41 protein-coding genes and 1 pseudogene (2 of these 42 cut by a window edge) are annotated in these 57,671 nt (G+C 71.6%); 19 read left to right on the top strand and 23 right to left on the bottom strand.

Annotated elements, in window-relative coordinates; genetic code table 11:
* The 3 genes and pseudogenes from CUT44_RS35035 to CUT44_RS35030 form a co-directional block, all read right to left on the bottom strand.
* A protein-coding gene (locus tag CUT44_RS35035; RefSeq protein WP_456300517.1) for an IS630 family transposase occupies positions 1-529 on the bottom strand; the annotation gives its coding sequence in 2 pieces (ribosomal slippage) (positions 1-82 and positions 82-529; 1,071 coding nt in all); it reaches 541 nt to the left of the window's first position.
* 85 nt (positions 530-614) lie between these two features.
* Positions 615-1,832 carry a DNA cytosine methyltransferase gene (locus CUT44_RS11195; RefSeq protein WP_158239593.1) on the bottom strand — a complete coding sequence of 406 codons (1,218 nt, stop codon included), beginning with the start codon at positions 1,830-1,832 and terminating at the stop codon, positions 615-617.
* Positions 1,833-2,224: 392 nt separating this feature from the next.
* A pseudogene (locus tag CUT44_RS35030) lies at positions 2,225-2,584 on the bottom strand (winged helix-turn-helix domain-containing protein); the annotation flags it as partial.
* 90 nt (positions 2,585-2,674) lie between these two features.
* Between CUT44_RS35030 and CUT44_RS32710 the strand changes: the two are divergent.
* The 4 genes from CUT44_RS32710 to CUT44_RS11165 all read left to right on the top strand — a co-directional run bounded on the left by CUT44_RS32710 (position 2,675) and on the right by CUT44_RS11165 (position 11,987).
* Entirely contained in the window at positions 2,675-4,507 is a 1,833-nt protein-coding gene (locus CUT44_RS32710; protein ID WP_146252199.1) for a hypothetical protein, read from the top strand.
* Positions 4,507-5,940, top strand: coding sequence for a hypothetical protein (locus CUT44_RS11175; RefSeq protein ID WP_146252198.1), 1,434 nt, complete (start codon positions 4,507-4,509; stop codon positions 5,938-5,940). Before CUT44_RS32710 ends, CUT44_RS11175 begins: the two co-directional genes overlap by 1 nt.
* A complete protein-coding gene (locus CUT44_RS11170) occupies positions 5,937-11,000 on the top strand; it encodes an FtsK/SpoIIIE domain-containing protein (RefSeq protein WP_100201777.1) in 5,064 nt (1,687 codons plus the stop codon). Before CUT44_RS11175 ends, CUT44_RS11170 begins: the two co-directional genes overlap by 4 nt.
* A gap of 237 nt (positions 11,001-11,237) precedes the next feature.
* Positions 11,238-11,987 (top strand): transposase family protein, encoded by a 750-nt coding sequence (locus tag CUT44_RS11165; protein WP_100201776.1) that lies wholly within the window; start codon positions 11,238-11,240, stop codon positions 11,985-11,987.
* A 59-nt stretch (positions 11,988-12,046) separates the two neighbouring features.
* Here CUT44_RS11165 and CUT44_RS11160 read toward each other — a convergent pair whose 3' ends face one another.
* The 4 genes from CUT44_RS11160 to CUT44_RS11145 all read right to left on the bottom strand — a co-directional run bounded on the left by CUT44_RS11160 (position 12,047) and on the right by CUT44_RS11145 (position 17,148).
* Positions 12,047-13,231 carry an XdhC family protein gene (locus CUT44_RS11160; protein WP_100201775.1) on the bottom strand — a complete coding sequence of 395 codons (1,185 nt, stop codon included), beginning with the start codon at positions 13,229-13,231 and terminating at the stop codon, positions 12,047-12,049.
* A gap of 78 nt (positions 13,232-13,309) precedes the next feature.
* Positions 13,310-15,529, bottom strand: a complete 2,220-nt coding sequence (locus CUT44_RS11155; RefSeq protein WP_100201774.1) for a xanthine dehydrogenase family protein molybdopterin-binding subunit — start codon at positions 15,527-15,529, stop codon at positions 13,310-13,312.
* Positions 15,526-16,509, bottom strand: a complete 984-nt coding sequence (locus CUT44_RS11150; RefSeq protein ID WP_100201773.1) for an FAD binding domain-containing protein — start codon at positions 16,507-16,509, stop codon at positions 15,526-15,528. The genes CUT44_RS11155 and CUT44_RS11150 overlap by 4 nt, the downstream gene beginning before the upstream one ends.
* Before the next feature lie 12 nt (positions 16,510-16,521).
* Positions 16,522-17,148 (bottom strand): (2Fe-2S)-binding protein, encoded by a 627-nt coding sequence (locus CUT44_RS11145; protein ID WP_100201772.1) that lies wholly within the window; start codon positions 17,146-17,148, stop codon positions 16,522-16,524.
* Positions 17,149-17,745: 597 nt separating this feature from the next.
* Here CUT44_RS11145 and CUT44_RS11140 point away from each other — a divergent pair.
* The 3 genes from CUT44_RS11140 (at position 17,746) to CUT44_RS11130 (ending at position 20,875) form a co-directional block, all read left to right on the top strand.
* Entirely contained in the window at positions 17,746-19,335 is a 1,590-nt protein-coding gene (locus CUT44_RS11140) for a pentapeptide repeat-containing protein (protein ID WP_332888260.1), read from the top strand.
* Between the two features lie 205 nt (positions 19,336-19,540).
* Positions 19,541-20,209, top strand: a complete 669-nt coding sequence (locus CUT44_RS11135; protein ID WP_100201770.1) for a class I SAM-dependent methyltransferase — start codon at positions 19,541-19,543, stop codon at positions 20,207-20,209.
* A gap of 255 nt (positions 20,210-20,464) precedes the next feature.
* Complete coding sequence (locus CUT44_RS11130) at positions 20,465-20,875, top strand: hypothetical protein (protein ID WP_100201769.1); 411 nt, start codon at positions 20,465-20,467, stop codon at positions 20,873-20,875.
* Positions 20,876-20,918: 43 nt separating this feature from the next.
* On the opposite strand, the gene CUT44_RS11125 is transcribed toward CUT44_RS11130, so the two are convergent.
* Together CUT44_RS11125 and CUT44_RS11120 are read right to left on the bottom strand one after the other, a co-directional pair.
* Positions 20,919-23,507: a hypothetical protein gene (locus CUT44_RS11125; RefSeq protein ID WP_100201768.1), complete on the bottom strand. Its 2,589-nt coding sequence runs from the start codon at positions 23,505-23,507 to the stop codon at positions 20,919-20,921.
* Positions 23,508-23,575: 68 nt separating this feature from the next.
* Positions 23,576-24,268: an ABC transporter ATP-binding protein gene (locus CUT44_RS11120; protein ID WP_233221341.1), complete on the bottom strand. Its 693-nt coding sequence runs from the start codon at positions 24,266-24,268 to the stop codon at positions 23,576-23,578.
* Positions 24,269-24,481: 213 nt separating this feature from the next.
* Between CUT44_RS11120 and CUT44_RS11115 the strand changes: the two genes are divergently transcribed.
* Complete coding sequence (locus tag CUT44_RS11115; protein WP_100201767.1) at positions 24,482-24,907, top strand: excalibur calcium-binding domain-containing protein; 426 nt, start codon at positions 24,482-24,484, stop codon at positions 24,905-24,907.
* Between the two features lie 99 nt (positions 24,908-25,006).
* Here CUT44_RS11115 and CUT44_RS11110 read toward each other — a convergent pair whose 3' ends face one another.
* The gene (locus tag CUT44_RS11110) at positions 25,007-25,645 is read right to left on the bottom strand and encodes an HAD family hydrolase (protein ID WP_199185673.1); all 639 of its coding nucleotides are present in this window, start codon (positions 25,643-25,645) and stop codon (positions 25,007-25,009) included.
* A 159-nt stretch (positions 25,646-25,804) separates the two neighbouring features.
* Between CUT44_RS11110 and CUT44_RS33515 the strand changes: the two genes are divergently transcribed.
* Positions 25,805-26,155, top strand: coding sequence for a hypothetical protein (locus tag CUT44_RS33515; RefSeq protein ID WP_100201901.1), 351 nt, complete (start codon positions 25,805-25,807; stop codon positions 26,153-26,155).
* A 23-nt stretch (positions 26,156-26,178) separates the two neighbouring features.
* Here the strand turns inward: CUT44_RS33515 and CUT44_RS11100 are convergent, their stop codons facing one another.
* Both CUT44_RS11100 and CUT44_RS34500 read right to left on the bottom strand, forming a co-directional pair.
* Positions 26,179-27,627: an NAD(P)/FAD-dependent oxidoreductase gene (locus CUT44_RS11100; protein WP_199185672.1), complete on the bottom strand. Its 1,449-nt coding sequence runs from the start codon at positions 27,625-27,627 to the stop codon at positions 26,179-26,181.
* A gap of 352 nt (positions 27,628-27,979) precedes the next feature.
* Positions 27,980-29,926, bottom strand: coding sequence for a DNRLRE domain-containing protein (locus CUT44_RS34500; RefSeq protein ID WP_146252197.1), 1,947 nt, complete (start codon positions 29,924-29,926; stop codon positions 27,980-27,982).
* A gap of 450 nt (positions 29,927-30,376) precedes the next feature.
* Here CUT44_RS34500 and CUT44_RS11090 point away from each other — a divergent pair, with 450 nt between their 5' ends.
* Positions 30,377-30,799, top strand: a complete 423-nt coding sequence (locus tag CUT44_RS11090; RefSeq protein WP_233221340.1) for a phage holin family protein — start codon at positions 30,377-30,379, stop codon at positions 30,797-30,799.
* Positions 30,796-31,170, top strand: a complete 375-nt coding sequence (locus tag CUT44_RS33510) for a DUF3618 domain-containing protein (RefSeq protein WP_100201765.1) — start codon at positions 30,796-30,798, stop codon at positions 31,168-31,170. The genes CUT44_RS11090 and CUT44_RS33510 overlap by 4 nt, the downstream gene beginning before the upstream one ends.
* Here CUT44_RS33510 and CUT44_RS11080 read toward each other — a convergent pair.
* From CUT44_RS11080 to CUT44_RS11070, 3 genes are all read right to left on the bottom strand, one after another.
* Positions 31,132-32,184: a YihY/virulence factor BrkB family protein gene (locus CUT44_RS11080; RefSeq protein ID WP_100201764.1), complete on the bottom strand. Its 1,053-nt coding sequence runs from the start codon at positions 32,182-32,184 to the stop codon at positions 31,132-31,134. The genes CUT44_RS33510 and CUT44_RS11080 overlap by 39 nt on opposite strands.
* A 106-nt stretch (positions 32,185-32,290) precedes the next feature.
* Entirely contained in the window at positions 32,291-34,129 is a 1,839-nt protein-coding gene (locus CUT44_RS11075) for an MFS transporter (protein ID WP_408646735.1), read from the bottom strand.
* 156 nt (positions 34,130-34,285) lie between these two features.
* Positions 34,286-36,562, bottom strand: a complete 2,277-nt coding sequence (locus CUT44_RS11070; RefSeq protein WP_332888259.1) for a D-alanyl-D-alanine carboxypeptidase — start codon at positions 36,560-36,562, stop codon at positions 34,286-34,288.
* 196 nt (positions 36,563-36,758) lie between these two features.
* Here CUT44_RS11070 and CUT44_RS11065 point away from each other — a divergent pair, with 196 nt between their 5' ends.
* The 3 genes from CUT44_RS11065 to CUT44_RS11055 all read left to right on the top strand — a co-directional run bounded on the left by CUT44_RS11065 (position 36,759) and on the right by CUT44_RS11055 (position 39,102).
* A complete protein-coding gene (locus CUT44_RS11065; RefSeq protein ID WP_100201763.1) occupies positions 36,759-37,547 on the top strand; it encodes a GOLPH3/VPS74 family protein in 789 nt (262 codons plus the stop codon).
* 247 nt (positions 37,548-37,794) lie between these two features.
* A complete protein-coding gene (locus tag CUT44_RS11060) occupies positions 37,795-38,655 on the top strand; it encodes a helix-turn-helix domain-containing protein (RefSeq protein WP_100201762.1) in 861 nt (286 codons plus the stop codon).
* 237 nt (positions 38,656-38,892) lie between these two features.
* Positions 38,893-39,102: a DUF397 domain-containing protein gene (locus tag CUT44_RS11055; protein ID WP_100201761.1), complete on the top strand. Its 210-nt coding sequence runs from the start codon at positions 38,893-38,895 to the stop codon at positions 39,100-39,102.
* Between the two features lie 156 nt (positions 39,103-39,258).
* Here CUT44_RS11055 and CUT44_RS11050 read toward each other — a convergent pair whose 3' ends face one another.
* Together CUT44_RS11050 and CUT44_RS11045 are read right to left on the bottom strand one after the other, a co-directional pair.
* Positions 39,259-40,380 carry an ADP-ribosylglycohydrolase family protein gene (locus tag CUT44_RS11050; RefSeq protein ID WP_100201760.1) on the bottom strand — a complete coding sequence of 374 codons (1,122 nt, stop codon included), beginning with the start codon at positions 40,378-40,380 and terminating at the stop codon, positions 39,259-39,261.
* 258 nt (positions 40,381-40,638) lie between these two features.
* On the bottom strand, positions 40,639-43,242 hold the full coding sequence (locus CUT44_RS11045; RefSeq protein ID WP_100201759.1) for a bifunctional FO biosynthesis protein CofGH: 2,604 nt from the start codon (positions 43,240-43,242) through the stop codon (positions 40,639-40,641).
* Positions 43,243-44,098: 856 nt separating this feature from the next.
* Between CUT44_RS11045 and CUT44_RS11040 the strand changes: the two genes are divergently transcribed.
* The 3 genes from CUT44_RS11040 (at position 44,099) to CUT44_RS34495 (ending at position 47,799) form a co-directional block, all read left to right on the top strand.
* Positions 44,099-47,044 carry an AfsR/SARP family transcriptional regulator gene (locus CUT44_RS11040; RefSeq protein ID WP_100201758.1) on the top strand — a complete coding sequence of 982 codons (2,946 nt, stop codon included), beginning with the start codon at positions 44,099-44,101 and terminating at the stop codon, positions 47,042-47,044.
* 254 nt (positions 47,045-47,298) lie between these two features.
* The gene (locus tag CUT44_RS33050; RefSeq protein ID WP_158239591.1) at positions 47,299-47,457 is read left to right on the top strand and encodes a hypothetical protein; all 159 of its coding nucleotides are present in this window, start codon (positions 47,299-47,301) and stop codon (positions 47,455-47,457) included.
* Positions 47,458-47,673: 216 nt separating this feature from the next.
* On the top strand, positions 47,674-47,799 hold the full coding sequence (locus CUT44_RS34495; protein WP_269846175.1) for a hypothetical protein: 126 nt from the start codon (positions 47,674-47,676) through the stop codon (positions 47,797-47,799).
* 96 nt (positions 47,800-47,895) lie between these two features.
* Here CUT44_RS34495 and CUT44_RS11035 read toward each other — a convergent pair whose 3' ends face one another.
* From CUT44_RS11035 to CUT44_RS11020, 4 genes are all read right to left on the bottom strand, one after another.
* The gene (locus CUT44_RS11035) at positions 47,896-48,351 is read right to left on the bottom strand and encodes a hypothetical protein (RefSeq protein WP_100201757.1); all 456 of its coding nucleotides are present in this window, start codon (positions 48,349-48,351) and stop codon (positions 47,896-47,898) included.
* A 153-nt stretch (positions 48,352-48,504) separates the two neighbouring features.
* Positions 48,505-49,008, bottom strand: coding sequence for a hypothetical protein (locus CUT44_RS11030; protein ID WP_100201756.1), 504 nt, complete (start codon positions 49,006-49,008; stop codon positions 48,505-48,507).
* Between the two features lie 134 nt (positions 49,009-49,142).
* Positions 49,143-51,692, bottom strand: a complete 2,550-nt coding sequence (locus tag CUT44_RS11025) for an outer membrane protein assembly factor BamB family protein (RefSeq protein WP_100201755.1) — start codon at positions 51,690-51,692, stop codon at positions 49,143-49,145.
* 183 nt (positions 51,693-51,875) lie between these two features.
* Positions 51,876-52,763 (bottom strand): VOC family protein, encoded by an 888-nt coding sequence (locus tag CUT44_RS11020; RefSeq protein WP_100201754.1) that lies wholly within the window; start codon positions 52,761-52,763, stop codon positions 51,876-51,878.
* Positions 52,764-52,893: 130 nt separating this feature from the next.
* Between CUT44_RS11020 and CUT44_RS11015 the strand changes: the two genes are divergently transcribed.
* Positions 52,894-53,541 (top strand): TetR family transcriptional regulator, encoded by a 648-nt coding sequence (locus tag CUT44_RS11015; RefSeq protein WP_100201753.1) that lies wholly within the window; start codon positions 52,894-52,896, stop codon positions 53,539-53,541.
* Between the two features lie 94 nt (positions 53,542-53,635).
* Here the strand turns inward: CUT44_RS11015 and CUT44_RS11010 are convergent, their stop codons facing one another.
* Both CUT44_RS11010 and CUT44_RS11005 read right to left on the bottom strand, forming a co-directional pair.
* Complete coding sequence (locus CUT44_RS11010) at positions 53,636-54,868, bottom strand: S8 family peptidase (protein WP_233221339.1); 1,233 nt, start codon at positions 54,866-54,868, stop codon at positions 53,636-53,638.
* A 200-nt stretch (positions 54,869-55,068) separates the two neighbouring features.
* Complete coding sequence (locus CUT44_RS11005) at positions 55,069-56,103, bottom strand: transcriptional regulator (RefSeq protein WP_100201751.1); 1,035 nt, start codon at positions 56,101-56,103, stop codon at positions 55,069-55,071.
* Between the two features lie 645 nt (positions 56,104-56,748).
* On the opposite strand from CUT44_RS11005, the gene CUT44_RS11000 reads away from it, so the two are divergent.
* Positions 56,749-57,671 carry the 5' portion of a flavin-containing monooxygenase gene (locus CUT44_RS11000; protein ID WP_408646731.1) on the top strand. Its footprint extends 226 nt past the window's final position, so 923 of the gene's 1,149 nt are visible here — the first part of the coding sequence; the start codon lies at positions 56,749-56,751; the stop codon falls past the right edge of the window.

Genomic DNA, 57,671 nt, shown 5'->3' with positions numbered 1-57,671 from the left:
CCGGCCTCGTCCTCGAAGGCGATCCACGCACCCCGGGCCGCCGCCTGTCTTTTACCTGTGGCCAGACCTCCTTCTTCCACAGCTCGACCGCGTCATCGTCCCGCTCGATCGCCCGCCGGGCGGGCTGCTGCCACGACCAGCCGTGCCGCTTCAGCAGCAGCCACGTGCCCTCGATGGTGTACGAGACGTGGAACAGCCGGCCGATCAGCGCCTTGATCCTGGCCAGAGTCCACCGCTGATCCGGCCACCCGTGCGCGAGCGGACCACGCTCCAGCTCCCGCTCCAGGCGCTCCATCTGGGCCGGCCCCAGCCTCGGCCGGCCCGGCGACCCCTTCGAGCGGACCCCGCCCTCGCCTCGCTCGCGCCAGGACTTGCGCCAGCGCTCCACCGACCGCTCCGACACCCGCAGTGCGGTGGCGATCTCCTTGCTCTTCTCCCCACGCTCGAAGCGTTCCACGGCCTGAAGCCGGACACGCTCCCGCGCGGCCCTCCCGGCGTCGGTCAGCCCGCCGCCCTGCGCGTATCTCACCCACCCAGATCTATCGGACCCGACCCCCAGCCGTCAGGCCGATGGTCCGACATCACCCAATCAAGTTCAGTAGCCCTTTGCAGGCTTAGCAGGCGAGGTCGACAGTAGACGCAGCGAAGTCGTCCTCAAGCGATGGGGGGGCGTCGCCCTTTGCCTGTAGAACCTCAGCGTCGAAAAGATTGGAGGTCAGCGCCTCGGTCAGAGGCGGAGGCACGGCGTTTCCGATGATGACCTGAACCTCAGTGCGAGTCAGCTCATAGCGAGGCTTGGCCCTCTCGTCAACGAACTTGAAATAATCCGGAAAACCCTGGATGCGCGCGGCTTCATGGGCGGTCAGGCACCGGGGAACGCCAGGATGGACAAACCGCCCACGACCCATCGTCGCGAAACCACTGGTAATAGTCTGAGCTGGACGGTCCCACCACAAACGGCCGTACATTGAGGTGTAATTATGCTTTCCCTGATGACATTCGGGGCGCTCTTCGTTCGGAAGATTATATTCGTCATTCTCAAAGAGATACTTCATGCGCCGCTGGTTATCCGCACTGGGTACAGCAGCTTCATCAAAGAAGGACTTCGGCCGCACCTCAAGCAGGTCACCAATTGCCCAACGCAGGTCACGGGGTATGACGTTGTGGTCTTCGATCTGCAGCAGATCAGCAGCCGAAAAACCAAAAGGGAGCGCGTCTTCGCGAACGGCCAGCAGTATATGGCGCTTACGTGTTTGGGCGACCCCGAGCTTGAGTAGGTCGATACGACTGGTGGCGACATCGTACCCAAGCTTCTTCAGGTGAACGACAGCGCGGGAGACCACCTGCTGCTTGTCATTTACGACGGACAACACGTTCTCGATGACGACTGCACGGGGGCGCAGAACCTCCACGGCACGAGCCATACGCAGGTACAGTCGGTTCTTGGGGTCGTTACGGCGAGTGTGGTTGTTGAGATTGCTGTGCCCCTGACATGGGGGCCCTCCGACCAAGAGCCCCACCTCACCCACCATGGAGAGAGTCTCGGCCTCTTGAGCGGTCAACGAGGCGCCGAGATCACCGTCGAAGTAGGACTCGACGGCCCCCTTATGAACGTTAGCCTTAGGAAAGTTAGCCTTGAAGACCTTGGTGGGAGCTGCCTCAAAGTCGACTGCGAGACGAACATCGAGCGAGACGTCGCACTTGTGTGCCGCCTGGGCAATACCGAGAGTGAGGCCACCACAGCCAGCGAAGAGGTCCACAACTCGCAGGGAGACGACACCCTCCTCAAACTTCGGCCGCCGCTTGGCCCGCAAGGGGTGCTGCTCACCCACGTGTGACCCCCCATCTGCGCTTGCTTGTAGAACCGGCGGGAACGAGCGGTCATCGTACTCGATCAAGGGTGAGCGCGCGCGGTAGACCGATACCTACTGACTTTCAGAGCATGATGTCATCATGGTGGCTGGGGTCGGAGGCCGGTACCGGTGAGGCAGCCGTTGAGGACATCGCGGCGGTACCGAAGAGTGGTGTAGGCCCCGCCGGACAGTGGTCGATCAGGTTGTGCGGGTCGGCGAAAACGCAGTTGGCCGTGGTGATACGTCGCAGCACCTACCAGGTGCCCTTGGCCGGGGTGAGAGGGCTCTTGATCAACGGGCCGTCACGTGGGTGTTCAAGATGTCCCAGAGCAGCACGATCAGGTCGCCGAGTCACTGGTGCACGGTTTGGGTCAGGTTGCGGTAGTACCCTCCGGGAGAAGCTCTTGCATCCGTCGGGGCAGAACCGGTAGATCAACTGGGAGCGTTTGCCGGTTTTGTAGCGGGTCGAAACGGCGACGGATAACCTGCGGGGGAGCGACCTCGCACGTGCACGACGGGAGTGTGGTCGTGGCGAGACCGGGTGCGGGCGGTTGGCGGCGTCGTCGAAAAATCGGTCTCGTCGTCGAAGACGAGCCAGGTATTGAGCGCCGCCACGGTTCTTCCACGCTGAGCCAAATCTCCTTCACCCAGCCGACCGCCACCTCGTCGCGCTCCACTGCTCGGCGGGCCGGCACCTGGTAGCTCCAGCCGTGCCGCTTGAGTAACGCGGCAACCCCTTGGGTCGAATTTAACCTACCAGCAGGAGCGCTGGCAGCTAGACTTTTGCAGCGCCCCCGGCTCGCTCGACGAAGGACAGCAGCATGCCACTAGAGGTCAACAAACACGTCCAACGGATACGTCGCTACCAGCCGTTCGATGTCGACACCTCGGAGATGATCTACGAACAGGCAGACCGGACGCAGTCACTGTTCCCCGTCTCAACGCTGGACTACCTGCTGAGGGCCATAGAGGAATCGACCACGAAAACCATCGTCCTCACCGGAGACGCTGGGCATGGCAAGACGAGTCTGTGTGCCAGCCTCCTGGCCAAGCTGTGGGTCGACAGCGAGACGGTATCGTCAGATGTTCGAAAAAAGGCTGTTTTCAAAAAATTGACCGAGGCTGGCGACGCCAGCCGCTCCCTCGGCCAGACCCGTAGCAAGCGTCCACTGTACATCCTGAGGGATCTCAGCGAACTCAATGCGCAGGCGGGCGCCCGCAAGCTCGTGGAGCTACTCGACCCTCCAGACAATGGCGTCGCGATTATCTGCGCAAACGAGGGCCAGCTACGTAAATGTGTCGCTGAAGACGACAACCTCGACAACGGCGGCACAGGACGCGCCAAGATTCTGGTGAAGACCCTCACGGAGGGCATTGCTCGCGGGCGGGTCAGCAACCCTGATGACACAGTCATTGTCATCAACCTCAATTACCAGTCCGTAGCGGCTGAAGGTCCCAATGGTGGCTTCGTCCCTTGGGTGCTGAGGCAGTGGACGACTCCGAAATGGTCGCGGTGGAAGCCTTGTGAAACCTGTGATGCACAGGAAATCTGCCCAATTCTGGCCAATCGCAACGAGTTGAACGATGCAACCCACGGGCCTCAGCGCCGGGCCGCAATCCGGGACCTCTTCGCCGCAGCCGAGCGCACCGGAGCCGTAGTTACAACCCGCCAAGCGCTTACAGTGACCAGCTACATGCTTACAGGCGGCCTGTCTTGTGAAAACGTTCATGCCAAGTACCAGTGGTCGCGCTCGAACAGGTTGTGGCAGGCACCTCACCTGTACCATCAGGCGCTTTTCGGTGACCGGTTGACCCAGCAACAACGTCATCGGGTTCCCGCCTTTTTCGCACTGCGCAAGCTAGACCCGGGAAAGGTATCTCGTCGCCAGGTTGACGACCGTCTTGACCCGGACACAGTCAGCCGTTTCCCTCCTGAGGACCCCAAAAGTTACCTGCAGAAGGCCCGTACGATCCGGGACGCACAGAAACAGGCCGAACAGCTGCGGGGCTTGTATACGTTCCTGCGACGTGCTGACTTCTTCAACAGCATTGACAACAAGGACCGGTTCGCCCGCATGGGCCTGCAGGCCGGCGACGACTTCGTCAGTGTCCAGAACAAGAATGGTGACCCAGCAGACACCACAGTGCGAGACCGCTTCCTCAAGGGCCTGGAAGCCGTCCAGGGTATCCACCGAGCTGGGAGCAACCCTGACTTCCTCGTGCTTGACCCGGCCTTCTTCGCCCATCGCGCCCGCGCAGCCGTGATCTCTCGGCGAGTATCCAGCAAGGGCGTTGAGGTAGTCGACCAGGTCACCCAGTGGCAGAAGGAAGGCCGCACGGGCGACATCCCGGAGATGCAGAAAGCTGTCGAGTGGCTCAACCGCTTGATCTACATCCGTATCCCAGCCGTCGCCCCTGATCAGGCCGCAGTCTCGGTTGAGGTGGATCTTCTGCGCTTCGAGTTGTTGACGCGGTGGGCCGCAGGCCTGCGTAGCGAGGTTCAGCATGAGGCCGAGATCCGCGGACTGAGCGGATCCCTGGCAGAGCTGGCTGACTCGTCGAACAAGGACGACGAGATTCAGGTACTGGTGGGCAACGTCATGAGAAAGCTTATGATCGACGTCGGCGACAAGATCAGGTCGGTGCGGGTGTAGTGGCTGATCGTTCCAAGGCAGAGGTCGTCCGTCGTCTCTTCGGGGTGAATCTTGAACAGCAAGGACGCGGATTTTACGTCGCGCTTGAGATGCTCGCGATCGCCCGCGGCGTCTACCTGGCACATCAGGAAAACCCACAGAAGTATGCAGGTCTTCTGGACGACGGAGACAGGGTTGCATACAAGAGAACCTCACACGACCTGGCTCGGCGGATCGCAACCAAATCCTCCATCGCCGAAGGCGACGAAGAACTCGGTAAAGCGGTCGAGCTGGACTCTCCCGAAACATTGGAGACACTCCATGCCCTGTTCTCGTCCCTGTTGGTCGATATCCCAGGGCGCCGCCGTCAGCCCAGCTGGTTCGGGGCGCACATCTATCCGTTCGTCGGCGAGCTCATCCACTACGACGCAGTCGACCGAAAGCTCCATCAACGCGGTACCTCCCCTAAGAAGCGCGAGCAGGCCAGCAAACTAACTGCCAGGATCAAGGCTCCGAGCATCGAGCGCTATCTTTTCCGCGATGGTGGGGGCTGGGCCTACAAAGCCCTGCGCAGCGACACTAATCCTGACCGCAAGGCAGCTACCCAACAGGGCCTTGGCGATCTCGTCCAAGACAGCGGCACCCCGCTGGGCAACCTCGCCAAAGCCCTTAGCGCCCACGACTTCGACTACGACGAAGAGCCATACGAAGACGATTCAGAAAGAGACATTGATCTGTATGAGGACCTCAGTCCGTGGCCTGCCCTCCTGAGGAATGGGGTTTTTAACATCGTTGCCCGGGCTACGACGCCCAGAGCCAAGCGCACCGAGAACCTCATGCATTGGGTCCCCTATTGCCTGGCCCGCCACCAACTTCACCTCGCGCGCAGGAGGCTGGGTTTCATCGATGGTGAGTCGATTCTTTTGGACTTCGGAAATGAGGCGAATCCGCTGCGCAGCGAATCACAGAACAGTCTCGCCAGCTTCCGCAACGACATCGCCAACGCGATCAACATCCAGGCCCAGGAAATGATCAACAAATCCGAAGGTGACGAGGCTAAGAAGCGCCGATACGAGCGATTCATCAAGGCGAACGGTAAGGCGGTCGCATCGCCCCAGGCATTCTTCAGCGAGACCCTCGCCGCTGTAGGAGCCCTGAACGCAACAGCCGGGCGCCGACACTTCACTATGAAGCCCTCGATGCTTGAAGCACTGGTATCCGCCACCATCCCGCAGGGCACGGAAATGGAATTCGACCAGTTCTGTGCGCTGCTGTACAGAGATTACGGCCTAGTAGCGGAAAACAAGGTCGCGGCTGAGGGTCCGTTGGCCCATGAAATCGACTCGTCGATACTTGTCCACAACGGCAAGGCGTTCCGAGAGAAGCTGACCGCTATCAATCTACTCACTCAGTATTCAGACGCAACCAGCATGGTTCGAGGGGAGCCACGGTGACCGACAGCAGCATCCGAGCGCTCGGCCGGTTCGTCGCCAATGAAGCACTGCGGAAGGTCACTGAGACCAGCGGGACCCGTGTCGGCCTGCGCGTCAGCGGGTTCGATCAGCCGACTGTGGCCGAGGCCCTCCGTCGCACAGCTCAGAGGCTTTCGGAGTCACCGGAGCTTCAGGTTGTCGTCAAGGTCGGTACCTCAGAGCAGATCAACGGCGTGCCTGATGAGTTCCTGCTGGACCGGGGGGACCAGCTGACCAAGTGGCGGAATTCTGTGCAGGGCATGGCGGTGTTGCTGTTCGAGTGGGGGCGGACTCCGGACGCACAGGGCCTAGCGGCCATGAACGCCCTTGACGATGCCACAATCCTGGGCGTCCGGCATGACAACTCCGGCGAGCACGGATTCAGCAGGTTCATGGCAGAGGTATGGCGGGAGGTGGGTGGCAGCGGCACCATTCCGGCTCTGATGGCTGGCTCTATGCCAGAGATCTGGCGCGCAGTCACCGATGAAGATCCCCGGTCCTTGCATCGTTGGGCAGCCTTCCTGGTCGAGACGGCACAGAAGGTCGTAGCAGCTCGGGTCCACACGTCTGACACCGTCCGTACCGCGATTTCTGCAGCCTTGCCCGCTCTTGGTCTATTCCCGGACCGAAACCTTTTCGTCAAGCCTGCTGCGCTGCCTGCCCGAATCAAGAAGAACGTCTGCGTCAGTGCCTTCAAACAGCCCGCCGGCAAGGAGATCACCGCGGAAGATCTGATAGACCGCATCGCCACGGCTGAGTTCAGCGAGGAGTCCCTGGCTCACATCGGAGCGGAGCCAGAGACTGTTAAAACCCGCATGCGCAACCTCGTACTCAACCTCAACCGCAGTGGGACGATCCTGCAGGATCGTCGTCAGCTGCGCTGTGAGCAGGATCTGACCCTCTGGCTTGAGGTCTTTGAGCAGAAGTCCAAAAAGATCGGCCTTGGGCAGCAGATCCGGCAAGAGATCGAGAAGAAGGCCTCAGACCGGGTCGACGACTTCGACTCCATGATGATCGAAGAGGCACTTAACCGCGGAGACCAGGAATCCGCACAGCGCTTCCTTGACGAGGCTCCCATTGGTTGCGCTGAATCGCTGGCCGACCTGCTGTCCAAGCGCTCGCGTCGCAAAGTTGAGAAGCTTGCCTTCCCGGACTCTCAGTTCGTCCAAGACCCGCTGCGTGCCCTGCTGCGCGAGCTGACCTACTTCTCCGACGAAGAGGAAGGCTCCGTCGTGGTCGGGCTTGAAGGAAACCAGGAAGCCGGGCAATGGAGTCGCTGGCTGTTTGCTTTCCTGTACGCACGCACCCTGCGTGACATCCAGGAATCAACCGGGCTTCGCCTGACTCTGGAGGTGAAAGACTGCCTGCTGAACGTAACGAAACCAGCCCTGCTGGAGGCCCAAGAAACCCACGAGCCGTTCGACCTGAACACTGAGTGGGCTCCTTTGCGCATCCTGGTCGAGATGGATGGCGTCGCCCAGCGACGTTTTCGCTGGGACCCCCTGGGAATCCCCGGGCAGATATCCTTGGCAGCCCTCATCAACAGCAGCTGGAGGAACCCCCCTGGCCATGCCAGTGATCTGACTTTCGACACCTTCCTTGAGAAGTTCAGCGACCCCCGACAATGGCAGGTCGACGAGCCTGCACCTATCAGCGAAACTAATTTTGCTGGCCAGCTGGAACACCTCAAGAGGAAGCACTTTGAGAGGTTCTCCGAAGGGCTTGATGCCGGGAAAGTTAACGATTACGTACGCGAGTGGGAAGAAATTCTCCGCGAAGCTCGCACCACCCTGATTCCCGACAACTCCCCGGACGCAGACCTTAAGGCCGTCGTCCTGACCGACGTCGTCGGGCTGGCCGATCACCGCATGATGATGCTGGCCACCCATCCACTGAAGCTGCGATGGCTGGCACGGAACTACACAGAGATCGCTCGCAGCATTAAGACCGCCCTGGACAGAGAGGGAGGCCTGAGCCTCAATCAGGAGAACGAGGATCTCTTTTTCGACGCTATCGATCGCATCTCCCCACACGGAACACCGGCAGTCCTCGTCGGACCGGGTGGCACGATCGCCATTCCGATGCGAGAATCGGCCGGACACGAAGAGTATGCCCCGGTCCGCCATGGCGGCAACGAGTCCAAGGAATGGCTCTCCAGTGTCGACGAGACCGCGATCGATGAGATGGTCCGCGTTATCACCGACTATCTGACGACTTACCCTCACAAGCTTGACGGCCTACGTGTACTGCTTCTGAACCGCAACGGCGACCCCGTCCTACCCATGCGCGTGGCCAAGCAAGTACGTGCCAAGAACTCTCGTCTAAAGGTTGACTTGGTCGTGCTGGCTCCCCAGACCACCCACCACGAGATCATCCAGGGTTTCGACCTACAGTTCTCCGGCGCGGAGATGTCCGAGGACAGCTTCCTGCCCGACGTTCAACTCATCCTGCAGACATGGGATCCCGACCAGAAAGCAGACCTGTCAGGGCTGGAAGACACCCTGGAAGACACCATAGATCTCGCTCTAGCTCCAGCGCTGTTCGGTACTCAGACCAGTATCAAGGAGAGCACCAAGAAGGAATCCTTGTCGGGCCTTTTTAACCCCTGGAAGCATCCGGCCTCACACAACTTGGCTCAGACTAGTGAGAACGTCGTGAGAGCGCTGCTACCCGAAACCGCCGATGAGACTCTTGAGTCTTGGTCCACCTTGTGCGTGCGCTACGATCGCCGTTCTCCAGTCTCCCGGGAGAGTGTCGACAGCATCGACTACTTCGAAATGCAGGTGCAGTTCCACCAGCATCAGGAATTGTTCGCCAAGCTGCACCGCGTGGCCCACTGGGTCGTCACCCTCGATAGCTTCATCGGCCGTGAACAGATCGATGCCCTGCACAACCGCCCTGACGTCATTCTCGTCAAACCGAGTGTCGGAAAGAACGAGTCGTACACCCTCATTGTCAGCTCGCAGACCGGCCAACAGTTCGTCGTCCAGCGCCTGCAACGCCGCTTGGAGCAGATCGGTGTCGTCATCCCGCAGGACTCCGAAGGCACCGCCAAGCGGATTTACGAGGTCGGCCGCAACGTGGCTCCTGGCGCCGTTTTGCGCTCCCTCGGTATCGGCACCACGGTCAACGAAGTCGTCGGCCTGGTAGCCACTCGATTTGTCATCGATCAGCAGTTCCCCATCCCTCGGCAGGGCACGAGCCTGGTCACCTGGATTAGCTTTGACGAGCACCACCGTTGGTTCGGTCGCGGGCACAAAACCCGTGCCGATCTAGGGCGGTTCGTACTGACTATCCAAGACGATGGCATAGTTCGCCTGGATGTTCTGGTCGCCGAGTCCAAATTCCGCCAGACCTTCGACGTCGGCTCGGCCGAAGAGCAGCTGAATCGCACCACCGACCTGTGCAAGGATGCCTTCCGCTCAGGTGACGAGGCTCGCCACGACCGTCCTTTCTGGCTGGACGAGCTTGCCGCCGCGATCGCTCAGACCAGTGGGAACACCCTGCAGGCCTCAGAACTTCCAGCTCGCGCCATAGTAGGCAAAAGCGACCACCGTCAGGTCGAAGCGAAGATCCTTGATGCCCTGCGCTCCGCAGACGTTCAGCTTGGTCAAGTCTCCGGCGTTGCCGTGGCCATCTCAGCTGAGGACGACCAGCCAGCCCCCGAGATCAGAAAACTCGGCAAGCACACCCTGGTGAGGCTGAACAAACATGAGCTGCTGAATCTTATCGGCGCTCTGCGTGCCAACCAGGACCCCACCAATGCTGACCCCCTTGTCTCTTCGGGGGACCTCAGTGGGACAGAGAGGTTTCAAAACACTGTCGCAAAGCCTCCCTCAGCAAACGCTTCCACTGAAATTCCTGCTTCGGGCGAGCCGGCCGCATCTATTGAGGTCGTCGGAGGGACCGCTCCGGCGACTGTATCGGATCAGGTAGTTGCCCGTCGCATCGCAGCAAAGGAAGATTCTGTCACTCCAAGTGCTCATCGCGGTGGGATCGGCGAGGAGGAATTGAGGCTTCGATACCGTAAGGTTGTTGATGTCTTCGACCTTCACCGGGTCGTGGTTACCGCCCCCGAGATCGGCGCGTGGCAGGAAGGGCCAGGATTCTACATCTTCCGGTTCGTCCCTCATCCCGGCGTCACGGTGGAAAAACTGACCAATCGTCGCGACGAGATTTTTTTGGCCTTGGAATTGCCCTCCGGTTTCAGCATTCGTACTCGCAGCGACCGCGGCTCCGTGCTCTTCGAAATCCCTAAAATCGATGACGAGAAGTATGGTGTCGACGCTAAGGCATTGTGGCAGCAGTGCCCAGCTAACCCTGAGAGCCTCATTGCCCCCTTGGGCGCCGACATCGAAGGAAAACCGGTCGCCATCGACCTGTCCTCCGCGGACTCACCACACTTGCTGGTGGCGGGAACTACCGGATCAGGAAAATCCGTCGCCTTGGACACGATCCTTAAAGGTTTGATCCGGTACGACAAGAGCACCCTGAGACTCCGCCTCGTGGACCCGAAGGGCACCGAACTCGTCGATTTTGAGGACGACCCTCACCTTGACGGCATGATCGGCATGGACGCCGCCGATGCTATCGAGATCCTTGAGGAAACCGTCGAAGAGATGGCCGTGCGCTACAAGGACATGAAGGCGATTCGTGCACGCAAACTCGTCGAGTACAACGCCAAGGTCGACAAAGCGGAACGAAAGCCTTGGATCGTCATCGTCCTAGACGAGTATGCCGACCTTACTAGCGATCCAGAGGAGAAGAAGAAAATCGAGGCGCTGCTCAAGCGTCTGACGCAGAAAGCCCGCGCTGCGGGAATTCATGTCATCGCCGCCACGCAGCGCCCGAGCGCAGACGTTATCTCGACGACCATCCGCTCCAACTTCCCTGCCCAACTCGCCCTTCGGGTCAAGACCGCGACCGACAGCCGCATCATTCTGGACGAGACCGGAGCCGAAGCTCTAGCCGGACAGGGCGACGCCCTCCTGCATACGGCCAAGGGCACCATACGAGTGCAGGTAGCCTACGACGGGAGCTAAACAGGACCCGCCATGCTTCATCCATCGAAGACGCGCTTGCTTTGCCAGTCCACGAGTGGCAAAGCGCTTGATGCCGCAGTCCTAAACGACTGCCTTGCCTGGCTGGCCGAGCTGACTCAGTGAGCCTTTTCAGCGTGGCCACCGAACGGGTGACGAGGCCGCTGCCCGCAACGCACGAGGCTCCCGTGCCGTTGAGAGAGGTGTTCGACGTCTCAACTCATCAGCGCAGGAGCCTCGTTGGTTCCCTATCCTGCCGCACTCGACCTGCCTCACGCCCTGGTCGAGTGGGTAACCATGCTCATCGTCACCCGTGAGGGTGACCGCCGCTGCAAGCTCCCGCCCCACCAGCGTGCTCTCGTCACCCTGGTCTACCTCCGCCGGCACGACACGCTCGCGCAGATCGCCGCAGGCTTCGGCGTATCCGTCGGCACCGCCCACGCCTACGTCACCACCGTCGTCCGGCACCTGGCGGACAAGGCACCGGGACTGCTGAAAACCCTGCGGGAGACGGACCCCGAGTACGCGCTCCTGGACGGCACCCTCGCCGAGTGCGACCGGGTCGGCGACGGACGAGCCGACTACTCCTCCAAGCACAAGCGGCACGGCGTGAACGTGCAGGTCGTCACCGATCCCGCCGGAGAGATCCTCTGGCTGTCGCCGGCACTGCCGGGCCGGACCCACGACCTGACGGCCGCCCGCACCCACAAGATCATCCGAATCTGTGAACGCCAAGGAGTCCCGATCCTCGCCGACATGGCCTACCTCGGTGCAGGCGACTGGGTCACCACCGCAAAGCGCCGCCCGCCCAACGGCGAACTCACCCCCACCGAGCGGACGGTCAACCGAGCCCTGTCCGCCGCCCGGGCACCCGTCGAACGCGGAATCGCCCGCCTGAAGTCCTGGCGGATCTTCCGACGCGCCCGCTGCAGCCCCAACCTCATGGCCGTCATCACCAAAGCCGTCCTCACCGTGGAGAGGCAACGCTGAAAATGCTCAGTAGATCACTCGCGGAAAGCACGAGCACTGAGGCCGGAAGAGGGCTGTGGTCATGTGGGCTGCGGGATCGGGTGTAGCTCCTCGGGCGTCGGGGCCAGGCGATGGATCGGGCCCGTGGTGTGGGTGAGGGGACGGGCGGGGGCCTGGTGGGTGTGGGCGATGATCTCCGCGGTGATGGAGATCGCCGTCTCCTCGGGGGTGTGGGCACCGAGGTCGAGGCCGATCGGTGAGTGCAGCAAGGTGAGTTGGTCATCCGGGACGCCGGCCTCCCGCAGCAGTTCCAGGCGGCGGGCGTGGGTGCGGCGGGAGCCCATCGCGCCCACGTAGCCGACGGGCAGGCCCAGGGCCAGGCGCAGCAGGGGTACGTCGAACTTCGCGTCGTGGGTGAGGACGCAGATCGCGGTGCGGGCGTCCACCTCGGTGGCGGCCAGGTAGCGGTGCGGCCAGTCGGTGACGACCTCGTCCGCGTCCGGGAAGCGGGCCGGGGTGGCGAAGACGGGGCGGGCGTCGCAGACGGTGACGCGATAGCCGAGGAAGCGTCCGGCCCGGCTGAGGGCGGCGGTGAAGTCGACCGCGCCGAAGATCAGCAGGCGGGGCGGCGGGGCGTGGGTGTGGACCAGGAGCGTGAGGTTGTCGGGGCAGGGGGCGGTGGTGTCGGGGGCGTTGGGGGTGGCGGGGAGGTCGGTGCGGGCCGTGCGGGCCGTGCGGCCGACGCGTAGGAGGGCGCGGGTGCGGGCGGCTGCCGTCCGGTCCTGGCGTTCGTCGCCGCCCAGGGTTCCGTGGTGGGTGTCGTCGTCGCCGAGGACGGACAGGGTGCGGCCGAGGAGTTCCGGCGGTCCGTCCACGACCCGGGCCACGGCGGCGGGCCGGTCCGCTGCCACCGCGGCGAGGGCTGTGGTGAGGTGGGGTTCGGTGGTGGGGTTGATCCGCTGTATCAGGATGTCGAGTTCGCCGCCGCAGGTCAGGCCCACGGCGAAGGCGTCCTCGTCGGAGTAGCCGAACCGCTCCCGTACCGCCGTGGGCCCGTCCGCCTCCAGGGTGTGGCGGCACAGTTCGTAGACGGCGGCCTCCACGCAGCCGCCCGAGACGCTGCCGACCGCGTTCCCCTCCCCGTCCACGGCCAGCGAGGTGCCGACCGGCAGCGGCGCGCTGCCGCTGACCTGGACGACGGTGGCCAGGGCGAAGGGGCGCGCCGCGCGGCACCAGGCGTGCAGTTCGTCCGCGATGTTCAGCATGGCGGGTCTCCGGGAGCAGGGAGCGGGAGGGAAAGGACGGGAGGGGGCGGGAGGGGAGAGGGGGCGGCGGCCCCCGGCTCAGAGCAGGGCTTCGACGGTGATGGGCAGGTCGCGGACGCGGCGGCCGGTGGCGTGGAAGACGGCGTTGGCGATGGCGGGTGCCACGCCGACGGCGACGACCTCGCCCAGTCCCTTGACGCCGATGGGGTCGGTGTCGAAGTCCGCGCCGTTGTCGAGGTAGACCGCCCGCAGGTCGGGGACGTCGGCGTTGACGGGGACGAGGTAGTCGGCCAGGTTCGCGTTGACGATCCGGCCGTCGCGGTGGTCGGTGACCGTGTGCTCCAGCAGCGCCTGGCCGATGCCGCCCACCATGGCCCCGAGCGCCTGGCTCTCGGCCAGCTTGGGGCTGATGATGCGCCCCGCGTCGTACACGCCGAGCATCCGCCGCACCCGCACCATGCCCAGCCGGGCGTCGACGGCGACCTCGGCGAACGTCGCGCCGAAGGCGTACATCGACGACCGCGCCGGTCCCGAGGGCGGGGTGAAGGAGCCGAGCACTTCGAGGTGGGCGCGGTCGTTGCGGGCCAGGAGCCGCCGGTAGGTGTCCGCGCGCGCCGGGTCGCCGGGCACGTGCAGCCGGCCGGCGCGGACGACGACCTCGCCAGCGTCGGCGCCGTACAGGGGCGATCCCTCGTCCGCGACGGCCAGTTCGACCGCCTGCCGCCGCAGCCCGTCGCAGCCGTCCTGGACGGCGGAGCCGACGCTGGCCATGGTGAGGGAGCCGGAGTGCGGCGGGGCCGTGGGCATGCGGGAGTCGCCGAGCCGGAAGGTCACCTTGCGCAGGGGCAGGCCGAGGGCGTCCGCGGCGAGCTGCGTCATCGAGGTGTACGTGCCGGGCCCCATGTCGCTTGACGCGCACTCGACCAGGGCCGTGCCGTCGGCGTCCAGCCGGACGCGGGCCTGCGCCCCGAACCGCAGGGTGTGGTAGCAGCCGGCGGCCATGCCGGTGCCGACGAGCCAGTCGCCGTCGCGGGTGGCGCGCGGCTTCGGGGCGCGCCGGTCCCAGCCGAAGGCGTCGGCGCCCACGCGCAGGCATTCGCGCAGCCGCCGGGTGGAGAACGGCAGCCCGCTGGAGGGGTCCTCGGCCGGTTCGTTGCGCAGCCGCAGCTCGATGGGGTCGACGCCCAGTTCGTGGGCGAGTTCGTCCAGGGCCGACTCGACGGCGAACGCGGCGGTCGCGTAGCCGGGGCCGCGCATGTAGGTGGGGGTGTTCACGTCCAGCGGCACGGTCCGGTACGTCTGGCGGACGTGGGGGGTGGCGTAGAGCATCTGGCCGGGGCTGAGGGCGCTCTCCAGGAAGTTCTCGTACGTGGAGGTCTCGGCCCGCAGCTCGTGGACCATCGCGGTCAGCCGTCCGCCGCGGCTGCTGCCCAGGCGCAGCGTGTAGGTGTAGGCGGGCCGGTAGCCGACGCCGTGGTAGAGCTGTTCGCGGGTCAGGACGAGTTTCACCGGGCGCCCGGTGACGCGGGCGGCCAGCGCCGCGACGGCGGAGTGCGGCCAGACCCGCGCGGCGTTGCCGAACGCGCCGCCGACGAAGGGCGAGACGACGCGCACCGACTCCGGCGGGATGCCGAACACGGCGGCGAGTTCGTGCTGCGTCCCCTGCACCCACTGGGTCTTGTCCCAGACGGTGAGCTCGTCGCCGTCCCAGCGGGCGAGGGTGGCGTGCGGCTCCATGGCGTTGTGGTGCATGCGGGCGAGCCGGTAGGTGGGCTCCAGGCGTACCGGTGCGGCGGCCAGCGCCTCGTCCGGGGTGCCGCGGACGTAGTCCTGCGGGGGCAGGGGGTCGTTGGCGGGGCGGCCGGGGGCGGCCAGGTCGGTGGCGGGCCGCTCCGCCCGGTAGGAGACGCGTACCAGGTCGGCGGCGTGGCGTGCGGCCTCCAGGGTCCGGGCCACGACCACGGCGACGGGCTGGCCGAAGAAGCGGACCCGGTCGTCCTGGAAGACGTGCAGCCGCTCGCCGACCGGCGGGTCCGTGATCGCCCGGGGGTTGTCGCGGTACGCCAGCTTCGGTGCGTTCAGGTGGCCGATCACGGCGAGGACGCCGGGTTGGGCGAGGGCGGCGCGGGTGTCGACGGCGGTGACGCGGCCGAGGGCGATGCTGCTGCCGACGAGGACCGCGTGCGCCGCGCCCCTGACGTCGTGGTCGGCGGCGTACTCGGCCCGGCCGGTGACCTTCAGCCGCCCGTCCACCCGGGAGAGCGGCGCCCCGACGGCTGCCTGCGGCTGGGGGCTCACCTGGTACCTCCCACGGTGCGGAGCTGGCGTTCGACGGTGCGGCGGAGCAGGGCGGTCTTGAAGCGGTTGTGCGCCAGTGGGCGGGCGCCTTCGGCGGCGTGTTCGGCGGCCTCGGCCCACAGGGCGTCGGAGGGGCGCCGGCCGACGAGGTGCCGTTCGACGGCGGGAAGCCGCCACGGGACGGTGCCGACGCCGCCGGCGGCGACCCGCGCCGCGCGGATCGTCCCGCCGCGGAGGTGCAGGGCGACGGCGGCGGAGGTGAGGGCGAACTCGTACGACTGCCGGTCGCGCACCTTCAGGTAGCCGGAGCGGAGCGGGCGCGGGTGGGGCGGTATCTCCACTGCCGTGATCAACTCGCCTGGTCGGAGCGCCTGTTCGCGGTGGGGGGTGCGGCCGGGGCGGAGGAGGAAGTCGGTGAGGGGGACGGTGCGTTCGCCGCCGTCCGGGGCCAGGAGGTGGACGGTCGCGTCCAGGGCGGTGAGTGCCACGGCGGCGTCGGAGGGGTGGGTGGCGACGCAGTGGGCGGAGGTGCCGAGGATGGCGTGGGTGCGGTTGTGGCCGTCGCGGGCCGCGCAGCCCGAGCCGGGGTCGCGCTTGTTGCAGGCGGCGGTCACGTCGCGGAAGTACGTGCAGCGGGTGCGCTGCATGAGGTTGCCGCCGATGGTGGCCATGTTGCGGAGCTGCGGGGAGGCGCTGAGTTCCAGGGCCTGGGAGAGGACGGGGTAGGTGGTGCGTACGGCGGGGTGGGCGGCGGTGTCGGACATCGGTGCCAGGGCGCCGATGCGCAGGCCGCCGCGTGCGGTGGGGGTGATCGCGCGTAGCGGCAGGGCGGTGATGTCGACCAGGGTGCGGGGGCGTTCGACGGTCTCGCGCATCAGGTCGACCAGGGTGGTGCCGCCCGCGAGGTACCGGCCGCCGCGCCGCCCGGCGGCCAGCGCGGCCTGGGTGTCGGAGGGCTTGGTGTAGGTGAAGGGGTGCATGGTGGCCGCGCCTCATTTCCGGTGCGCGGCGGCCTGGCCGACCGCCTTGACGATGTTGGTGTAGCAGCCGCAGCGGCAGAGGTTGCCGCTCATCCACTCCCGGATCTCGGTGGCGGAGCCGGTGTGGCCCTCCCGGATGCAGGCAGCGGCGGACATGAGCTGGCCGGAGGTGCAGAAGCCGCACTGGAAGGCGTCGTGTTCGATGAACGCGCGCTGGAGCGGGTGCAGTTCGCCGTCGTCCGCGGCCGGGGCGCCGGGGGCCAGGCCCTCGATGGTGGTGACCTCGGCGCCTTCCAGGCGTATGGCGAGGGTGAGGCACGCGTTGACGCGGCGGCCGTCGACCAGGACGGTGCACGCCCCGCAGGCACCGGCGTCGCAGCCTTTCTTGGTGCCGGTCAGAGCGAGGTGCTCGCGCAGCAGGTCCAGGAGTGAGGTGCGGTTGTCGACAGTGAGGGTGTGCCGCTCGCCGTTGACGGTCAGTGAGACGCGGCCGGCGGGCGGACGGGCGGCGGCCGGTGCGGCGGAGGCCGCGGGTGTGCCACCGGCGGCGACGGCGCCGCCCACCGCGGCGGTCGTCGCGACGAACGTACGCCGGGACGGGCCCGGGGGCGGTGGGGGCTCGGCGGGTTCAGCGGGCATGTGTGCCCCTTCGGCTCGGTGGTGGATCGGCGGACGGTCGTACGCGTCGGCAGTGCCTTGCGGCCGTTCCTGGCGGATTCGGGCACGGGTGCCGTCTCGGTGACGCTCTCCCGGCGCGGCCGTTCCGGGGCCGCTTGGCGGAAGGAGCCGAGGGCGGCGAACCGGCGGACGAATCCGGTGCCAGGGCCCGCGCCGACCCCGGTGACCGGCCTGCTCTGTCCCCGGTGGTCGACGGCTGCCACAGCACCCCTCTTTCAGTCGATGCCTGGTTGACAGTTAATGACAGGTAGGCACCTACTGTCCAGTGCTGACAGCCTGACATCTTTGACGGCTCTGCGGGATCGCTCACGACAGACCGCCACTCGGGTAATCCGGAATATGGCGGTCCGTCTGTTCGCCGAGCGGAGTTGGAGCGGCCTCAGCCCGCTCCGGCAACTGTCGGCCGGGATCAGGCGTCCACCGGGCATGACCCAACCGAACCCCCAACCGTCCCCAGAGCCACCGGGCTGGCCGCACTGTGGCCACGGCGCCACCCCGGCCGATCCGGTCGGTTGTCGCGGCATCCACGTCGGTGAACACGCAGTCTGCCTGGCTCACTTGGACGAGGCCGACCGCTTCGCCTATCTCGCCGCCCTGGCGCCCGGTGCCGACATCGACCACTGCGGTACCCCCTTCACCCCCGAACTGCTGGGCCAGTTACTCAACGCCCTACGCGACCCCGCCACCGGGCGCCCCCAATTCGGCGACGCCTGGTTCGCCAGGTCGTCCTTCTCCGACACCGCCTGGTTCGCCGGGTCGTCCTTCTCCGGCGACGCCCGGTTCTACGAGTCGTCCTTCTCCGGCGAAGCCTGGTTCGCCGAGTCGTCCTTCTCCGGCGAAGCCGGGTTCTACGGGGTGTCCTTCTCCGGCGACGCCCGGTTCCACGAGACGTCCTTCTCCGGCGAAGCCTGGTTCGTCAAGGCGTCCTTCTCCGGCGAAGCCGATTTCGACGTGGCGTCCTTCTCCCGCAAGGCCCGGTTCGACACGTCGTCCTTCTCCGGCATCGCCCGGTTCGAGGGGACGCGCTTCGAGAAGGCGCCGCACCTGGGGCCGCTGGTGTGCGACCGGCAGGTGGTGCTGGACGGTGCGGTGTTCGAGGCGCCGGTGACACTGGAGATCGCCGCACCTCGGGTGAGTTGCGCGCGCACCCGGTGGGCGTCGACCGCCACCCTGCAGCTGCGCTACGCCGAACTGGACCTGCGAGACGCGGTCCTGGAGTACCCGGTACTGGTCGCCGCCCGCCCCGACCCCTTCCCCAGCTTCGGCTCGGACAGTTCGCTGCCGGAGATGGAACTGTCCGGCCAGGACCCCGGCGTGCGCCTGACGTCGCTGGGCGGGGTGGACGCCGCGCACCTGGCGCTGCACGATGTCGACCTGAGCGGGTGCCGGTTCGCCGGCGCGGTCCACCTCGACCAGTTGCGGGTGGACGGCTGGTGCACCTTCGCCACCACCCCCACCGTCTGGAACCGGCGCCTGCCCTGGCGGTGGAGCCGCCGCAACACGCTGACCGAGGAGCACCACTGGCGGTCACGTACCGCCCGCCGCCCCGCCCTCGCCCGCGGCTGGACCACCCCGCCGCAGGACGCCCCCAACCTGAAACCGGCCGCGGTGGCCGCGCTGTACCGGCAACTGCGCAAGTCGCTGGAGGACGGCAAGAACGAGCCGGACGCCGCCGACTTCTACTACGGCGAGTGCGAGATGCGCCGCCACGACACCGGCCGGCCCTGGGGCGAGCGGGCGCTGCTGACCGCCTACTGGGCCCTGTCCGGCTACGGGCTGCGCGCCGCCCGTGCGCTGGCCTGGCTGGGGGCGGCGATGGCCGTCACGGTCGCGGTGATGGTGCTGTGGGGCCTGCCCGCCGACGATCCGAAGCCGACCACCACCGGCCGCCAGGTCGCCGCCGGACAGCAGGTCACGCTGACCACCGACACCCCCGACCCGGCCAACCCGGCCGGGCCGTGGTCCGAACGCGTCACCGCCGAGCGGAGCGAGAAGGCCCTGCGGGTGGTGATCAACTCGGTGGTCTTCCGCTCCTCCGGCCAGGACCTGACCACCACCGGCACCTACACCGAGATGGCCTCCCGCCTCGCCGAACCCGTCCTCCTCGGCCTGGCGGTCCTGGCCGTCCGCAGCCGCGTCAAGCGCTGACTGACGCACCGCCTCGACGGCCAGGGCCCCTCGTGGCACGCCGCACAGCCACCGGGCGCCGAAGCAACCGGTGCGCTCGCGCGGTCACGAGCCACCGCACGGAGGACTCCGGCACGGAGGCCACGGCCCCCTGCCCGCTGAAGTCCCCTGTGTGATTTGGCAGTTGGGCCGACGTTCCCCAGGACCACCACCCTATTGTTGGCCGATGCCCACACCCCGCATCGACCGCCCGGCCGATCTCGACGTGGTCCGTGAGTCCTATGACCGGGTGGCCGACAACTACGCCCACATGGTGGTGACGACGGGAGTCGGCGACATCCGCAGCCATCCGTGGCTCAAGGCGTCGATCGACGCCTTCGCCGACACGGTGAGCGGGCTCGGTCCCGTCCTCGACGTCGGCTGCGGGCCCGGGACGGTGACCGCCTACCTCGCCGAACGCGGGCTCGACGTGTCCGGGGTCGATCTCTCGCCCCGCATGATCGAGAACGCGCGCCGTCTTCATCCGCAGTGCCGCTTCAGCGTCGCGTCCGCCACCGACCTCGACCTGGCGGAGGCGTCCCTGGGGGGCGTACTCGGGTGGTGGTCGCTGTTCAACCTCCCCCGCGACGTCCTTCCCCAGGTCCTCGCCCTGTTCGCGCGTGCCCTGAAGCCGGGCGGCCACTTCATCACCGGGACACACGTCGGCGACGAGGACACGGTGCGCACCGAGGCCTACGGAGGTGTGCGCGTTCGCTGGACGACGCACAAGTGGCGGCCGGAACAGCTCGTGGACCTGATCGAGCAGGCCGGACTGCGTCCGGTCGCCGAACTTCGGCTCCCCGCGGACGAGCACAGCGGGCCGAGCGTGGTCGTCATGGCCGAGCGCCCCGCCTGAGGGCCGGGTGCCGGGGGCGGCACAGGGTCTCGTACCGGGCCCCGTCACCTGGCGCCCACCGCTGTCCCCCCTTCGGATGCTCCCCGGGGTCGCCCCTGGGAGGGCCGAGGCAAGGAAACGGCTGAGAACTCCGCGGCCACCGCCCAGGACCCGACTCGGCGCACCGGAGGATGCGACCTTTCGGCCACGGCACTCCCTGTTCCGTTTCCGGCATTTCGGGAGCAATATGGGCTTAATAGATGCAAGGAGCAGAGAATGAGCAGGCTCCGCCCCTCCCGGCACAACCAGTCGTCCTCCCAGTCCCGGCCTCCAGGCGGCTCCGGCGTTCCCGCCCCGCCCGCTCAGCCGCCCCTGTGGAACGGGCCACCTCCCGAGTACGCGCCGACGCGCCCGGCGCGGAAGCGGCACCGCGTCTTCTTCTGGTTCTTCCTGGCCGTCCAGGCGCTGTTCCTGGTCTGGATCATCACGGGGATCGCCGGGAACAGCGGCACCCCGGCCGGGTGCGCCGGACTCACCGGCAAGGAACTGGAGCTTTGCGAGGGCGCCGGGGACGTCGGCACCGCGATCGGTGTCGGACTGATCATCGCCCTGTGGGTGGCCGTGGACGTCATCCTCGGCCTGACGTACCTCGTCTACCGGCTCGCCCGCAGGCAGCCCGCCGCATAGTGCGGGCCGGTCCCCCGCCGCCGGGGCCCGGCCCAACCGGACCTCAGCCGGACCGGGCCTCGGTGACGCGGAGCCGGCGGACGGAGTGGAGGGCGGCCAGGAGGGCGGCGAGGTGGATCGCCGCGGCGAGCACGCCCAACTGCCACCACGGGAGGCTCAGGACGAAGCCGGAGATCCGCGCGGCGAGGACCGTGCTCGGCACCACGGCGATCACCAGGCCGAGCAGGGAGCTCATCGCCAGCAGAACCCCGTGCTGGCAGAGCAGGACGTCCCGCGCCCAGCGCGGGGGGATGCCCACGGCGACCAGTTGAGCCAGATAGCCCCGCAGGATGCGGGTCTGGCTTCGGGTGGCGGCCAGGACCGCGGCGAGGGCCAGGAGCACCAGCCCCGCCGCGGTGGCCAGCAGCGCGGCCGGGGGCACCGGGTCCTCCGGCGGCACGTGGATCAGGACGGCGCCCGCGTCCATTCCGGCGTCGACGACGGCCTGCTGCAGGGCATGTGCCTGCTCGCCGGAGACACCGGTGACCATGACCGGCCCCTGTGACTGGATCGGCAGCTCCAGCGCGTGCGCGGTCGAGCGCAGCATGATCCCGTCGGAGCCGGCCCGCCAGCGGGCCGGTACGGGATCGACCGTGGCCGCGGGCAGTTCGACGCCGCCGCGCAGGACCTCGTCCCCCTGCCGGACGGTGAGCCGGACGCGCGCGTCCCTCCCGGTGGGGGCACCGGACTCGTCCGCCCAGACCAGCAGGCCGCCGTCACGCAGCAGGGAGGCCTGGGCGCGGTCGAGCCGGAGGCCGAGCAGCCGCTCGACCTGACCGGAGGTCTCCGCCGCGAGCAGGCTGCCGTCGCTACCCTCCCGAACGGCCATCCGCGGGTTGTCGGCACCGCCGGCCATCAGGTATCGCACCTCCGTACGGGGCAGGCCCTCGACCGCGCCGGACCGCTCGACCGTACGCAGCAGCGCCTCGTCCGGCGGGAAGGTGTCGCTCCCGTGACCGGCGAGCAGTACCTGCCCGGGGAGCACGGAGGGGTACGACTGCTTGTCCGCCGTGCGGATCAGGGTGTCCAGCAGGGCGAGATAGCCCAGCGAGGCACCGGACAGCACCGTGAGCACCGCCAGGGCGGCGCAGGCCCTGCGCCGGTCGGCGGCCAGCCGGCGGCGTACCAGCCGACGGCGCGGACCGTTCTCCGGCAGGAGCCGCAGCATCCCGCCGAAGACATCGGGGACGACCAGCAGCACCGCGGCGGTCACGATTCCGGTCAGGATCATGGCGTCGGCCGGTGAATCGACCCGGGTCGCGTACACCACCACGGCGCACCACGCAGCGACGGCCGACAGATGCCGGGCATGGCGGGCCAGGCGGGAGGGCCGGGGGGAATCCGGCTCGGACGCGGGAGCGTCACGGTCCTCGCGGTACGGCCGGACGGACGCCTCGCGCCGGGAACGGAGAAGGATCGCTCCGGCTGCCAGCCCGGTCAGCAGGATCACCGCGAGCAGGCGCAGTACGGGCGTCGTGAGGTCGTCGAGCGGTCCCGCGGGACGGTCGCGCAGGTGGGAGATGAGCGCACGGCCCCCGATGCCCGCCGCGACACCGGCCAGCGCCCCGCAGAGCGCCGCCCCCAGCGCCCAGGCCAGCGCGGCCAGGACCTGCCCGGCCGCCGCCACCGTCCGGGGGACGCCCACGGACACCAGGGAGCCCGTGGTGCGCCGGAAGCGGCGGTCGTTCATCCCGAACAACAGCAGGACCGCCGCCGCGGGCACCAGCAGGGAGGGGACGGTGTAGCCGGCCGGGGTCTTCTCGATCCACGTCTTCTCCGGCCGCACCGACAGCTCGTCCCTGGTGGTCAGGGTGGCGGCCACGGCGTCCCGCCCGACGGATTCGGCGGGTCCGGAGTCGGCACCGCCCCGGTCCGGTGCCCGGTCCTGCTCCCAGGAACGCGCCGCGGCGGTGAACGCGTCGACGACCGCCCGCTGCCGCTCCCCGGACCACGTCAGGTCCGGCTGGGCGCCCAGCACCGGGAACCCCTCGGTCAGGGCGGGGTCGAGCCCGGCCCAGGTGCCCGGTCCGAGCAGCAGGTTCGTCGTGCTCGCGCTCCGGTCGTCGGCGGTGCCGACGACCTTCAGCCGTACGCCGCCGAGCACTGTGAGGATCTCGCCCGCCGGAGTCCGCACATCGTCCGGTTCGGTCACGACCGCCTCGCCGGGACGGCTCGGCCACCGCCCCGACAGCAGCTCGTACCGCGCGGGGTACGGCCGGGCGGCCCAGTCGGTCTCCAGCGCCGTCACGTCGCGGGCCGGCGTGGTGTCGAGCTGGACGTCGGTGGCGCTGAGCACGACCTCGGCACCGGTGACACCGGCTTCCCGCACCCGGGTCCTCAGCTCCGTGACGAACGTGTCGTCACCCGGTGGCAGGACCACTCCGCTGCCGTAGCCGACCCGCGCGTCGAACCGGCCCAGTTGGCCGTCGGCGACCTGGTCACCCGAGAGGGACAGGGTCCGCAGGGTGACGAACATCGCCATCACCAGCAACGCGGCGACGAACACGACCGCCACCGACCGGGCCAGTGCCCGGGAGCGCGCCAGCCGCCGGGCCAGCCGGAGCGTCAGGCGGAACTGGTCGGCGGATGTCATCCGGTCAGGTACTCGCACGTTCCTGGAAGCCCTCGCGGTGTCGATGGGTTCGGCGGTCTCCATGGGGTTCACGAACGGAATTCCAGCCGGCCGTCGACGACCTCGTGGACGGTGTCGGCGTACTCGCGGCAGCGCGGGTCGTGCGAGCAGACCACGGCCAGCACGCCCTCGTCGCACAGCTCCCGGAACAGCCCGAACAGGTCCCGGGTGGCCGCCGAGTCCAGCGCGCCGGTCGGCTCGTCCGCCAGCAGGATCTCCCGCCGCCCGGTCAGCGCCCGTGCCACGCCCACCCGCTGCCGCTGACCGCCGGAGAGCTGCCACGGCAGCCGGTCCGCCGGCCCGGACAGACCGACGCGGGCCAGTTGCGCCAGCGCTTCCTCGTGCGCCTCGCCGACCGGGAGGCCGCGCGCCTCCAGCGGCAGCGCGACGTTCTCCGCGGCGGTGAACTCCTCGATCAGGTTGTGCTCCTGGAACACGACGCCGACGGTGCGCAGGCGTAACGCGGCGCGCCGGGCCTCGTCGGCCGTGCCCACGTCGACGTCGCCGACCCGGATCTCACCGGAGTCGGGGAGATCCAGGCCGGCCAGCAGGTTCAGCAGCGTCGACTTGCCGGAGCCGCTGGCGCCGTGGACGCACACGAACTCCCCCGCCCGGGCGGTGAACTCCACGTCCCGCGCCGCCCACACGGTCTCGGCGGCGGAGCGGTACGCCCTGCACACCCCGCTCATCCGGATCAGCGGTACGTCCGCGGCTGTGGTCAACTCGGCATCCGTTCCATCGTTCACCCGATGTGGTTCCGTCACTGTGCCAGGGGGCGACGCCGTCGACGTCGTCTTTCCCGCGCGTGGCTCGTTCGGCGCGCTTGACGGATGGTCACGTTCTCATCACCGTGCGCGAGTTCTCCTGACGGAGCGGGACGGAGCGGATACGTTCGGCGACGCAAGTTCGTTTCCGGTTCAACAAGGGGCACCAACGTGAAGCTCATCAAGCCCGCCGCCGTCGCCGTCAGCGCTCTGGCGCTGGCCGTCCTGCCGTCCGTCACCGCCTCCGCCCACGGCGGGGGAAACCCGTTCGAGAACTGCACCGCCGCCTACGAGGCCGGTCACTCCAACATCCCGGAGAGCAGCTCGCACTACGCCCCCAAGCTGGACCGCGACAGGGACGGTGTCGGTTGTGACAAGCCGCCGGCCGACTTCGTCCCGGCCCCGGCGGAGGACGAGAGCAAGGGCGGCGAGGAGTCGTCCGGCGTCGAGGAGAGCACGGGCCAGGAGCAGGACGGCACGGAACTGGCCGAGACCGGCGGTGATGACACCACGCCCTACATCGCCGGGGCGGGTGTGGCCGTGCTGCTGGCCGGGGTCGGGCTGGTCGCGGCCCGCAGGCGCCGCGCCACGGACTGACCGGCCGCGGCAGCGGTCGGCGGAGGCGCACGGAGGCGGCCTTCCGGGAGATCCCGGGAGGCCGCCTCCATGTGTGGTGGGTGGCGGGCGAGTGTGGGGTCAGGACGTGATCAGACCCCGCAGGTCGTGCAGGGAGTCGAGGTGCCAGTCGGCGGGCTCGGTCTCGGGGGTGCCGGCCCACAGGTGGCCCCAGGGCCCGCGCCGCAGATGGGCGACGCGCAGGCCGTACGCCTTGGCCGGGGCCACGTCGTTGACCGGGTGGTCGCCGACGTACACGATCTCTTGCGGGGCGGCATCGGCGAGTTCGGTGACGCGGGCGTAGAAGCCGGCCGAGGGCTTGGCCACGCCCCACTCCTCCGAGGTGGCGACGGCGTCGGCCGGGAGGTCGAGGGCGCGCAGGAGCTGCCCGGCGCGGGCGGTCTGGTTCCCGGCGACGACGACGCGGAACCCGGCCTCGCGCAGCGCCGTCAGGGCGGGGCGGACGTCGGGGTGGAGGTCGCTCTCGTCCAGGTGCTCGCCGCGCCCGGCGGCCTCCCGGGCGCGGTACTCGGCGCCGATGTCGATGCCCGGCCGCAGCAGCCGCAGGGCGTCGCCGCTGTCCCGGCCCTGCCCGACGACGGCGCCGACCAGGGCGGCCATGGTGTGCCGGGGCACGCCGAGCCAGTCGGCCCAGCCCGCCCAGTACCGGTCGTCGCGGACGAGGGTCTCGCCGATGTCGAAGGCGACGGCTCTGATCACCCGCACCAGCCTACGGCGGAACGGCGCCCGGGGCAGGAGCGCGGGGCAGGGGCGCGGCGGGGAACGCAGCGGGGGCCCGGCAGGCGATCCGGCAGGGGGCCGGCGGGAAACACGCAGGTGAGCGGGAACTTCCGGGCCCGGGGCCCGCGTCCTCCCCGTATGGGGAGACGGACCGTACCGGCCGAGGCCGGATACCTGGCAGGGCTCGGCGCGGGCACGGGGCTGGTCGCGTGGACGATCGGCGCCGAACGCCATCTCATGGGCGGCTTCGAGGGCGAGGGCCGGGATCCGAGCGTGCTCTACGTCGAGCTGCCGCTGCTGGTGCTCGGCGTGCCCGCCGCCGCCGTCGCCGTCCTGCTGCTGACGCACCGCGTGCTGGACGGCCGGGTGGAGCGCGCCGGGGTACGGAGTGCGCTGTCGGCCGGTGCGGCGCTGGCCGTGGCGGCGGCGCTGGTGTGGGGCGGGCTGGCCTGGCTGGCGGCCACCGAGCCGCCGGTGTACCGGGAGTAGTGCCGGAGGACGGGCCGGGGCGGTCAGCCTCCGGCCGTTCCGGGGGCGGTGGCCCGGCGGGCGGCGCGCAGCGCGCGCAGCACCCGGCCGGGGGCCAGGAGCGCGGTGGGCGGCTCGACCATGTGGACGACGCGCAGGAACGTCCGCCCCAGCGCGGCGTCGACGGAGGCCGCGGCGCGGTAGCGGGTGAGGTAGCGGTCGAGCAGGACGTCGGCCGGTCCGCGCCGCCCCTCCGCCTCGGGGAAGCGCAGGTCGCCGCCCGCGGCGAGCAGCCACGGGGTGTCGACCGCCTTCGCGGCGGCGCGGAAGAAGCGCCGGGGGAGGTCGTGGGGATCGGGGCCGGGGCCGGGCCCGGGGCCCTCGGCCAGGAGGCGGCGCAGCAGCAGTGCCTCCAGGGCCGCCGCCGTCATGCCCTGGCCGTAGGCCGGGTTGAAGGTGCACAGGGCGTCGCCCGTGACGAGGAAACCGCCGAGGTGGCGGTCCAGCTTCTCGTAGTGGTGGCGGACGCTGGCGGGGTAGCGCGTCCGCGCGGGCTCGTCCAGCGGTTCGGCGGTGCGCAGCACCTCGGCCACGTCGGGTCCGGCCAGGCTCTCGGCGTAGGCCAGCATGCCCGCCTCGTCGGTCGGGGGCTCCTCGCCGTACTGGCCCGCGAGGACGACCGCGAAGCGGTCCCCCTCCACGGTGATCAGGGCTCCCGAGCGCGGGTGCCCGGGATAGCCCACGATCGCCGCGGCCTTCCGGCCGCCGAGGTGGTGGGGTTCGCGCCGGAAGTGGCGGGTGACGTAGACGATGTCGGCGCGGACCTCCGTCTTCGCGGGCAGCGGGTGGCCCAGTTCCGTCAGCCAGTGCAGGGTGCGGGAGCCGCGGCCGGCGGCGTCGACGACGAGGTCCGCGTCGAGCACCGTCTCCCCGGCGGCGTCGGTGCCGCCGGTGCCGTCGGTGCCGTCGGGGAGTGGACGCGTCCGTACGCCCGTGATCCGGGTGCGGTCGGGGGTGGTGACCGGGCCGAGCACCTCGGTCGAGGGCATGAGCGTGACGTTGCCGAGGCCGGTGACGCGCTCGCGCACCCGGTGTTCCAGCAGGGGTCGGCTCAGGCCGTACGAGAACAGCCCGGAGGGCGCCCGGCGGACGTGGTGGCCGTCGAAGTACCAGTGGGCGTCGCCCTGGGTGTCGGCGCGTACGGCTCCGGCCTCGGCCAGCTCGTCCAGGAAGCCGGGGAACAGCTCGTCCAGGGCCTCGGCGCCGCGCGCGAGCAGGACGTGCAGGTGGCGGCTCTGCGGGGTGCCCCGGCGGGGTGCCGGGACGGCGGGCAGGACGTCGCGGTCGAGCACGGTGACCCGCTCACAGGCGTCGGCGAGCGCGCGGGCCGCCGTCAGCCCCGCGATGCCTGCGCCGATCACCACGGCGTGCGGCCCGGCGGCCGGGGTGGGGCGGTCGTCGGCGGGGCGGTCGTCCGGGAACGCCGGGGGCATGGGCGGACTCCGTTCCGTGGGGGCCGGGCGGGCCGGGGCGGCCTGCCCCCGGCCCTGGGGGAACTTCCGGGAAGGCTGCTGAAAGGGTGTCAGCTCTCCCGGTGAGGAGCCTACGCCGCCGGCGTGCCGGGCGGGCCGTTCCCCGGGGGAGTCCGACGGCGGCGCACGAACGGGCCCCGCCCGGATCGGCACCGTGGCACGGGCGCGGGTCGGCATCCCCCGGTACCGGCCGGGCGCCGTTCCGCTGCGGCCGAGTGCGGATCCGGCCGGGCCGACCGGCCGAAACCAAGTCCCCGGCACCGGGGCGGCGGGCGGCCACGGCTCCGCCCCGCCCCGCCCGGTGCCGGGGACGTCAGCGGCCCTCGTCCGGCGGTTCGCAGCCGTCGTCCGGGGGCTCCTCGCAGTCGTCCGGGGGCTCCTCGGTCGGCAGGGCGACGGTGAACGGCACCTCGGCGGACCAGTCGGGGTTGTAGTGCGTCCCGTCGTAGCCCTGGGTCCGGAAGGCGTACGTCCCGCCGTCCGCCAGCCGTCCCGGCGGCACCACGACCTCGGCGGTCCCCAGGGAGTCCCGCGGCCCGGACTCCAGGACGGCGATCAGCCGACCGGTCCCGGTGTCGTAGACCTCGAAGGCCGTGTCCACCCGGTCGCCGTCGGCGTCGTAGACGATGGTCCGCAGGGTCGGGGTGAGGGTGTCCACCTGCCACACCCCGTCGTTGCCCTGCTCGAACGGCGGCCCGGCCATCGGGTTGAAGGCGGTCATCGGCGGGATGTTGTAGGTGACGGTCAGCCGGGGCTGGTTCTCCGGGTGCTCGGAGGAGTTGACGCGCTTCCAGCCCCCGACGGCGTCGGTGCTGGCCTGAATGCCCAGGTAGGCGTCGCTGGTCCGCCGGTGGGCCCAGGACTGCACCAGGTCGGTGGCGTCCGCGGTGATCCAGCCGGGCTCGCCGCAGGCCGGGTTGCCCCTGGTCTCGGCGGAGGAGGCGTACAGCTCCGTCCACTCGGGCTGCCGGTCCCACCGCGAGGCCCGGGACGGGGCGCCGGTGGACCACAGAGTCCACGAGTGGGGCTCGCAGTCGGTGTTGCCGGAGTGGAAGTTCCACAGCAACAGCTCGGCGGAGAAGACGTTGGCGCCCGCGAGGCCGCCGAAGCCCCACTGGATGAAGGACCGGGCGGTCCGGGGGGTGCCGTCCTCGTTGACCGTGCCCGGGTTGCCGAAGTCGAGTTCGGTGTCGCCGGACCAGTCGACCGTCTCGCCCTGCTGCACGTAGGTGTCGAAGGCCGCGCTCAGCTCCGAGGCGCCGGGGTCGACGGTGACGGGGTAGCGGGTGGCGGGGTCGGCGAGGAAGTCGGCGTCGGGGGTGAGGACCAGGTCGACCGCGCCGGGACCGCGCTCGACCACCGCCATGTCCACCGGCGCGCGGCGGGTGTGCTCGCCGGAGACCGGGTCCACGGCCGCGTCCCACATCACCGGCGCGGGCAGCACCGCCCGCTGCCGTCCGGTGGCGGCGTCGGTGAACAGCACCGAGCCGTCCGGTTGCGCCGCGGCCCGCAGGCCCTCGGTGCGGACGGGCAGGGTGTAGGAGTAGCGGTCGGTGTCCGGGCGGCGCTTGATCTCCACGAACTGCTCGAAGCCGGTGCGGGTGGCCTCCACCAGCACGTCCGCGCCGGGTACGGCGTCCGGGTAGCGGGCGGTGGTACCCGCCAGCACCGGCGCGGGCAGGCCGCCCCGCCACTGGAGGGTGATCTCGCCCTCGCCCGTGCCGAGGGTGACCAGGTCGCGCGGGGCGGCCTCACCGGCCGCCGCGAGGGAGCGGGGGCGCTCGCCGCCGCCCGCGTCCAGGGTGAGGTCCCCGGGGTGGGCGCGGGCCTCGACGCGTCCGCCGCGCCGGACGAGGGTCGCGTCCACCGGCCGCCACCGCCCGTCGCGCCGGACGCGTTCGGGCCCGGGGGTCAGGGTGGTGGTGCGGGTGCCGTCGGGGTTGACGACGGTGCGGGCGGTCTCCGTGGTGCGCGAGGCCAGCTCGACGGACTTCCCGGTGCGGCGGGCCTCGGCCCGAGCCCGGGCCGTCTCGGCGGCCGGGCCCGCCGCACCGGCCGCACCGATCGCCGGGGCCCGGTCCGGCGGGCCGGTGGTGCGGGCGTCCGCCGGAACGGCGAGGGCCCCCGGCACCGCCACGGTGAGGGCCGCCCCCGCCGCCAGCCGGGACAGCGCGCGTCCTGGTGGCCGCTTCCGCCGCCGGTCCCGCGACCGGTCCCGTAATCGTTCCCGTGACCGGTCACGCCGCCACAGCCCTGGCATGTCTCAGCTCCTCTCCGCCCGCCCGCTCGCCCGCCGTGGGGAGCGGAGCCGGTCGCACAGCCGGACGACGCGTCCGGCGGCACCTCCGCACGCCGCGCCGCCAGTCTTCCTAGGGGGACCGGCGCCGCCGGACAAGAGGACCTGCCGGAACGACCGGCGCCAACCGGCCATCGCGGCGCCGCCCCGGCGACCGCGCTCGCCCCGGTATGGGCCGTCTCGTACCGCGCCCGCGAGCACGGGGAAGCGCGGGAAACACGGGAAACGCGGGGAACCGCGCCCTTCGCGCCCCCGCCCGGCCGGACGGCACGGGAATGGCCTGTTGCGCACGCCCCGGACCGCCCGTCCGGCCGGACGGGCACGGCGGCCGGACTGACGATCGGGTGACACATGGTTAGCCGACCGTGAGCGGAGGTACTCGCAGCGGTGACCCACGAGGGGAGCGCAACGACGATGAGCACGATGCATCGGATGGACGGACACCGGAGCGGGAGCGAACACTCCGTCGGTGAGCTGGTGGCACGCGCCACCGCGCAGATGTCGCAGCTCGTACGGGAGGAGATGCAGCTCGCCCGGACGGAGATGGCCGAGAAGGGCAAACGGGCCGGGCTGGGCGGCGGACTGCTGGGCGGCGCCGCGACGGTCGCCTTCCTCGCGGTGCAGGCCGGGATCGCGTCCGCGATCGCCGGGCTGTCCGTGGTGTGGCCGGTGTGGCTGTCGGCCCTGGTGGTGATGGTGGTGCTGTTCCTGGTCGCCGGCCTGCTGGCGCTGCTGGGCAGGCAGGAGGTGCGCAAGGCGGCACCGGTGAAGCCGGAGGGCGCGATCCGGGGCATGCACGAGGACTTCGACGAGATCAGGGGAAGGGTGCGGCGATGACCGCTTCGAGCGATCCCGGCGCCTCCGGCCTCCCCGGCATCCCCGCCGACCCGGACACCCCGGCGGAACTGCGCGCCCGTATCGAGCGGACCCGCCGGGAGCTCGGCGACACCCTCGAGGAGCTGGCCGCCAGGACCGACGTCAAGAAGCACGCGCGGCGCAGGGCCGCGCAGGCGGCACAGGCGGGACGGCGCGGGGCCCGGCCGCTGGCCGCGGGCGGCGGCCTCGTGCTGGCCCTCGCCCTGGCGGCCCTGGCGCTGCGCCACCGGCACCGGTGGCAGCGGCCCCGGCCCCGGCCGTATCTGGCGCGGCACAACGGGGAGGTGCCGGGCTCAGTCCGCCGGCTGGTCGCGTTTCTCCCGCACCACTGAGCCGGCGGGCGGCGCGCCGTCCGCCTTGTCGTCCGCGGCGGCGTCGTCCGGGGTGCCGTCCGCCGTGCCGTCCGCGGCGTGGCGCCGCTCCCGGCGGCGGCGCTTGAACTCCAGACGGAGCGCGCGCGGCCACTTGGCGGTGTCGCGCGGCTCCACGTACGGCTCCTCCCCGCGCGGCAGCCCGCCGGCGTACGCCCGCCGGCGGGCCAGCTCCGCGTCCAGCTCCAGGCCGAGCAGGATGGCCAGGTTCGACAGCCACAGCCACACCAGGAAGACGACGGCCCCGGCGAGCGTGCCGTAGGTCTTGTTGTACGAGCCGAAGTTCGCCGTGTAGACCGCGAAGCCCGCCGAGGCGACCAGCCACAGCAGCACGGCGAGCACACTGCCGGGCGCCATCCGCAGCCCCCGCAGCCGGGCGTTGGGCGCCGACCAGTACAGCGTGCTGATGATCGCCGCCACCAGCAGCACCAGCACCGGCCACTTGGCGATCGACCACACCAGCAGCGCCTGGTCGCCCAGGCCGACGACCTTCCCGACCTTCTCCGCGATCCCGCCCGTGAACACCACGATCACCGCGCTCAGTGCGAGCAGCACCATCAGCACCAGCGTGACGCCGATCCGCAGCGGGGTGAGCTTCCACACCGGGCGGCCCTCGGGGATGTCGTAGACGTGGTTGGCGGTGCGGATGAACGCGGCCACGTAGCCGGAGGCCGCCCAGATCGCGGCCAGCAGGCTGAAGATCGCCAGCAGGCCGCCGCCGGTGCCGCGCTGCAGTTCGTTCACGGCGTCGAACAGGATCTCGCGGGCCGGGCCGGGGGTGAGCTGCTCCAGGTTCTCCAGGATGGTCTCGGTCGCCCGCTCACCGACCGTGCCCAGCAGCGAGACCAGCAGCAGCAGCGCCGGGAAGATCGACAGCACCCCGTAGTAGGTGAGGGTCGCCGCCCGGTCGGGGATCTCGTCGTCCAGGAACTCCTTGACCGTGCCGCGCAGCAGGGCCCACCACGTGTTCGCCATGGCCTACGGGATTCCCGGTGCGGGCCCGGTCATGTGCGGGTGCGGTCACGGGCCGGCCCGTGACCGGACCCGGCTCACCGGGCGCGCGGAGCGGGCCGGGCCCGGCTCAGTCCGCCCCGCGCTCCTCCGGCGCCGGGCACGGGGTGCCGCGCGGCAGCCGGTAGGGCGCGGCGATCCGGTAGGTGCCGGGGGCGGGCGCCTCCAGCACCGTCCACTCGTCGGCCGGCGGATCCTCCTCGCCGTCGCCCACGTTGCCGCCGTCCTGTCTGCCCTCCGTCACCGGCTCGGCCGCCCGCAGACAGCCCGCCGCGTTCGGTTCGCCCTCCTCCGGCGGCTCGACCGGCTTCCCCTCCTCGTCCACCAGTCCCAGCCACGGCGACCAGGGTATGCGGACCCGCACCTCCCCCGGCTCGGGCACGGAGACCTCCACCCCCTCCGCGGCGGCCCGTACGACCTCGGCGGGCGGATCGGCCATCGGCACCGGGTCGACGACCCGGTACAGCCGCCAGTTGGCGTCCGACCAGACCTCCTCCAGATACGGCAGCCCGCCGCGCACCAGCTCGGCCTCCGCCTCGCCCGCACCGTCCGGGTCGTCGCTGGGCAGCACCACGTAGCGCACCGCCCAGCGGTCCAGCCAGCGGCGGTAGGAGTCCGCGGTGAGCGGGACGTCCTCGTCGTAGAAGAGGGGGTTGCGCTCGGTGTCGGCCTGCCGGTTCCAGCCGCGGGCGAGGTTGACGTACGGCACCAGGGCGGACGCCTCGCGGTGGCTGCGCACGGGGACGACCTCGACCCGGCCGCGCTCGGCGTCCACCCGCTGGAGCCGGTCCACCAGCGGGGCCAGCTCGCGGGCCCAGGCGGCGTCCGGGGTGGTCCGCACCACGTCCCACACCGGCTTGAAGAGCTGCCAGCCCAGGACCGTGGTGAAGACCAGCAGCAGCGCGGTGTACCGGCGCGCGTGCCACCAGGGGCGTCCGGCGGCGGGGGCGACCACCCGCTCGGTCAGCAGCGCCAGCAGCACCACGTTGCCGAAGATCAGCGCCAGCCGCTCCACGTTGGAGCCGACCTGCGAGGGGATCGCCCAGGTGGCGATCACCCCCAGCCCGTACACCGCCGCCCCGAGCCGGGCCGTGCGCCACTCGCGCGGGGCCAGCACCCACACCGCCGCCGAGCAGAGCACCGGGAAGGCCAGCGACGACAGCGGCATCGGCTGCTCGCCGTGGAAGGGGAACAGGAGCGCGGAGGTGGCCACCACCACGGGCGGCGGGAGCGCCAGCGCGACCGTCACCCGCCACCGGCCCTGGAGCAGCAGTCCGGCGGCCACCACCATCAGGAACAGCCCGGCCACCGGGCTGCCCGCCGTCGCCAGGCCGGACAGCACCGCGGCCGTCACCACCCGGGCCCACCGGCGGTGCCGCCACCGCGGCGGCCAGGCCCAGATCGCCGTCACCGCGCCCAGCGCGAACAGTATCCCCAGCCCGAAGGTGACCCGCCCCGAGACGGCGTTGCAGGTCAGGGCGAAGGCGCCGAACAGCGCGACCGGCAGCGGCCGGCGCAGCGGGGAGCGGACCAGGAGCAGTGCCAGCAGTCCCGCGGAGAGCGTCCCGGCGACGATCATGGTGGCCCGTACCCCGATGACCGCCATCAGGTACGGCGAGAGGACGCTGTAGGAGACCGGGTGCATCCCCCCGTACCAGGCCAGGTTGTACGCGGAACGCGGATACCGGCCGACGAACTCCGCCCAGGCGTCCTGCGCGGCCAGGTCGCCGCCGCTGTTGGCGAACAGCAGGAACCACAGCAGGTGCAGTACGGCGGCGAACAGCAGTGTGCCGACGACCGTCGCCGTGCCGGCCGGGCCCGCGGCGCACAGGGCGCGGACCCGGCCGGCGGCCTCGGCGAGGAACCGCCGAAGGGTGCGGTACGGGCGCAGGGGCCCCGCTTCGCTCACCACGTTCCGTAACTCCTGTCTCGGTCTCCCCCCGCCGGCGGGCGGCCGGCCGGGATCCGGGGCCGGCACCGGCCCCGGACCGCGGCGTTCCTCTCGCACCGGGCGCCCCCGATGCCCGGGACGCGCCGGACGCACCGGGCGCACTGCGTACCCGCCCTACAGGACGCGGGTGAGCCGCGCCCCGATGCCCGGTTCGGCCAGCTCCTGCCGGAGTGCCACCGGGACCTTCACCTGGCCCGGCCCGCTGCCCACCGTCAGGGTGCCGACGGTCTCGCCCGGTGCCGCCTCGCCCGGCACGGTCTCGCCGCCGTCGGTCAGGCCGAGCTCGACCTCCAGACCGGGCCAGCCGACCGCCGTGACGTCCTCGGTGGCGACCACCTCGGTACGGCCGCCGAGGCCGTCGTCCACGTAGCCGACCACATCGCCCTTCGCGACGATCTTCTCGGCCTTCAGGGCCTCCTGCACGGAGACCAGCAGCTCCCGGCTCTCACTGACGACGGTGTCGATGATCGGCGGCTTGTGCTGCCCGAGGACGGCGCCGATGATCAGCTGGGTGGTGCCGCCGATCTCCTTCTCACCGGCGAAGAGCAGGTTGCCGCCGGCCGCGGTGGTGGTGCCGGTCTTGATGCCCACGGCGCCGTTGTACGGGACGAGGCGGTTCCAGTTGCTGTGCGCGGTGCCGTTGCGGTCGGTGTAGGAGGGCTGCTTGACGATCTCCCGGAAGATCTCGAAGTCCATCACCTTCCTGCCCAGCTTCACCTGGTCGGCGGCCGTGCTGACGGTGTCCTCGCGGAGCCCGCTGGCGTCGGTGTAGGTGGTGTTCCTCATCCCGAGTTCCTCGGCGGTGGCGTTCATCTTCTCGACGAACGCCTTCTCGGAGCCCGCGTCCCAGCGGGCCACCAGCCGCGCCACGTTGTTGGCGGACGCCAGCATCAGGGCGTTGAGCGCCTCCGTGGCGGAGATCTCCTCGCCCGCCTCCACCTCCACGGTGGACTCGCCCTCGGCGCTGAGCCCCGCGTCCTCCTCGGCCTTCTCGTCCACGGGGATCATGGGACCCTCCTCCCCCTTCTCGAAGGGGTGGTCGCGCAGGAGGATGTACGCCGTCATCACCTTCGCCACGCTCGCTATCGGCACCGGCTTCTCCTCGCCGTAGGAGCCGAGCGAGCCGAGCCCCTCGACCTCCACCACGGCCTGCCCCTCCGGGGGCCAGGCCGGGGAGGGCCTGTCGCCCTCGAAGGAGTAGGTGGAGTCGGCGGTGAGGACCAGTTCCGGCGCGGGCAGCGGACGCAGCAGCTGCGCCACGCAGAAGGCGATCGCCAGCAGCACGGCGAGCGGCGACCAGATCTTGACGCGCCGCAGGGCGGTACGGAGCGGGGTCGGCGGCGGGGCGGGCTTGTTCGTCAGCTCGGCCAGCAGTTCCAGGGGGCGGTGCGGCGGCAGCGGCTGCTGCCGCGTCCGCTCGGCCTCCGGCAGACCGGTGTCCGGGGACTCCCCGGGCTTCCCGGAGGTCACTGCGGCGGGCTCGGACGTCCGGGGGCCGTCGGCGGACTTCAGCGGCACGAACCGGCTCGTCCGCTCCGCCCCGGTCTCCGCCTTCCCGTCCTTCTCCGGCTTCTCCGGCTCCGCGGACGGTCCGGCGTCGGTCGGGGTGCCGGTTCCGGCGTCGGTTCCGGCGTCGGTTCCGGGGGGCACCGCCCGGAAGACCGCGGTGGGCTGGTCGACCGTTCCGGTGTCCGCGGGCTTCTCCTCCGGCCCGTCCCCGGCCTCACCGGTGTCCTTGCCGGTGTTCTTGCCGGTGTCCCCGTCCGTGCCGTCCTTCTCCGAACGGTCCCGGGGCACCCGGAAGACCGCCGTCTTCTGGTCCACCGCCGCCGGCTCCGAGTCCTCCGCGACGGACTCCCCGTCCCCGGCCACACCATCCTCGGCGGCGCCCTCGGACGCGTCGCGGTCCGCGGCGTCAGCCGCCCCCACGGTCTCACCGGCTCCCTCACCGGCTCCGCCGGAGACGGCACCGTCCCCGCCGTCCTCATCCCGGTCGTCGTCGGCACCGCCGCCGGTGCCGCTCCCGCTCCCGGTCCCCTCGTCCGCCTCGTCCGCCGGAGCCTCCTCGGGCACCTTCCCCTCGGCAGCCTCCCCGGCAGCCTCCCCGTCCGGCCCCCCGGCGGTCTTCACGGACACCGCGCCGTTCGGCGCCGGCCTCCCGCCCTCGTCGCCACCGGCCTCGCCACCGGACCCGGCGTTCCCGGCTCTTCCGGCATCCGGGCCGGTCCTCCCCGCGTCCGGAGAGGGATTGCTCAGCGCGATACGAGGATCACGCGCCGGTTTGGGAACCGTTCCCACCCTCTCCGTCGTCTTCTCCCCCGACGACATCTGCTGTTCCGACCTGTCGGGGGACTTGCCCGCCACCGAGACCTCCTGCTTGCCGTTGGCCACTCGTCATATCAGTAAACAGTGTCCTGAGAGCCGCCCCTCCCCCGGCACTCGGGCACCGTTTCGCGGCCCCGGAGGGCCGCTAAATTGCCAGACGGTAACGACATACCTACTGGTTCCATGACAAACCACTCAGGCACTCTCGACAGACCTCTGTGAGAGGGGTCACCCTGTCATGCATCCACGCGGGGAGGCATGGATGGGCAGGAGCCGCAGAACACTTCCGGAGGAGCTTCTGCTGCTGGCGTTGGACCCGACCACGGGTACCACGGCACAGCCGCAGTCGCTCGACCTCGGCCTGGCCGGGGCCCAGCTCGTCGAGCTGGCTCTCGCAGGACGGATAGCCCCTGATGGGGATCGCATCGCCGTGGTGCTGCCACGGCCGACCGGAGATCCGACACTGGACTCCGCGCTGGAGTTGCTGCGCAGGCGCGGCAGCCCCGTGCGCGCGGTCCACTGGATCGGCGGGCCCAGGCTCGGGCTACGCCAAACCTATCTCACACACCTGGAGCGCTGCGGCATGGTGCATGCCGTTTCGAGCCAGATGTGCGGGGTGTTGCCGACGACCCGTTACCAGGCGACGGACAACGTGGTCAGCCGGGAGATAAAGGCCCGGCTGGACAGCGCGATCCGCACCGGCGTCCCGCCGGACCCGCGGACCGCGGCGCTCGCCGCCCTGGCCCACGCGGTCGGTCTCGGCAAGCATCTGTACCCCGGCAACGAGGGACGGTCCTCCCGTTCCAGGTTGCGGGATCTGATCAGGCACGACCCGATGGGCGGCCTTGTCGCGCACGCCGTGATGGACGTGCAGAACGGAGTGGCGGCGCAGCCGCGCCGCGCCGCTCCGGGCAGGGCCGGCGCGGGTGGTCCGGGCGGCCCCGTTGGCCCGGGCGGTCCGGGCGGCCGGTCGGTCGCGAGGGCGTCCGCGCCCCCGCAACTGCCCGGGCAGGCGCGCCGGAGCGGGATGGCCCGCGCGGGCGCCCGCTGACCCGGCACCCGCCACCGGTGCGACGCGCCGGATTCCCTCCGTGGAGTCCGGCCGGGCCCGACGGCGGGAGCCACGAAGCAGCCACAGAGCGCGGGGTGGCGGTCCACCGGCCGGAAACGGCCGTGGACCGCCACCCCGCGCTCGTGTGCACGTACCCTCTGTGGCCATTTCCCGGCGGAACCGTCATCGTTGGTGGCAACCTGCTCGGGAAACAGTCCTGTTGAGGATCAGCGGAGGTGCGCGCACTGTGGCGTCCAACGTCAACCCCACCGTCAGACGTCGCCGGCTCGGCCAGGAGCTGCGCCGACTCCGCGAACTCAAGGGCATGACGGCGGAGGAGGTCGCCGAGCGGCTGCTGGTCTCCCAGTCCAAGATCAGCAGGCTGGAGAACGGCCGCCGCAGCATCAGCCAGCGGGACGTCCGGGACCTGTGCGGGGTCTACGAGGTCGAGGACCGGCGCATAGTCGAGTCGCTGATGCAGATGGCCAAGGAGTCCAGACAGCAGGGCTGGTGGCATGCGTTCGGCGACATCCCGTACAGCGTCTACATCGGCCTGGAGACCGACGCGGCGTCCCTGCGGGTGTACGAGCCGCAGGTGGTGCCGGGCCTGCTGCAGACCCGGGCGTACGCGGAGGCCGTCGTCGCGGGCGCGCTGCCGGAGGCCTCGGCGGCGGACGTCGAGAAGCGGGTGAAGGTGCGGATACGGCGCCAGGAGCGCATCCACGACACCAGGAACCCGCTGCGGCTGTGGGCGGTGATCGACGAGGCCGCGCTCCGCCGGCGGGTCGGCGGACGGCAGATCATGCGGGAACAGCTGGAGCAGCTGATCGACTTCTCCCAGCTGCCGCATGTGACGGTGCAGGTGATGCCCTTCGAGATGGGGGCGCACCCGGGGGTCAACGGCCAGTACGCGATCCTGGAGTTCCCGGACGCGGCGGACTCCACGGTGGTCTATCTGGAGGGGGTCACCAGCGACCTCTACCTGGAGAAGGCCGGCGACGTGCACAGCTACAGCGTGATGTACGAACACCTGCGGGCTCAGGCGCTCAGCGCCGACCAGACGCGGGAGTTCATCGAGGGCATCGCCAAGGAGTACACCCGGGGCTGAGCCCGGGGTCCCGCACGGCAGGACGGCAGCGCGGCAGGCGGCAGGCAGTACGGCGGCGAGCGGCGCGTAAACGTACACCGCCGCACAGCCGGTGTGAAGAGCCCTCTGGAATATGCCATTCGGACGAGTGAACAGCGGCCTGAACAGGCGTGGTTGGCCGGTAGCGTCAGCCGCGCGCCGGGGTTTTGCCCGGCACTTTCCACTGTTTTCACCTTCTGGTAGAGATCCGGAGCAGAAATGGCGATCCGACAGGGCATGACCGACCGCTGGACCAAGTCCAGCCACTCAACGGGGAACGGCGCGTGCGTGGAGGTGAGGTCCCCGGCACCGCGGGCGGTCGCCGTACGCGACTCCAAGGCGCCGCAGGGGCCGTCGCTGGCCTTCGTCCCGCACTCCTGGACGGCGTTCGTGGGAGCCGTCGGCCGGGGCGCGTTCGCCCGGGACTGAGCGTGCCGCGTACCGCGTGACCGCACGGCACGGCCCGCCGCCGGCCGCCGCCCACCGATCGGAGCCCTCTCGTCCGGTCCGCCGTCCCGGCCGAGGGGGCTCGGCCCTGCCCGGGGCCGGCGCCGTACGGCCCGGCCCGGCCCGGGAGACGTGCCGTCAGACCCGCGGATAGCGGGTCAGCCAGCCCGGTGAGCCGGCCGGGACCGAGGGGCTGTGGAGGGCGGGCCCCTGGGTCATCTCCATGGCGAAGTCGTCGGCCAGTTCCAGGATCGTGGCACGGCCCTCCAGCTCGGCCACCCAGTTCGGCGGCAGTGCGGTCTCCCCGTGCATGGCGCCCAGCAGGTTGCCGCAGACCGAGCCGGTGGAGTCGGAGTCGCCGCCGTGGTTCACGGCGAGCAGCAGACCGTGCCGCACGTCCTCGGCGACCAGCGCGCAGTACACCCCGATGGCCAGCGCCTCCTCCGCCGTCCGGCCCTCCCCCAGCGACTCGACGCGCTCCGCGGTCGGCAGCCCCTGGCGTACGGTGCCGAGCGCCCGCTTGAGGGCGTCGGTGGTCTCCTCGTGGCCGGGCCGGGTGGCCAGGTGGACCAGCGCGCGCTGCGCCCCGGCGTCCAGGCTGTCGCCCCGGGCGACGGTGTGGACGATGACGGCGAAGGCGCCCGCCGCGAGGCATCCGGTGGGATGGCCGTGGGTCTGGGCTGCGCACTCGACGGCGAGCTGGAAGACCAGCTGCGGCTCCCAGCCGACCAGCAGCCCGAAGGGCGCGGAGCGCGTCACGGTGCCGCAGCCCTTGGAGTCGGGGTTCTTCGGCGCCGCCGGTGTGCCCATCCGGTTGTCGGCGAGCCCCGTCAGACAGGCGCGGCCGGGTGCGCGCCGGGAGTACAGCCACTCCTGGCGGGCCAGCCAGCCGTCCTCCTTGCGGCGTTCGTCCGGCCCCCAGTCCCGCTGGGTGGCGGCCCAGCGGCGGTACGCGGCGTGCACGTCGGTCGGCGGGTGCCAGGCGCCGGTGTCGCGCCGCACATGGGCGCGGATGAGCCCGTCGACGGTGAACAGGGTCAGCTGGGTGTCGTCGGTGACGGCGCCGCGCCGCCCGTAGGCGGGCACGTAGTCGGCCACCCCGTCGGGGCCGTGGGCGCCGCGGATGGCCTCCAGCGAGTGGGACTCGATGCCCGCGCCGAGCGCGTCGCCGATGGCGCCGCCCAGCAGGCAGCCCCGTACCCGGCTGCGGAAGTCCTGCTGCTCGGCGCGGCCCCACACGCCGCCCGCCGTCGCGGTCACTGTCCTGCCCCCTCCCGTACCGCCGGGTGTCCGCCGGTGCGCCGTCCCCGTCCGTGCCGTCCCCGTCCGTGCCGCCCCCCGTCCGTGCCGTCCGGCACTGTAATCGACCGTCCGCGGGGGCAGGGGAACGTCATCCGACGGTAGCCGGGAGATACCGGGGAGATGGCCGAAAGACATCGTTGTCCGGCCGGAGCCGGGTACGGTTCCCGCTTTCCTGTTCCCCGTCCCCGTCCTGTCCCGTCCCCGGTTGCCGGCCGGTCACCGGCCGTCGAGCACCGGCAGCAGCTCCGGGAGGCGGCCGTCGTGGGCCAGGGCGGTCCGCGTCCGCTCCTCGGGCACCGCGCCGTAGGTGGTGGTGCGGGGCCGGGCGGGACGGCCGGCGGCGCCCGCGATGGCGGTGAGCTCCCGTACCGAGCGGTGGGAGCCGTAGGAGGAGCCCGCCATCCGGGAGATGGTCTCCTCCATCAGCGTGCCGCCCAGGTCGTTGGCGCCCGAGCGCAGCATCTCGGCGGCCCCCTCGGCGCCCAGTTTCACCCAGCTCGTCTGGATGTTGGGGATGTGCGGGTGCAGCAGGAGGCGGGCCATGGCCGTCACCGCGCGGTTGTCGCGTGCCGTCGGCCCGGGGCGGGCGATGCCCGCGAGGTAGACCGGGGCGTTGGTGTGGACGAACGGCAGGGTGACGAACTCCGTGAAGCCGCCGGTGCGCCGCTGGATGTCCGCCAGCAGCCGCAGGTGGCCGAGCCAGTGCCGCGGCTGGTCCACGTGCCCGTACATCATCGTGGACGAGGAGCGGATGCCCAGTTCGTGGGCGCATGTGACGACCTCGGCCCAGGTGGCGGCGGGCAGTTTGCCCTTGGTGAGGACCCAGCGCACCTCGTCGTCGAGGATCTCGGCGGCCGTGCCGGGGATGGTGTCGAGCCCGGCCTCCTTCGCGGCCGTCAGCCAGTCGCGGATCGACAGGCCGGTGCGGGTGGCGCCGTTGACGACCTCCATCGGGGAGAAGGCGTGCACATGGATGCCCGGCACGCGTTCCTTCACCGCGCGGACGAGGTCGAAGTAGGCGGTGCCCGGCAGGTCCGGGTGGATGCCGCCCTGCATGCACACCTCGACCGCGCCGACCTCCCAGGCCTGCTGCGCGCGGTCGGCGACCTGCTCCAGGGAGAGGGTGAAGGCGTCGGCGTCGGTGCGGCGCTGGGCGAAGGCGCAGAAGCGGCAGCCGGTGTAGCAGACGTTGGTGAAGTTGATGTTGCGCGTGACGATGTACGTCACCTCGTCGCCGGCGACCTCGCGGCGCAGGTCGTCGGCGACGCGGCACAGCGCGTCCAGCGCCGGGCCGTCGGCGTGCAGCAGGGCGAGGGCCTGCTCGTCGGTGAGGCGGGTGGGGTCGTCGGCGGCGGTGGCGAGCGCGGCGCGCACATCGCCCGCCAGGCGTTCGGGGCCGGGGCGCATGCCGGGCGCGGCGCTCTCGCGCAGCGCCTCCCAGTCGCCGTACACCTCGTCGAAGTCGGCGCGGCGGTCGCCGGTGCGGCCGTCGGTGTCGACGGTGCGGTGCAGCTCGGTACGGCCGGTGGCGGTCAGCGGCTCGTCGGGCTCCTGCCAGGGCAGGCCCCGGGGGACGGCGTCCGCGCGGGCCAGGCCGGTGTCCGGGTCGGCCAGCGCGGTGACGTGCGGCAGCACCCGGGGGTCGAGCCAGGGCTCGCCGCGCCGGACGAACTCCGGGTAGACGCAGAGCCGTTCCGCCAGCCGGAACCCGGCCTCGGCGGACCGCTCGGCGAGGGTGTCGATCCGCGGCCAGGGGCGTTCGGGGTTGACATGGTCGATGGTCAGCGGCGAGACGCCGCCCCAGTCGTCGATCCCGGCGCCGAGGAGCCGCCCGTACTCCCCGTCCACCAGGTTCGGCGGCGCCTGGAGGCAGGCGGTGGGCCCCATGACCAGCCGGGCGACGGCGACGGCGGCCACCAGGTCGTCGAGTTCGGCGTCCGGCATGCCGCGCATCGCCGTGTCCGGCTTGGCACGGAAGTTCTGGATGATCAGTTCCTGGACGCCGTGGTAGGCGCGGGCGACGCGGCGCAGCGCGAACAGCGACTCGGCGCGCTCGGTGTACGTCTCCCCGATCCCGATGAGCAGTCCGCTGGTGAACGGCACCGAGGAGCGGCCGGCGTCCTCCAGCACGCGCAGCCGTACGGCCGGCTCCTTGTCGGGGGAGCCGTGGTGGGGGCCGCCGGGCTCGCTCCACAGCCGGGTGGCGGTGGTCTCCAGCATCATCCCCATGGACGGGGCGACGGGCTTGAGGCGCTGGAAGTCCGTCCAGGACAGCACGCCCGGGTTGAGGTGCGGCAGCAGCCCGGTCTCCTCCAGGATCCGGATCGCCGTGGCCCGCACATACGCGAGGGTGTCGTCGTAGCCGTGCGCGTCCAGCCACTCGCGGGCCTCGGGCCAGCGGTCCTCGGGCTTGTCGCCGAGGGTGATCAGGGCCTCCTTGCAGCCCAGTGCGGCGCCGCGCCGCGCGATGTCCAGCACCTCGTCGGGGGAGAGGAAGGGGCCGTGCCCCGCCCGGCGCAGCTTTCCGGGCACGGTGGCGAAGGTGCAGTAGTGGCACCGGTCGCGGCACAGCCGGGTCAGCGGGATGAACACGCTCTTGGAGTAGGTGATGGTCCCGGGGCGGCCCGCCGCCGCCAGCCCGGCGTCCCGCACCCGGGCGGCCGAGGCCGTCAGGTCGGCGAGGTCCGCGCCGCGCGCCTGGAGCAGTACGGCGGTCTCGGCCACGTCCAGCGCGACCCCGTCGCGGGCCCTGCGCAGGGCCCGTCGCATGGCGTTGGGGGTGGGGGCTGCCTGCCGGGCCGGGGTGTCGGACGAAGTCATGGAGCGAGCATACGAGCGACCCCCGGCGGGGGCCGGGACCGCCGCCGGAGAGCGTTCTCACACCGCCCGGGGCCTCGCGGGCCCCGGGTTGGATCTTCTCCGCCTCCGGTGGCCGTGCCCCACCGTCGTACCCCGTCGTCGGGTTCCGGCCTTTTCCGGGCACGATTCGGCCTTTCCCGCGGTGTTCTGTTCTGGTGGCGCTCCCCTTCTCGCCCCCTCCGTCCCGGTCCTCCGCCGGGAGCGAGGCCGTGCGCGCCACGGCCGTTCCCGCCCGGCCGGGACCCCGTGGACGGACCGCCGCCCGCCGTGCCCCCGTACCGGCCCCGCGGCGACCGCGGCGCCGCCGGCCACCGATCGGACCGCCGCGGCCGGCACGGTGGAAGAAACGGCGGAGGAACAGGACGAGCGGTGCGCACGCCACGGCCCCCGTCCGGTCCGCCGGCGGCCCGGGTGCGGGCCGGAGCGGCGGAAGCCGCAGTTCCGACAGCCGGGCGGCACCGGTTCCTCCGGCGGCGGGTACGGCACAGGACTCCGGTTGTCCCGTGGGGGAGCCCGGGCGTTCCTCCCCGTCCGTGTCCCCGTCCGTGTCCCCGCCCGTGCGGGCCGGTGCCCTCCGCGCCGTTCCGCCCTTGGTGCGGAGGGCGGACGGGGACCGACACCGCCGACGGCCAACACCGGTACCGTGGCCTGTGCATGTCGAAGCATCAGGTGACGGGGCGCCTTCCGCGGGCGCCGGTCACCGGGTCGTGTCGCGGCTTTGCGGTGACCGTGGGGAGAGGACGGGTGCACGGCTGACGTACCCGCCCTCCCCGGGGCACACTGGCCGCTGCGGGTCGAACACTTCGCAGGGGGCACCATGGACGCCGAGGGGCACACTGCACGCACGGGACAGCAGTCGGAAGGCCGCCGGCACCGGCTGCGTTTCGCCGTGCTCGGACCGGTGCGCGCCTGGCGCGACGGCGAACAGACCGGCGCCGGCTCCCCGCAGCAGCGGGCCCTGCTCGCCGCCCTGCTGCTGCGCCGCGGGCAGACCGCCACCGCGCAGGAGCTGGTGGACGCGCTGTGGGGCGAGGAGCCGCCGCAGCGGGCGCTGGCCGCGCTGCGCACCTATGCCTCCCGGCTGCGCAAGGCGCTCGGCGCCGAGGCCCTGACCAGCGAGTCCGGTGGTTACGCGATCCGGCTGGGCCCGGGTACCGAACTGGACGCGGACACCGCCGCCGCCCGCGCCGCCGAGGCGGAGAAGGCCGCCGCGGCCGGGGACCGCGCCCGGGCCCGGGAGCTGTACGACGCGGCGCTGGCCTGCTGGGAGGGCGAGACCCTCGCCTCGGTGCCGGGCCCCTACGCGGAGAACCAGCGCACCCGGCTGGAGGAGTGGCGGCTGTCCCTGCTGGAGCACCGCCTCGACCTCGACCTGCAACTGGGCCTGCACGCCGAGGCGGTCAGCGAGCTGACCGCGCTGACCGCCGCGCACCCGCTGCGCGAGCGGCTGCGGGAGCTGCTGATGCTGGCGCTGTACCGCGGCGGCCGGCAGGCCGAGGCGCTGGCCGTCTACGCCGACACCCGCCGCCTGCTGGCCGAGGAACTGGGCGTGGACCCCTGCCCGGAGCTGGCCGAGCTCCAGCGCCGTATTCTCCAGGCCGACGAGGAGCTGGCCCGCCCCGCCGAGGAGACCGGCGCACCGAGCACGGCCACCTTCGTACGGCCCGCGCAACTCCCGGCCACCGTGCCGGACTTCACCGGCCGGGCCGCCTTCGTCACCGAGCTGAGCGCCCAGCTCCTCACCGCCGAGAGCCGGATCATGGCCGTCTCGGCGGTCGCGGGCATCGGCGGGGTCGGCAAGACCACCCTGGCCATCCACGTGGCCCACACCGCCCGCGACCGGTTCCCCGACGGCCAGCTCTACATCGACCTCCAGGGCGCGGGCCACCGCCCGGCCGAGCCGAAGGCCGTCCTCGGCGCGTTCCTGCGGGCGCTGGGCACCGCGGACCACTCGATCCCCGAGGGGGCGGAGGAGCGGGCCGCGCTGTACCGCTCACTGCTGGCCGGCCGCCGGGTCCTGATCCTGCTGGACAACGCGCGCGACGCCGCCCAGATCCGGCCCCTGCTGCCGGGCACCGAGGGGTGCGCCGCGCTGATCACCAGCCGGATGCGGATGATGGGCCTGGCCGGCGCGCACCTGGTGGACCTGGACGTCATGAGCCCGGAGGAGGCCATGACGCTGTTCACCAGGATCGTCGGCGCCGAGCGGGTCGGGGTGGAGCGCGAGGCCGCGATGGACGTGGTGGCCGCCTGCGGCTTCCTGCCGCTGGCCATCCGCGTCGCCGCCGCCCGGCTGGCCGCCCGCCGCACCTGGACGGTCTCCACCCTGGCCCGCAAGCTCGCCGACGAGCGCCGCCGCCTGGACGAGCTCCAGGCCGGCGACCTGGCGGTCAAGGCCACCTTCGAACTCGGCTACAGCCAGCTGGAGGACGGGCAGGCCCGCGCCTTCCGGCTGCTGGGCCTGGCCGACGGCCCCGACATCTCCGTCCACGCCGCCGCCGCGCTGCTGGACCGGGACCCGGAGGAGACCGAGGACCTGCTGGAGTCCCTGGTGGACATCTCCCTGCTGGAGTCCGCCGCCCCGGGCCGCTACCGCTTCCACGACCTGGTACGGCTCTACGCGCGTGCCTGCGCCGAACGCGACGAGCCGGCCGCCGAGCGGGCGGCGGCGCTGTCACGGCTGCTGGACTTCTATCTGGCCACCGCGGCCGGGGTGTTCGCCCTGGCCCGCCCCGGCGACCGGACCGTGGCCCATCTGGCCGCCACCGAGTACCCCGGGCTGGCCTTCGACAGCCGTGCCGCCGCACTGGACTGGCTGTTCGCCGAGGCCGACTGCCTGCTGGCCTGTGCGGAGCAGTCGACCGGAGGCGACGCCCCGGGGCGCGCGGCCGATCTGCTGATCGCCGCCAAGGACCTGGCCGACTCCGGTATCCACTCACTGCGCTACGAGCGGGCCGCCATCGCCGTCAGTGAGGCCACACAAGTCCTCGGAGACGCCCTTTCCGAGGGCCGTGCCCGCATCGCGCTCGCGCAGGTGCACACCGTGGCGGGGAACCTCGACAGTTCCGAGGCCAACTCCCGGCGGGCGATGGAACTCGCCTCGCTCACCGGTGATCCGGTGGTCGGCGGCTGCGCACCCAACGAACGCGGCATCGTCGCCCTCTTCCACCACCACCGGTCGGCGGCCGAACAGTACTTCACCCAGGCCCTGAACGCCTTCCGCGCGGACGGCAACCGTCCCAGCGAGGCCAGCGCGCTGTGCAACCTCTCCCGCGCCCGGCTGGCCCTGGGGCGGACTGATGACGCGATCCGGCTCGCCAGGCAGGGGGTAGCCGTCTACTCCGAACTGGGCATGACCATGCGGCTGGCGAACGCCCGCTATGCCCTGGCGATGGCCCTCACCGGGGCCGGGCGCACCGACGAGGCGCTGGACCAGCTCACTCAGGCTCTCGGTCTCTTCCATGACAGCCGTCAGCCGATGTGGGAGGGCTCCACCCATCTGCGGATGGCCGAGGCGCACCTGGCAGCGCACCGCCCCGCGCAGGCCGCCATCCACGCCGAACAGGCCCTCGCGCTGCGCGTGATCGGCGGTGACTGGCGGCGGGGGAACGTGCTCATGGCACTGGGCCGCGCGCTGGACGCACTGGACCAGACCGACCGGGCCAGGGCCTGCTGGCAGGAAGCACTGGGCATCTTCGACGCACAGAAATCGCCCGAGGCGGACGAGGCACGCAGGCTCCTGATGCCGCCCACCGCCGCGTGAGACCCTCTTCCGGCCCGTCCGGAGCATTTTGACGGTGGAACCGCGGCCCCCGGCAGCGGACGTTCATCGATTGTTTATCGCCCTCCAGGATGCTTATGCATGTCGATCCGTCGCGTCGGGGGGCAGGCGGATCGGCGGGCCCGACACCCGCACAACGGGGTGGACGGCCCAGGGCACGTCCGGCGGTCCTCGGGGGAGCCGCCGGGCGTGCCGGGACCACCCCGGCCACCAGTGGTACTTAGGAGTTGGCCCAGATGAGCGACATCCTGAAGAACATCCAGAAGGACGGCCCGCAGCTCGACAATCACATGCCGGCTCCCGGCGAGGGCAAGCCGAAGCCGAAGACCGACAGCACCCAGGGTGCCGAACTCCCCGCCCAGGAGCCTCGGCTCCCCGAGGGTGACAGGCAGTGAACAACAGGCCGTGAGTGACGAACCGTGACTTACGGGGGACACCGGGACCGGTCTCGGCGGCGAGGAGGGGAAGCCGCCGCGGCCGGTCCCTGGTACGTACACCGAAGCGATTACCGGATGGTCACCTGCGGAAGAACACAGGCACCCTGCGGTATCACTTCTTCGCTTCCGCGAAGTTCCGAACACTTCCCTTCCGGTTCTCGACGAGGAGTTGGCATGAACCGCGTGAAAAAGTTCCTCACCGTCCTGGCAATGGCGGTGGCGATGGTGGGCGCCGGTACGGCGTCGGCGCTGGCCGACACCCACGCACCCGGCCCGCTTCCGGTGCACCTCGGAGACTGACGCGGACCACCGGAGAGTCCGTACGACCCGCCGGGGGCGGGGCCGGGAGACCGGTTCCGCCCCCGTTCGCGTGTTCGCGTGCGGGGTGCGGTGCCGTCAGAGGGTGGTCCGGCTCGCCTTGGTGACCGAGCAGCGCGGCCGCTCCGTGCCGTCCACGGTGTCCGAGTGCGTCCCCGCCGCCTCGGTGGTGACGCTCTCCCCGGCGGGCACCTCGACGCCGGAGACGGCGGCGGTGCCGTGGTCCCGACTCCCGGACCGGAAGGCGACGGTGGCGTCGTAGGTGGCGTCCAGGCCCTTGCGGTTGGTGATCCGCAGCCGGGCCGTCATCCTCCCGTCCGAGTCCACCTCGCAGCTCAGGACGGTGATGTCCTTCCTGGCGCCCTTGCCGCCGCCGCTGCCACTGCTGCCCCCGGTGACGGAGCCGCCGGACGAGGAGCGGTCGTTGCCGTCGTCGTCGCCGGAGCAGCCCCCGCCGTCGGACTTCCGGGCGCCCGTCAGCGCGACCAGGACGGCGGCGGTGACGGCGACCGTCCGGGCATGGCGAAGTTTCATGTCTCGTCCCCCGTGAGAAGAGTGCCGTCGGGCACGGAATTGGGTGTGTCACGCCCATGCCGCCCGGCGGCCGGGCGGCCCCCGGGCGGCGGTGGGACACACTCCGCAATCACGCGCCGGACACCGGCGCGGTTCCCGCCCGGCCCGGCCGTCTCAGAAGACGGACCTGAGGTCGCACTCCTTCGCCCGGTCCGCCGCCGCCGAGTCCTCCGGCCGCATCTCGACGCGCTTGGTCTGCCCGGCCTTCAGCCGCGTCTGCGCCCGCGCGCTGCCGACGAGGCTGCCGGTCTCGTCGCGGAAGTCGACGTAGACGACGAACGTCTCGGTGCGGCCCCGGGACTTCAGCTCGACCACGGTCTTCCCGTCCTTGCCCAGGCAGCTGACGATCCGGGCGTCCGGCTTGCGGGAGGACGACGACGAGGAACCGCTGCCGCCGCTCGACGACGACCCGCCGTCGTTGTCGGAGTCACCGCCCCGGTAGCGCGAGGAGGAGGAACTGGAGCTGCTGTCCTTGCCGCAGCCTCCCCCGCCGCCACCACCGCCACCGCCGCTGCGGCTGCCGCCGCCCTTGCCCCCCGAACTGCGGGCCTGGCTGAAGCCGGACAGGGCCAGCACCACGACGGTGACGACCGCTATCAGTCTCAGATGACGCCTCATCCCACTCTCCCCCGATACGTACGGTGCGCGCCCGCAACTCCCTGCGGGCGCGCGCCCTTTCTACCAGGGGCCGGACGCCCCCGCACCGCCGGGGTGCGCCGGGGCACCCCGGCGGAGCACCCGCCGGCGCACCGTCAGGAGCGCGCCTGGCCGGTGCCCTTGGCCGCGTCCAGCGCGTAGACGCAGCGGTCCCGGCTGCAGGCGAAGACCACACCGTCGGCCACCACCGGCGAGCCGGTGATCTCACCCTCCGTGGCGAGCTTCCAGCGGAGCTGCCCGCCGACCGCGTCCAGCGTGTACAGGCAGTGGTCGGCCGAGCCGAAGTGCACCCGGCCGTCCGCCACCACCGGGGCACCGGTGATCTCGCCGCCGGTCGCGAAGCGCCAGCGCGGGGTGCCGCTGACCGCGTCCAGGGTGTAGAGCGCCCCGCCGCTGCCCAGGTGGACCAGCCCGTCGACCACCGCCGGCGGTTCGGCGGACTGGCGGGACTCCGTGGCGATCCGCCAGCGGTCGTGGCCGTTGACCGCGTCCAGCGCGTACACCGTGCCCAGGTAGTCCGCCAGGTAGACGCCGCCGCCCGCGATCGCCGCGCCCGGTACGAACACCGGCGGGCACAGGAACGCGGCGGGCGCGTCGAAGCGCCAGCGCTCCGCACCGCTCGCCGCGTCCAGCGCGAAGACCCGCGAGCCCGCGCTCACGTACACCGCGCCGTCGTCGGCGGGCACCGGCCGCACCGGGACGCCGCCGGTCACCGAGGTGTCCCCGACCGGGTACGACCACCGCTCGGCGCCGGTGCGCGCGTCCATCGCGTACAGCCGCCCGTCGGCCCACACGTACACCGTGCCCGCCCGGAGCACCGGTGCCGCGTCGGGGGTCTCGAAGTCGCTCTGCGCGCCGGTCAGCTCCCACAGCCGCTCCCCGGTCGCCGCTTCCCACGCCTGGACGCCGCCGCCCCGGGTGGCCGTGACGACGGTCCCCCGGTCGGCCCGGAGGGCGTACACCCAGCCGTCCGTCCCCGTCCGCCAGTGCTCGGTGCCGTCCCGGGCGCCCAGGGCGTACAGGCCGGGGCCGTCGGAGGCGTGCACCCGGCCGCCGCCGACGGCCATCGACCAGGCCACCTCGCGGGTCTTGAACTGCCGCCGCCCGGTCGCCACGTCCAGTGCGTGGACCTCGAAGGAGGTGACGTACAGCAGGCCGTCGGCGACGACCGGGGTGCCCCACACGTCATTGGACATCCGGAAGCGCCAGGGCCGCCAGCGCGGCGGCGCGGCGCCGTCCTCCCGGGACGGGGCGGCGGGGGACGGTACGGGGGAGGTCGCAGGAGAGGGCGCGTGGGCCACCGTGGCGGCGGCCGTACCGCCCGCGCCGCCCGCGCCGGCCGGCGGGCGCAGCACCCAGGAGGTGCCGCCGCCGATCTCCGGATCGCGGCCCCGGGCCCGCCGCGGTCCCGGACCGATCGGCAACTGGGCTCCCGGCAGTCGTACGGCCCCGTCCTGGGGGACCCGCGGCGGGGCGGGCGGGGGCGGCGGTACGGACGGCGGGGGCGGGACCGCCGGTGCGTGCCGGGGCGCCGGCGCGGACGCGGCGGGCGCTCCCCCGCCGCGCGGGTCGGCGGCCGGGGGCCGCCAGTCGGCGCCGGGGCCCGCTCCGGCCGCGGCGGGCTCCGGCGCCCGGTGCCGGGCCGTGGAACGGTGCCCGGGCGCCGGCGGCGGTCCGGGCACGTCGGGCACGGGGTCCTGCCGCGGCTCGGGCCGCGGCGCGCGCTCGGGCGGCCGTACGGGACGCGACCGGCCGCCCCGGTGCCGCTCGATCAGCGCCACCGCGCCGGCCGGCAGCCAGGCCGAGGCCGTACCGCTGTCGTCCCCGCCGGAGGCGAACAGATGCGGGGCGAGCTGCGCCTGGAGATCGGCCGGAGTGGGCCGCTGCTCGGGCTCCGGCCGCATGCACGCCTCGATGAGCGGCCTCAGCTCGCCGGGCAGCCCCTCCAGGTCCGGGCTCTCGCGCAGCAGCATGAACACCGTCTCGACCGGGTTCGCGCCGTGGAAGGGCGGGTGGCCGGTGGCGGCGAAGACCAGGGTGGAGCCGAGGGAGAAGACATCGCTGGCGCCCGTGACGCTGCGTGAGTCGCGCGCCTGCTCGGGCGACATGTAGGAGGGGGTGCCGACGGCCACGTTGGTCATGGTCAGCCGGGTGTTGGACACCCCGGAGGCGATACCGAAGTCGATCACCCGCGGCCCGTCCTCCACCACCAGCACGTTGGACGGCTTCAGGTCCCGGTGGACCAGGCCCGCCCCGTGGATGGACTGGAGGGCCTCGGCGATCCCGGCGGCCAGCCAGCGCACGGCCTGCGCCGGGAGCGGCCCGCACTCCTTGACTATCTCCTCCAGGGACGGCGCGGGCACGTACGCGGTGGCCAGCCACGGCACCGCGGCACGCGGGTCGGCGTCCACGACGGCGGCCGTGTAGAAGCCGCTGACCGCGCGGGCCGCCTCCACCTCACGGGTGAAGCGGACGCGGAACAGCTGGTCCTCGGCGAGCTCGGTGCGCACCGTCTTGATCGCCACCCGCCGCCCGGAGGCCGAACGGGCCAGGTAGACCAGCCCCATGCCTCCGGCGCCGAGCCTGCCGAGCACCTCGAACGGGCCGATGCGTCTCGGATCGTGCTGCGTCAGCTGCTCCACCACTTGCCTGCCACCTCCCCGTAGGGCTCACAACGAATGCGGCCCCGTGCAGCTTCCCACCGCCGTACCGGTCCCGCGGGCCGAGTGCGATTCTTCCTGGCGGAGCCCGCGGTTGCGAACCCGGGGCCGGTGAGTCGCCCGATCCGGGTGCGGGCCCGGCCGCGGGCCCGCACACCGCCGGCCCCGTCAGACGGCCGGATCCGCCGCGGTGGGCTCCGCGGTGGACTCCGCAGGAGCGAGGACGCCGAAGCGCGCGCCCTGGTTGTCCACGAGAACGGCGTATCGCCCGAAGGGGGTGTCCCGGGGCTCCTCCACCACCCGGCCGCCCAGCCGGACGGCCGTACGGACCGCGGCGTCGCAGTCGGCGACCGCGAAGTGGACGAGGAAGTGGGCGGGCATCTCCACCGGATACGTGTCGTCGATCATCGCACGGTTGCCGACGGCGTGTTCCTCGTCGGCCGGCTCCCCGGCCGGGACCCAGACCATGATCTCCGGGGCCTCCCCACCCGTCTCCGCGCCGCCGCCGGACTCCCCGCCGGACTCCCCGGCGCCGCCGGCCGGGTACATCCCGTATCCGAAGACCGCCGTGTAGAAGGCGTCCACCGTCTCCCTCTCCCGGGTGAACAGCTCGGCCCACACGTACGCGCCCGGCCTGCGCGTCGCCAGGAAGCCGGTCAGGGCACCGGCCTGCCACAGTCCGAAGGCCGCGCCGCCCGGGTCGACGGCCGTGGCCATGGTCCCGGCCCGGCCGACCGGCACCGGTTCGGTGACCAGCTGCCCGCCCGCCGCGCGGACCCGCCCGGCGGCCGCCGCGGCGTCGGACGTGGCGAAGTAGACCGTCCAGGCCGTCGGCAGCCGGCCGTCCGGCTTGTGCGCGAGCGCGGCGGCCCGTTCGCCGTCCAGGTACGCCACGGTGTAGGAGTCCCGCGCGGGCGGTGCCGGGTCGCCGTACGTCCAGCCGAACAGCGCGCCGTAGAAGCGCTTGCCGGCCTCCAGGTCGGGGAGCATGGCATCGATCCAGCAGGGCACGCCCTCGGCGAAGGCCGTTCCGGGAGTCCCTTCGGCAGAGCCCATCGTCCGGTTCCTTCCGTGGTGTCCTGTCCCGATACGGGAACGCTATCCATGGATTACCTCATGTGCAGGGGATCACCCCATTTGGGGCCGGTCGAATCGCGGGCCGATCATCCCTCGGTAAGCTGACGACATGACAGGACAAGTACGAACTGTTGACGGTCGGGTGGCCGGGCACCGCGGCCAGGCGACGCGGCAGAAACTGCTCACCTGCCTGGACGAGATGCTCAGCTCCTCGCCGTACCGCGACGTCCGGGTGATCGACGTCGCACGGCGCGCGGGGACCTCCCCCGCCACCTTCTACCAGTACTTCCCGGACGTGGAGGGTGCCGTCCTGGAGCTGGCCGAGACGATGGCGCAGGAGGGCTCGGACCTCGCCGACCTGGCCACCGACCGCACCTGGACGGGGAAGGCGGGCTGGCAGACGGCCGAGGAGCTGGTGGACGGCTTCCTCTCCTTCTGGCAGCGCAACGACGCGATCCTGCGGGTGGTGGACCTGGGCGCCGCCGAGGGGGACAAACGTTTCTCCAAGATCCGGGCGAAGGTCCTGAGCAATGTCATCGGCCCACTGGCCGAGTCCATCGAGAAGCTCCAGTCCAAGGGCCGGGCCGACCAGGGCGTCAGCCCGGCCGCCGTCGCCGGCTCCCTGGTGTCGATGCTCGCCTCGGTGGCCGGGCAGCAGAAGAGCGTCCAGAGCTGGGGCGCCAAGCGGGCCGACCTGAAGCCGAACCTCGCCTTCCTCCTCTATCTGGGCGTGACGGGCCGCAAACCCAGCCGGTAGCCCGCCGCCCCGCGCCCGGACGGCCGGCTCCTGTCACCGGCCGTCCGGGCGATCGGGTCCACCGGACGGCGCCGCCCGGATCAGTGGTCCCGGATCACTCGCCGCTGTGCAGCAGCCTGTTCGGCGAGCCCGCGCCGGCCCCCGTCACCCGGTCGCCGGTCGCCCCGGTCAGCAGCGCCCGGCTCACCTGGGCGGGGGTGGCCTCCGGGTGCTCCGCGACGTACAGCGCCGCGACACCCGTCGCGTGCGGCGCCGACATCGACGTGCCGCTCATCGTCTTCACCGCCGTGTCCGAGTCGATCCCCAGGGACGGGACGGACGCGCCCGGCGCGAAGACGTCCACGCAGGTGCCGTGGTTCGACCAGCTCGGCTTCGAGTCGTCCCGGGCCGTCGCGGCGACCGTGATCACGGACTCCTCCAGGGCGGGCGACTGCGCGCACGCGTCCGTGCCCTTGTTGCCCGCCGAGGCCGCGATGGTGAGCCCCGCGCCGACCAGTTTCCGGATCATCGCGCTCTTGGCGTCGCTCGGGCTGCCGCCGACGCTGACGTTGACGACGGCGGGCCTGACGGCGTTCTCGGCCACCCAGTCGTAGCCGGCCAGCAGGGCCGCCGTGGTGCCCGCGTTGTTGCAGTTGAGCACCTTCACCGCGACCAGCTTCACCCCCTTGGCCACCCCGTACGTCCCGCTGCCCAGGATGCCCGCCACATGGGTGCCGTGCCCGTGGCAGTCCTCGGCCGTCCGGTTGCCGTCCACGAAGTTGTAGCCGTACGAGGCCCGGCCGCCGAAGTCCTCGTGGGAGATGTTGATGCCGGAGTCCACCACGTACGCGGTGACGTTCGACGCCGTGCCGCGGTAGGTGTAGCTCGCGTCCAGCGGCAGGTCGCGCTGGTCGATCCGGTCCAGGCCCCAGGACGGGTCGGTCTGGACGTCGTCGCCCCGCTCGACGCGGTTGGCCTCGACGTACGCGACCGCGGGGTCGGCCGCCAGCCGCCGCGCCTGCTTCTCGGTGGCCTTCAGCGAGAATCCCTTGAGCGCCGAGTCGAAGGTGCGGTCCGGCCGGCCGCCGAAGGTGTCGGTCAGTTCCTCCGCCTTGTCCCGTACGCCCTCGGCCGCCCGGAGCTGCCGGGCCCGGGAGCCGGAGTCCTTCAGCACCACGATGTACTCGCCGTCCACCGTGTCCGGGGCCTCGGCGCCCCGGACCGTGCCCAGCGGCGCGGAGCCGGGATCGGGAGCGGCGGCCCCCGCCGTGGCGGCGGTGGCGCCCGTGAGGACGAGCGCCGCCACGGCGGCGCCCAGGGCTATGCGGGGTCTCTTCGGTTTCTTCACGTGTGAGTCTTTCTGCCGTCTCTTACTGCCCGGTCGGTTCCGCATGGAGAGTACTCAGGGATCGGGCCGGCGGCGGCCCTCCCGTCACAACCGTCCGCACCCGGAACACCGTGACCCGGCACACCGCCTGGCTGTCCGTCACCACCACGGCACCGTGGGCACCGTGGGCACCGTCGGTGCCGTCGGTGCCGTCGGCGCCGTCACAGCCAGCCCCGCCGCTGCGCCTGCAGGGCGAGCTGGAAGCGGCTGGCCGCACCGGCCTGCGCCATCAGCAGCTCCATGCGGCGGAAGAACGTGCGGCGGCTGATGCCCAGTTCGCGGATGATCTGGCTGTCCGGCACCCCCGCGACGAGCATCGCCAGGATGCGGCGCTCGGCCGGTCCCGGCCGCCCCCCGCCCGTCACCGCGGTGCTCCCGTTCCGGGAGTGGATGGGCAGCGCCCGGTCCCAGTAGGCCTCGAACAGCGCCCGCAGCGCGGCCAGCAGCGCGCCCGGCCGCACCACCAGCGTGCCGCGGTTCATGTCGACGTCCACGATGGACATGGACACGAAGCCGATCCGGTCGTCCACCAGCATCAGCTTCACCGGCAGCTCCGGTACGACGCGCGCCTCCTCGCCCGCGTCCAGGCACGGCTGGACGTTCTCGGTGATGTAGCGGGGATGGGAGAGGGAGGCCCGGGTGTACACCGCCCGGTAGCGCAGGCCCCGGCGCAGCTGCGCCACCTCCTCCTTGGCGCCGCGCTCGCTGTCCCAGAAGTACGGCGGCGAGTCGAACCGCAGCACCTCCCGTCGCGCCCCGCCCACCGCCTCGCCCAGCACCCGCTCCATCTCGCCGCCGGCCAGTTCCTCGGCGACCCGGTCGCCCACGGCCGACGGCGTACGGCGCCGGTACCGCTCGTACGCCCGGCTGACCGCCGAGCGGGCCTCCTCCAGCCGGAGCGCCTCCCGCCGGGCGAGCAGTTCCAGCGCGGACGCGGGCGGTACGGCCACCAGGGAGGCGCCGTCCGCGTCCACCGCCCCGTCCGGCACCTCGGCCGCCAGTCCGAGACCGAGCAGCGTCCGCCGTGCCTCCTCCGCCCGCGGGGATCCGGGCGGCCGCCGGGCCGTCTCGTCGCCCGACAGCAGCGCCACGTACAGGGCGACGGCCTGCTCGTCCACTCCCAGCGCCGTCAGATGGGCCGCTAAGTCGCCGGGGCCCGGCTCCGCCGAGGCCCCCTCACCTCCGTCACGCCTCATGCCCTGGCACCTTAGTGCCGCCGTCCTCCAGGTGCCACCGGCCTCCCCGGGCCTCGGGTAGAACTGAGTCATGCGCGTTCGCCGGGCGGCTCGCAACCCCGGTCGGTGAGCAGCACGTCGCCCTTCCTCGCGGTGCGACCACGGCCCGGCATTCGGCCGGTCTCACCGAATGCCGCGTACCGCCGGGGCCCGGGCGACGACGATCCCGGTGCTCGGGCCCCAGAGCGCAGGTCCCGCGCTCAGGGCACCGAGCGTCCGGGGAGAAAGATGCAAGAAGGTACAAGGGGTGTGAAACAAGCGAGCGGCGATGCCTCCCCGCACAACGGACGAGGGCCACCGGGGTTCCCATGCCCGGCGGCCCTCGTCCGCGCCGCTCGCTTTCCGCCCGCCCTCTCCCGCACCGCCGGAACCGCCGGACTCCCCGGACTCCCCGGAACCCGGCGGGACCTCCTCCCCGGCCCGCCGCGTTCCCGCCCGATTCCCCAGCCGGCTCCGCACCTGGCTCCACGTGTGGTTCCGGGCGCGGTTCCGGGGTAGCGGAAGGACGCACGGCCACCCCGCCGACCGCCCCCGGCGAGGCGGGCCCCGGGATTCCCGGGGGAACCGGACGCCGCGGGGGAGGAAGCGGGGCATACACTCATCGGCATGCACATGTCCGACGACAGCAGACCCGTGCACATCATCGGAGCGGGGCCCGGAGGGCTGGCCGTCGCCGCCGCCCTGCGCGAACGCGGCATCCGCTCCGTCGTGCTGGAGCGGTCCGAGTCGGTCGGCGCCTCCTGGCGCGGCCACTACGACCGGCTCCGGCTGCACACCACCCGCCGCCGCTCGGCGCTCCCCGGCCTGCGGATCCCGCGCTCGTACGGCCGCTGGGTGCGCCGGGACGACCTGGTGCGCTACCTGGAGGAGTACGCCCGGCACCACCGGCTGGAACTGGCCCCCGGGGTGGAGGTCAACCGGATCGACCGGGCCGACGACGGAAGCTGGGTGCTGCGCGCCAACGGCGGCCGGGTGCTGAACGCCCCGGTGGTCGTGGTGGCCACCGGCTACAGCCACACCCCGTACGTCCCCGGCTGGCCGGGCCGCGACTCCTTCGCCGGCGAGCTGCTCCACGCCCGCGACTACCGCGCCCCCGGGCCGTACGCGGGCAAGGACGTCCTGGTCGTCGGCACCGGCAACACCGGCGCCGAGATAGCCCTGGACCTCGCCGAGGGCGGCGCGTCCCGGGTGCGGCTCGCCGTCCGCACCCCGCCGCACATCGTGCGCCGCTCCACCCTGGGCTGGCCCGCCCAGGCCACCGGCATCGCGGTACGGCGCCTGCCGGTGCGGCTGGTGGACGGCATGGCCCGGGGGCTGGCGAGGGTGTCCCTGCCGGACCTGTCGAAGCACGGCCTGCCGCGCCCGGAGACCGGCCTCTACACCCGGGTGCGCCAGGGCGCGATCCCCGTCCAGGACACCGGTTTCGTCAAGGCGGTCCGCCGGGGCCGGATAGAGCCGGTGGCGACCGTGGAGTCCTTCGACGGGCCCAAGGTCGTCCTGGCCGACGGCAGCACCATCGCCCCGGACAC

It is taken from the genome of Streptomyces carminius, from assembly GCF_002794255.1.
Taxonomy (GTDB): Bacteria; Actinomycetota; Actinomycetes; order Streptomycetales; family Streptomycetaceae; genus Streptomyces; species Streptomyces carminius.
Note: the sequence above shows the minus strand (reverse complement) of the source record. Positions and strands in the feature narration are given on the sequence as shown.

What these genes read in the sequence shown, in the direction of transcription:
- CUT44_RS32710 (WP_146252199.1), top strand. Translation starts at nt 2,675, where the DNA reads ATGCCACTAGAGGTCAACAAACACGTCCAACGGATACGTCGCTACCAG.
- CUT44_RS11160 (WP_100201775.1), bottom strand. Translation starts at nt 13,231, where the DNA reads ATGCTGAACATCGCGGACGAACTGCACGCCTGGTGCCGCGCGGCGCGC.
- CUT44_RS11150 (WP_100201773.1), bottom strand. Translation starts at nt 16,509, where the DNA reads ATGCACCCCTTCACCTACACCAAGCCCTCCGACACCCAGGCCGCGCTG.
- CUT44_RS11145 (WP_100201772.1), bottom strand. Translation starts at nt 17,148, where the DNA reads ATGCCCGCTGAACCCGCCGAGCCCCCACCGCCCCCGGGCCCGTCCCGG.
- CUT44_RS11135 (WP_100201770.1), top strand. Translation starts at nt 19,541, where the DNA reads ATGCCCACACCCCGCATCGACCGCCCGGCCGATCTCGACGTGGTCCGT.
- CUT44_RS11130 (WP_100201769.1), top strand. Translation starts at nt 20,465, where the DNA reads ATGAGCAGGCTCCGCCCCTCCCGGCACAACCAGTCGTCCTCCCAGTCC.
- CUT44_RS11125 (WP_100201768.1), bottom strand. Translation starts at nt 23,507, where the DNA reads ATGACATCCGCCGACCAGTTCCGCCTGACGCTCCGGCTGGCCCGGCGG.
- CUT44_RS33515 (WP_100201901.1), top strand. Translation starts at nt 25,805, where the DNA reads ATGGGGAGACGGACCGTACCGGCCGAGGCCGGATACCTGGCAGGGCTC.
- CUT44_RS11100 (WP_199185672.1), bottom strand. Translation starts at nt 27,627, where the DNA reads ATGCCCCCGGCGTTCCCGGACGACCGCCCCGCCGACGACCGCCCCACC.
- CUT44_RS34500 (WP_146252197.1), bottom strand. Translation starts at nt 29,926, where the DNA reads ATGCCAGGGCTGTGGCGGCGTGACCGGTCACGGGAACGATTACGGGAC.
- CUT44_RS11090 (WP_233221340.1), top strand. Translation starts at nt 30,377, where the DNA reads ATGAGCACGATGCATCGGATGGACGGACACCGGAGCGGGAGCGAACAC.
- CUT44_RS33510 (WP_100201765.1), top strand. Translation starts at nt 30,796, where the DNA reads ATGACCGCTTCGAGCGATCCCGGCGCCTCCGGCCTCCCCGGCATCCCC.
- CUT44_RS11080 (WP_100201764.1), bottom strand. Translation starts at nt 32,184, where the DNA reads ATGGCGAACACGTGGTGGGCCCTGCTGCGCGGCACGGTCAAGGAGTTC.
- CUT44_RS11065 (WP_100201763.1), top strand. Translation starts at nt 36,759, where the DNA reads ATGGGCAGGAGCCGCAGAACACTTCCGGAGGAGCTTCTGCTGCTGGCG.
- CUT44_RS11055 (WP_100201761.1), top strand. Translation starts at nt 38,893, where the DNA reads ATGGCGATCCGACAGGGCATGACCGACCGCTGGACCAAGTCCAGCCAC.
- CUT44_RS11045 (WP_100201759.1), bottom strand. Translation starts at nt 43,242, where the DNA reads ATGACTTCGTCCGACACCCCGGCCCGGCAGGCAGCCCCCACCCCCAAC.
- CUT44_RS11040 (WP_100201758.1), top strand. Translation starts at nt 44,099, where the DNA reads ATGGACGCCGAGGGGCACACTGCACGCACGGGACAGCAGTCGGAAGGC.
- CUT44_RS33050 (WP_158239591.1), top strand. Translation starts at nt 47,299, where the DNA reads ATGAGCGACATCCTGAAGAACATCCAGAAGGACGGCCCGCAGCTCGAC.
- CUT44_RS34495 (WP_269846175.1), top strand. Translation starts at nt 47,674, where the DNA reads ATGAACCGCGTGAAAAAGTTCCTCACCGTCCTGGCAATGGCGGTGGCG.
- CUT44_RS11035 (WP_100201757.1), bottom strand. Translation starts at nt 48,351, where the DNA reads ATGAAACTTCGCCATGCCCGGACGGTCGCCGTCACCGCCGCCGTCCTG.
- CUT44_RS11030 (WP_100201756.1), bottom strand. Translation starts at nt 49,008, where the DNA reads ATGAGGCGTCATCTGAGACTGATAGCGGTCGTCACCGTCGTGGTGCTG.
- CUT44_RS11020 (WP_100201754.1), bottom strand. Translation starts at nt 52,763, where the DNA reads ATGGGCTCTGCCGAAGGGACTCCCGGAACGGCCTTCGCCGAGGGCGTG.
- CUT44_RS11015 (WP_100201753.1), top strand. Translation starts at nt 52,894, where the DNA reads ATGACAGGACAAGTACGAACTGTTGACGGTCGGGTGGCCGGGCACCGC.
- CUT44_RS11005 (WP_100201751.1), bottom strand. Translation starts at nt 56,103, where the DNA reads ATGAGGCGTGACGGAGGTGAGGGGGCCTCGGCGGAGCCGGGCCCCGGC.